Raw genomic sequence first — 57438 nt, 5'->3', positions numbered from 1 at the left:
GGCCGATGCTTCATGTCACTGCGCATCTTCTATCACCCCCACTACTCCGCCCTGACACTGCCCGAGCGTCACCGCTTCCCCCTGGCCAAGTACCAGGCGCTGTTTGAACGCCTCGTCGCCCTCGACTATCCGCTGGCACAGGCCACCCCTGCCAGCCGTGAGCAGATAGAGAAGGTGCACGATGCGGCCTATGTACAGGCCGCCCTCGCCGGCACCCTCGATGAAGGGGCCATTCGCCGGCTCGGCTTTCCCTGGTCTCCCCTGCTGATAGAACGTACCATGCACTCGGTCGGCGCCACCCTGGCCGCCAGCCGCCACGCCCTTGCGCAGGGCTGCGGACTGCAGATCTCCGGTGGCTACCACCACGCACACCGGGGATTTGGCAGCGGCTTCTGCCTCTTCAACGACCTTGTGATCGCAGCGCGAACCTGCCTGGACGAGGGACTCTGCGAGCGGGTACTGATCGTGGATCTCGATGTCCATCAGGGAGATGGCAGCGCCGCCCTGTGCACGGGCAGCCGTGACATCATCACCCTCTCCCTGCACGGGGAACACAACTTCCCCCGCCACAAGCCAGCCTCCCATCTGGACTTTCCCCTGCCAAGCGGCATGGAGGACGACGCCTATCTCGAGACCCTGGACCAGGCCCTCGCCCTGGCTCATCGCCTCTACGCCCCTGACTTCATCCTCTATCAGGCCGGGGTGGATGTGCACCGGGACGACGAGCTAGGCTACCTCTCCCTGAGCGACTCCGGCGTGCGCCAGCGCGATGCCATGGTCTTTGACTCTGCGCTTCGCCACGGGCTGCCCATCACCGCCGTACCGGGAGGGGGTTACCGGCGAGACTGGCAGCAGTTGATCCCGCTGCACCTCTCGCTCTTTGAAGTAGCAAGGCACCGGTTTGGTTGAGCGGCACCACCCGGCCCATGACGAAAAAGAGGCGACCCTTGGGTCGCCTCTTCTATATCAGTGCACAGGGATGATGACGCCGTCTGCCCTCAGGCATGGGCCATTGGCGTCGGGTGCTCGCCCATCTTGCGCAGCAGCATCAGCAGATAGACCAGGGAGACCCCGGCAATCACCATGAACAGCAAATGATCCGAGTAGTGCTGCATCAGGAGCGCCGTCAGGGTGGGCCCGAGCAGGCTGCCGATGGTGTAGCTCAGCAGCAGCGCCTGGTTCATGGCCACCAGTTGATGCTGCTCCACCTTCTCGCAGGCCCAGGCCATGGCCACCGGGTAGAGCGTGAAGCCCGCGGCCCCCAGAATGAACAGCGTCGGTCCCATGGCCGCGTTGCCGAGCATCGCCATGGCCCCCAGGATCACCACCAGCACCTGTACCCGCAGCACCGGCAGGCGCCCGAAACGATCAGCCAGACGCCCCACCGGCCATTGCCCCAGGATGCCTGCGCTCACCATCACCGCCATCCAGTAGCCGATGGCCCCGTCGCTCACCCCCTGGTGGTTCAGATAGAGCGGCATCAGACCATAAAGCACCCCCAGCACGATGCCGGAGAGGATGCAGCCGTTCACCCCCAGACGCGCCTGACGCATGCGCAGCATCGGCCAGACCGGAGTCCTGGCCTGGTGGTTCCCTGACGGACTGGCGATGCGGGTGAACAAGAGCGGCAGCATGGCCGCCAACACCAGGGCGGTCAGCCAGGGCAGCACCGCCATCAGCGACGTCGGCACCTTGCTCACCAGCAGTTGCCCAAGCACAGTGCCCACGTAATAGACCATCATGTAGGCAGCCAGCAGGCGACCCCGATTGCGGGCGTTGCCGCTGCACATCAGCGCGCTCTCCACCACCACCCAGATCATGGCGCAGCCGACCCCGGCGATGAATCGCCAGGCGAGCCAGCTCCAGAACGCCAGGGTAATGCCGAGCCCGACGCAGCCTGCGGCAAAGAGCGCACTGGCCAGGTAGTAACTGCGATTGAAGCCGCAGCGGGCGATGAGTCTGCCCGCCAGCAGGGTTCCCAGCAGGTTGCCGGTGAAATAGGAGGAGCCGACCATGCCGACCTGCCAGGTGGGCAGATGCTCATGGGCGAGCCAGAGCGGCACCAGGGTATTCAATACCGCGATGGCCAGGGTCAGCAACAGCAGGCCACAGAGCAGGAGCAGCACCGGGCGGGAGTATGTGGTCATGGATAGAACCGTGGGGAGAGGCAAAATGCGAGCGCATCATGCCACCGCCTGTGCCTTTGTCAATCGGCACTGAGGCCGGGTCGCAAGGTTTTTCTGCCCACCGTGATGGCAACGCGGCACGGCCCTCCCCTGACGGGAGCCTCATCCCCTTGATTGGCCGGCACGTTGGTCATGATAAGGAGAAGCGGGCGGTTGAATATCGCCCCTGTGCCTCCCTCACGCCAGAGCGCCATGACCAGAAGAGGCGACCCAGGGCCGCCTCTTCTTGTTATCAAGCACAACCTATCGTGCACAACGCCGGTCAGCGCTGGCGCTTCTTGGCGTACTTGCGACGAGCCCGGGCCTGGCGCTCCTCTTCCCGCTTCGCCTTCTCCCTGGCTTTCTGCTCAGCCTCGGCCTCGGCTTCCACTATCTCGACGCTCACCATCTCTGGCGTCTCCAGGGAGATCCGCCCCAGCATGCCGGACCGGAATTCATTGACCAGGATTTCCGAGGCCTTGTGCAGATCCGCAAGCCCCCCCTTGCGCATGAAGCCGCGCTGACGGGCAATGAGATCCAGCAGCTCGATCTCGGTCTCCGGCAGCTCGCTCAGCTGGTAGCGTGCCTTGATGCGCTCCGGATAGGCCTTGATGAAGTAGTCGGCGGCAAACATGGCGATGTCGGCGTAATCGAAGACGGTATCCTTGATGGCCGCCGTGATCGCCAGTCGATAACCGCAGGAGGGCGGGTTGAGCTTGGGCCACAGGAAGCCAGGGGTGTCCGTCAGGATGACGTGGTTGTCGAGCTTGATCCGCTGCTGGGACTTGGTCACCCCCGCCTCGTTGCCGGTCTTGGCGATGATGCGCCCCGCCAGGGTGTTGATCAGGGTGGACTTGCCCACGTTGGGGATGCCCATGATCATGGCGCGCACCCCGCGCAGCTCGAAGTTGCGCTCCGGCAGCATCTCGTGGCACAGGGTCAGCAGTTGCTTGATCATCGTAGGCTCCTGCTGGGTCAGGGGCAGAGCCTTGATCCCCTTCTCCTGCTCCATGTGGGCCACCCACAGCGCGGTGATCTCGGGGTCGGCAAGGTCTGCCTTGTTGAGCACCTTGATCACCGGCGTCTCCCCGCGCAGCTCCGGCACCAGGGGGTTCTCGCTGGAGAAGGGGATGCGGGCGTCGAGCATCTCGATGATGACATCGACCTGGGGCATGACCTCTGCAATCTCTTTGCGGGCCTTGTGCATGTGGCCGGGGAACCAGTTGATGGACATATCCGTTACTCTCTCATTGGCATGCGGTCCCCTCTCGGGGCTGCGGGCGCTCGGGGTTGCGGGTGCGTGGTGATGCGCCAGACCGCTGGCACTCATCGCAAGGGGGCGCATTTTACCTGCTGCGGCCCCGATTTGACAGGCTATTCTGGCCGGGTGTTGTCACCCGGGTGGCCGGATGCCCGCCACGCCACCGGGAGGTGAGTGGCAGAACACAATCAACATAACCCATTGATATAAGATAACATTTGCAAGGCGCTTTCACCGTATTGTCATCTCTCTTCACTAAAAGTGTCATCTGCCCCCTCTAGGCTGCGCTCAGGTTTCACAAGGAGCGAACCCCAATGAGAAAGATGGCAGGACTTGCAGTGATGATAGGCGCCGCCCTGGCCGCCGGCTGCAACTCCAACAACGACAGCAACACCCCGGAACCCAGCGCCAAGAACGTGATCTTCTTCCTCGGCGACGGCATGGGTCTCAACACCCTGACCGCCTCCCGGATCTATGGCGTCGGCGAAGAGGGCAGCCTCACCATCGACACCCTGCCGGAAACGGCCTTCATCAAGACCTTCTCCCACGATGCTCAGGTGACCGACTCGGCCCCCTCCATGGCGGCCTACATGACCGGGGTCAAGAGCAACAACGGCGTCATCAGCATGGACAGCGACGCCACCCAGGAGAGCGATTGCAGCCAGAGCGGCGGCAAAGCGGTGACCACCCTGCTGGAGCTGGCCAAGGCCGATGGCCGTGGCACCGGCGTGGTCACCACCACCCGGGTCACCCACGCCACCCCGGCCGCCACCTATGCCCATATCTGCAACCGGGACCTGGAGGCTGATATCGCCGTCCAGATGGTGCCGGGGGGCAGCGGTTACAACAGCGCCCTGAAGGAGGGGCTGGACGTGGTGCTCGGGGGCGGCAGCAGCTTCTTCCTGCCCAGCGCCGACAAGGGCAAGCGGACCGATGGTCGCAACCTCATCGACGAGATGAAGGCGAAGGGCTATCAGTTTGCCGCCACCCTGGACGAGCTGAACCAGGCCGATGCGAGCAAGCCGCTGCTGGGCCTGTTTGGCTCAAGCCACATGAAATATGACCTGGACCGGCCCGCCAGCGAGCCGTCACTGGCCCAGATGACCCTGGCTGCCATCAAGCAGCTCAAGGGCAAAGAGAAGGGCTACTTCCTAATGGTGGAAGGGGGGCGTATCGACCACGCCCTGCACGACACCAACGCCAAGCGCGCCCTGCAGGATACCCTCGCCTTCGACAACGCCATCCTGGCCGCCATCAATGAAGTGAAGAAAACCGATCCCGAGCTGAAAAACACCCTGATCGTGGTCACCGCCGACCATGACCACACGCTTGTGCTCAACGGGTACGCCAAGCGCACCGGCAAGACCACGGCAGGCAATGCGGGCGTGCTCGGGCTGGTGAAGAACTACGAGACCGGCGAGCCAAGCAAGGATAGCGATGGCATGCCCTACACCATCATCGGCTTTGGCAACGGCTACAACCGAGTGGATGGCCCGCGCAGCAGCGTGGCGGCCCTCGACGACGCCACCACCTCCGCCGACGACTATCACCAGGAGGTGGTGGTCAAGGTGGGCGAGATAGGCAACGAGACCCACGGCGGTACCGATGTCTTCCTCGGCGCCATCGGCCAGGGGGCGGAGCGCTTCCACGGCTCTCTCGACAACACCGCCGTGTTCGGCAAGATCAAGGCTGCGGCCAAGCTGTAAGGGATTATCAGGATGAACATCACCATGAAAAAGACGCTGGTCTGCACCGCCCTGCTCGGCACGCTTGGCGGCCTCTCCCAGGCGCACGCCGCCGATGCCAAGAACGTCATCCTCTTTATCGGTGACGGCATGGGTCCCACCGTGCTCACCGCCACCCGCCTGTTCAAGGTGGGGGAAGAGGGGGATCTCGAGATGATGAAACTGCCCCAGAGCGCGCGCATCAAGACCTTCTCCCACGATGCCCAGACCACGGACTCCGCCCCCTCCATGGCGGCCTACACCACCGGCGTCAAGATGAACAACGAGGTGATCGCCATGAGCAGCGACACCAGGGCCGTGGCACCGTCCAAGGATGCCAACGGCAACAAGGGCATCAACAACTGCACCAGCGACAACGGAAGCCCGGTGCCCACCATTCTCGAGCTGGCCAAGGCAGCCGGCAAGTCGGTGGGAGCCGTCACGACCACGGAGCTCACCCATGCCACCCCGGCGGCGACCTATTCCCATATCTGCCACCGGGATGCGGCCTACGCCATCGCCGAGCAGGCGGTACCGGGCGGCGCCGGCTTCAACCAGGCGCTGGGGGATGGGGTCGATGTGCTGATGGGGGGCGGCGCCAACCACTGGACGCCCTACAGCGCCAGCAACAAGGGCGGCCGGGCCGACGGCCGGGATCTCACCGCCGAGCTGACCGCCCGGGGCTACCGCTATGTCACCACCAAGGATGAGCTCTCTGCTGTCAACTCGGGCAAGGTGCTGGGGCTGTTCAGCACCAAATCCCACCTCGACTACGAACTGGACCGCGTCGCCAAGGGGGCGGCTAGTACCCAGCCGTCCCTCTCCGAGATGACCGCCAAGGCGATCGATCTGCTCAGCCAGAACAGCCAGGGCTACTTCCTGATGGTGGAGGGGGGACGTATCGACCACGCCCTGCATGCCACCAACGCCAAGCGATCCCTGACCGATGCGGTGGCGCTGGACGAGGCGGTCAAGACGGCCCTCGGCAAAGTGGATTTGAGCGATACCCTGATCGTGGTCACCGCCGACCACGACCACACCATGACCATCAACGGCTATTCAGCCAAGGGCAACAAGGTGCTGGATCTGGTCAAGAACGCCGATGGCTCGACCCAGAACGACGCGGACGGCAAGCCGTTCACTACCCTGGTATTCGGCAACGGCCCCAACCGCCAGGACCAGCGTCCCACCCTCACCAGCGATGAGGTGATGGCGGATGACTACCTACAGGAGACCGGGGTCAAGCTCGGCTCCGAGACTCACGGCGGCGGAGATGTGATGCTGTTCGCGGGCGGCGCAGGCAGCAGCCAGTTCAAGGGCACCCTCGACAACACCCGGGTGTTCGGCAAGCTCAGGGAGGCCCTCGGCCTGTGATAAAGGGGCCCGGCACCTCGCCGGGCACCTTTTCCGTCGAGCGAGAGACGATGATGAAATATCTGCTTTCTTTATGGCTGCTGGGCAGCGCCCTCTCCTTCCCCCTCCTGGCCGACGAGGTGCCCGATCTGGCCGCCCGCATCCGCTACGTGGACAGGGTGACCGGCAGCGACGGCATCACCCGGGAGAGCCAGTGGCAGGAGAAGTGGCTGCGGGTCGGTGACCAGGTGTGGAGCCAGCGGCTCATTCCCGTTCCCCTGGCCCGTGCCTATCACGCCACCCATGATGCCCGCCCCGGCCACAAACACTTCACTCACCAGATGGCGGCACGCTGGGTCACCCGCAGCGAGGGAGACGCACTCCAGTTGCGCTACGCCGATGCCTGGCACAACCAGCTGGTGGAGGTACCGCAGGAGGAGTACGGCCAGGTGGCCTTCAAACCGGAGTGGGCGCGGATCCGCCACCTCATCAACCCTTCCCTGTTAGAGGGAATGACACCGCTGGATGAGGCCGCCCCCGACCAGGCGAACTGGTATGAGACCCGCGAAGGTCGCCAGCGTACCCGCATCCTCTGGTCGAGCCGCTGGCAGTTGCCCCTGGTGGTGGAGTCGGCAAGCCTCGACGGTTATCGCAGCTACCGGATGGAGGTGACGCTCAAGCCGCTGCCAAAGACCCTCCCCTGGCAGCAACTGGCAGGGTACCAGACCCTGGATCTGCGGGATTTCTTCGACTGATCCCCCCAGGCTGCAATCGCCTGGCTGACATGACGTAACGGGATGTTACACTCTCTGTACTCATCCCGGACCCGAACATCCATGCGCCTTGTTACTCTGCTTCTGCTGCTCTCCCCTCTGATCGTCTGCGCCTTTTCGGCCCGTGCCGTGGTCGTCGTGGCCGCGGACATTCCCCCCTATGTGATCCGCGCCCAGCAGGGTGCGCCGAGCGGCATGGCCATCGAGGTGCTGGAGGAGGCTGCCCGCCGCCTCGGGGAACCGCTCGAGATCGAGTTGATGCCGCTGGCTCGCGCCCTCAGCCAGGCCAGCCACCGCCCGGATGTCCTGTTGTTGCCCCCGGCCCGAAATACCCAGCGCGAACCACTGTTTCTCTGGATTGCCCCCCTGCTGGAGGAGGCCTTCGTGCTGGTCAGCCATCGCCGTCACCATCCAGCGCCGCTCTCCATGAAGACGTTGCCTGGCCTCACCGTTGGCGTGATGCGTGGCTCCCATAGCCAGAGCCTGATCCAGCCGCTGACAGGGGTGACCCAGGAGCTGGTCACCGAGGAGGTCAGCAACGCCAGCAAGCTGGCGCGCGGCCGCATCCAGGCCTGGGCGGTGGCCTGGAACACCGCCCGTTACAACCAGCAGCGGGCGGGTCTGCCGCTCCCGGATCTGGTGCGGGGCGAGACCTTGCAGCAGAGCACCCTCTACCTGGCCGCCAGTCCCCGCTTCTCCCGCAGCGAGGCGCTGCGCTGGCGCCGGGTCATTCAGGAAATGAGGGAGGATGGCAGTCTCGCGCGCATCCTGCACCAGTACGATTACCAGGCTCCCTGATGAGAAAGTCAGCCCAATTGCCAAACCACCCCAGAATGGTTATGGTATCTCCATGAAAGCAATCATGATTTTTTCCAGTACGCTCACACCCCGCTGAGCCCCCGCCCTCGCCCCGCTGCGCGAGTCGCTCGGGGGCATCGCTTTTGCTGTCTGCTTTTTACCCTTGCACCGTTTTTTGTCGACCAGTCTGCCCGTCATCCTGGTCCCTTCAGTCCTTGATAAGGAAATACCCTATGAAACAGCCTCATCTCGTCATCTCCAGCCTGGATCTGGATCGCATCGAACAGCTGCTTGGCAACCACCCCCAGCACCTTGCCCTGCAAGAGGAGCTGGATCGCGCCGAGATCCGCGAACCCGCCGACATGCCGCCGGACGTGGTGACCATGAACAGCACGGTGCGCTTCAAGATGCAAAACAGCGGCAACGACTTCTGCCTGACGCTGGTCTATCCGAAGGATGTGCAGGGGGACGAATCGAAGATCTCCGTGCTGGCGCCAGTGGGCAGCGCCCTGCTGGGGCTCAAGGTGGGTGACAGCATCGCCTGGCCGGGGCCGGCCGGTCGCACCATCCAGGTGGAGATCCTGGAAGTGGTCTATCAGCCGGAACGCGCGGGGGAGTTGCACCGCTGACAGGCTGCCAGGCTGCCATTCAGATCTGATGCGACCAGGTGGCTGACTCGGTATGCCTTTGTCCGGTCGGAGTCAAGGGCCACCGGCCGGGCATGACCTGACGGGGGATCAGGCCCCCTGACAGATCCGGTTCTTGCCCTCCCGCTTGGCCTGATAGAGAGCGCGATCTGCCTGGCTGAACAGGGTGTCAAAGTGCCATTCGCGGGCGCTGGGCGCCCACCCCAGGCTGGCCGTCACCCGGACCCCCTTCAGCCCCAGCGTTTCTATCCCCTGGCGGATCTGCTCGCAGCGCGCCTGCTGGGCCAGGGGGTCCCGCTCGGGCAACAGCAACACAAACTCTTCCCCGCCGAAGCGGCTGGCCACCAGATCCCGCTGGCCGGCAAGATAGCGACCCACCGCCTCCAGCACCCTGTCCCCGGTCTCGTGACCGTGGCGATCATTGATCTGCTGAAGTCGTCGAGATCCAGCACCACCAGCGCCCCCAGCCTTGCCATCGTCACGCAGTGATCCATGAAGCCGCGCCGGTTCAGGAGGCCGGTCAGGGGATCCTGGCTGGCCTGTCGACGCAGGGCCAGGGCCCGGTACTGGGTACAGAGCAGCAGCACCCCGAAGGTCGACAGATAGTTGCCCATCAGCATGGAGAGGAAGGGGAGCACATTGACCGCATGCTGATCCATCAGGACCCGCACCTCGCCGCCGAGCAGGGCCCCCATGTGCACCAGATTGAAACCGTAGAGCAGGATGTTGACCACGGTGAACACCAGCACCGCAGGCAGATAGTCAGGGTAGCCATGGCGCCAGATGAGCCAGACAATCACCGCCCCCACCATCATGTAGCTCAGGCAGGCCAGCAGCACCCGGGGGGCCATCTTGTCGTTGAAGATGACGCTCCAGCAGAGGATCAGCAGATAGACCAGCATGAAGAGGGTGAAGGCCCGCCAGTTTGGCGGCTCCCCGAAGAAGCGCTGGATGGCGAGTGGCATCAGGGCGAGGCAGAAGGTGATGAGCAGGTTGGCCAGCCAGATCCCCGCGATATGGGGGGAAAATGCCTGCATGAAGAAGAGCGATTGCGCCGCCAGGGCACAGAGGCTGGACCACCACCAGAGCCCGAGACCGGGTATTTCCCTGTGGGTCGACCAGATGATGGAGAGGGTGATGAATCCCAGGCTGTAGCCCCCGAGGGCCATCAACATCAGGGTAAATACGTCCAGATTGAGCAGAATTGAGGCGTCCATTCCCGAACCTTCCAATGGGGATGGCTGAGTATATGGGAAGCCCATGACAAGACACAGAGGGAGCCTATTGGCCGGGCAAAAATATTTGCCCGGCTCGCACGCCCCATTCCCCGTGAAGCGTGCCGGACAACGCCCTGTCTGTGCCCGGATTTTCCACCGAGACGGCCGCCGGATATTTTGCACTTGAACCGGCGCCATTAGATAGATATGTTGTTTTCATGTGGTTTTATGAGTCACCACGACGGATAAAAGTCTCCATAACTTATTGAGTCTTCTGGCACAAACAGGTTTTGGTACATTTTTCATCCAACGAACCATTCATAGAATCTCATATGGGGCTTTTGCCCCGACCAAGACAATAATCCTGTCTTGCCTGCTGCCGGATGCAGCAGTCTCTTGTGCCATGGAGTCGCACGGGAGCAGGTTCAAGGCCGACCACATTTACGACAGAGACGTCATTTATGATCAAAAAACTCATTCTTTCTACCCTGCTGCTGTGCGGGCTGGCCAACGCCGCGCCCACTTCCACCCTGGATGCCGTGCTGGAGCGCGGTGTGCTGCGGGTCGGCTTCGATGCCGGCTATCAACCCTTCGAGATGACCAACAAGCAGGGCCAGTACATCGGCTTTGACGTGGATCTCGCCAAGATGGTCGCCAAGGAGATGGGCGTGAAGGTGGAGTTCGTCAACACCGCCTGGGACGGCATCATCCCCGCGCTCTTGACCGACAAATTCGACGTCATCATGGGCGGCATGACCGTCACTCCCCAGCGCAACCTGCGCGTGAACTTTGCCGATCCCTACATCGTCGTCGGCCAGACCATCGTGCTTCGCAAAGACAAGGCGGGCGAAATCAAATCCTTCCAGGACCTCAACGATCCCAAATACAAGATCGCGGTCAAACTCGGCACTACGGGTGAGCAAGCGGTCAAGCGCATGATCCCCAAAGCCACCCTGCTGCAGTTTGAAACCCAGGATGACGCCAAGCTGGAAGTGATCAACGGCAAGGTGGATGCCTTCGTCTACGACCTGCCCTACAACGCCATCTTCGCGTCCCAGAACCAGGGCGCCGTGGTGCACCTCGACAAGCCGTTCACCTTCGAGCCGCTGGCCTGGGCCATCCGCAAGGGGGATCAGGACACCCTCAACTGGTTCAACAACTACCTGCGCCAGATCAAGGGTGACGGCAGCTACGACCGTCTCTACAAGAAGTGGTTTGAATCCACCGCCTGGCTGAACCAGCTCAAATAACCTCTCAAAGGGGCGGCATGCCGCCCCTTCACGCAGACTCCCCACACGATAACGACAAAAGAGGTTGTGACAGTGATCAACCCCAAACTCACAAGACAGATGGAAAAACAGCCCAATCAGCTGCTCTGGCACGGGATCTTCCTGCTGCTGGTGCTGGCCGCCATTTTCGGCATCTACAAGGCCGTGCAGGCTGTGGATTACACCTGGCGCTGGGAACGCATTCCCCAGTACATCGCCTATCAGGCAGAACAGAAACACTATGCCGAGTTTGACGGCACTGTGGTCGCGGACAAGGGACAGCTCTTCCTGCAAGACGATCTCGACCCCAGCCGCCGTCAGGCCATCGCTCCCAAGGGCTCCCAGCTGGCTGAAGGGGATACCGTCTTCCTCGGCGATACCCTGGATGTGCAACTGAGCTGGACCGCCGGCCCCATTGCCTGGGGCGTCTGGGTCACGGTCAAGCTCTCCCTGGTGGCAGGCATCTTCGCCATCCTGCTTGGCACCCTGGCCGGGCTCGCCCGCCTCTCCCCCAATCCGGCCCTGCGCAACCTGGCCGTGACCTATGTGGAGCTCATCCGTGGCACCCCGTTGCTGGTGCAGATCTTCATCGTCTATTTCTTTATCGGCACCGTGCTGAACCTCGACCGATTCACCGCTGGTGTGGCGGCGCTCGCGGTCTTCACCGGCGCCTACGTGGCGGAGATCGTGCGCGCCGGCATCAGCTCCATTCACAAGGGGCAGATGGAAGCGGGCAGAAGCCTTGGCATGACCTCGGCCCAGACCATGCGCTACGTCATCCTGCCCCAGGCCTTCAAACGGGTGCTGCCACCGCTCGCGGGTCAGTTCATCAACCTCATCAAGGACTCCTCTCTGGTCTCCGTCATCTCCATCACCGATCTCACCAAGGCGGGGCGCGAAGTGGTCAGCTCCACCTTCAGCCCGTTCGAGGTGTGGTTCACCGTGGCTCTGCTCTATCTGGTGCTGACCGGCACTCTCTCCTTCCTGGTGCGTCGTCTGGAGGTGAAATATGCGCGCAGCAACTGATCCCGTTATCAAGGCGCCATCGGTGTCGAAACGTTCTGCCATCACCGGCACTCCCTGTCCCTTCCCGGTGCGTCGTCTGGAGGTGAACTATGCGCGCTGCAACTGATCCCATCATCAAGGCGACCGGTGTAGAGAAGTTCTACGGCACTGAGGTGCACGCCCTGAAAAACGTCAGCACCCAGGTGGCCGAAGGGGAAGTGGTGGTGATCGTGGGGCCGAGCGGCTCGGGCAAGTCCACCTTCCTGCGCACCCTCAACCAGCTGGAGACCATCAACGATGGCAATATCGTGGTCGACGGCATCAGCCTCACCGAACCCGGGGATGTCAACAAGCTGCGGGAAGAGGTGGGCATGGTGTTCCAGTCCTTCAACCTCTTCCCTCACCTGACGGTGCTGGACAACATCACCCTGGCCCCTCAGAAGGTGAGAGGGCTCTCTCGCCAGGAGGCAGAGGAGCGAGCCAAGGCCCTGCTGCTCAAGGTCGGTCTCTCCAACAAGGCCCAGAGCTACCCCTCCCAGCTCTCCGGCGGCCAGCAGCAGCGGGTGGCCATCGCCCGGGCGCTCGCCATGCAGCCGCGCATCATGCTGTTTGACGAGCCCACCAGCGCCCTCGACCCCGAAATGGTGGGAGAGGTGCTGGACGTCATGAAGGGGTTGGCCCGCGAAGGGATGACCATGGTGGTGGTGACTCACGAGATGGGCTTTGCCCGGGAAGTGGCGGACAGGGTGCTCTTCATGGAGAGCGGCGAGCTGCTGGTGGACGAGAAACCCGCCGACTTCTTCGACAATCCACCCTCCCCGCGCCTGCGCCAGTTCCTGAGCCAGGTGCTATAACCCGCGATGCACCAACACGAAGAGGGAGCCCATGGCTCCCTCTTCTATGCTTGCCTTCCCCCCAGATCATCTCCCTGGCGCATTGCTTGCCGCAGCCTTTTGCCATCGGGTTGTCACCACGCCAACGAGCAAGGATGTTAATGAAATTTTAAATTCATCCGGTATGCTGACATCCAACTGGTCCAACCGGATGGCTCACATGGATGTGCAACTGCTCCTGCTCTACCTCTCGCCCCTCTTTCTGGTTTTCATCGGCTGGGAGATGCTCTACCTGCGAAAACACGGCGCCGCCTATCCCACGGCGGGCTACCAGTGGAAGGATCTCTTCGCCAATGCCACCCTGGCACTGATGCATCAGGGGGGCGATGCCCTGGCCGCCATTGCCATCGCCTATCTCTATGACACCCTCTGGGGCTGGCGATTATTCGATATCGAGCTGAACCTCTGGAGCCTCTTGCTGCTCTTTCTGTTGCAGGATCTCTGCTACTGGCTGTTCCACTTCGCGAGCCACCATGTGCGCTGGCTCTGGGCCTCCCACGTGGTGCACCACAGCTCGGAGCGGCTCAACCTCTCCACCGCCTTTCGCCAGAGCCTGATGTACCCGGTCTCCGGCATGTGGCTGTTCTGGATCCCCATGATCCTCATCGGCTTCCCCCCCGAGGCGGTGGTGGCCACCGTGCTCTTGAGCCTGGGTTTTCAGTTCTTCGTCCACACCCAGGTGGTGGGCAAGCTGGGCAAACTTGAATGGATCTTCAACACCCCGTCCCACCACAGGGTGCACCACGCCAGCAATGCCAGATACATCGATCGCAACTTCGCCGGCGTGCTCATCATCTGGGACCGGCTGTTTGGCACCTTCGTGGAAGAAGACTTGGGCGAGCCGTGCCGTTTCGGCATCACCAAGCCAATTCACAGCTTCAACCCCCTCACCCTCACCTTCCACGAGTGGCGCGACATGCTGCAAGAGGCCCGGGGCCTCCCATGGCGGCAAAAGCTCGCCGTGCTGTTTGGCAAACCGGCGGGCCCCACCAGCGGTTGACCCACCGACCAGGATAAAAAAGAGCGCACAGGGGCGCTCTTTTTCATGACAGGGACAACCCCCGGGTCAGACGTGAACGAAGGACCAGACGGCGGGGATCAGGCTCAGCAGCGTCACCCCGGCCAGCAGCCGTTCGCGCCCGCTGAGCCGCTGTTCGGCGCCGAGCTGGCGACGGCTGTAGAGAAACAGCAGCAGACCCGGCCCGTAGAGCAGAAGCGACAGCAGCAGGTACTCCACCCCGGCGGCGTAGAGCAGCCAGAAACCATAACCGCTCGACACCAGCGCCACCACCCGCATCAGGCCGCGGCCCTGCCCCCCCTTGCCACTGAAGACCAGCTTGAGCAGGAAGAGGCCGATGAGCAGGTAGGGCACCAGGATCATGGAGGTGGAGATGAGCAGCAGGTTGGTATACCCCTTGCCAAGCAGCCATACCAGCAGCAAGCAGCCCTGCACGGTCAGGCTGGTGAGCCAGAGCGAGGCGATGGGGGTGCCGTTGCGGTTCTCGCGCCGGAAGATGGCCGGGAAGGCCCCGTGACGCGCCGCGCTGAACGGCACCTCGGCCGAGAAGAGAGTCCAGCTCACGTAGGAGGCGAGCACCGACACGATGAGGCCGGCGCTGATGAGCAGCTTGCCCCAGGAACCCGTCATCTGGGCCATCAATCCCGCCATGGAGGGGTTGGGCAGGGCCGCAAGCTCCGGGCGGCTCAATATTCCGAGCGCCAGCACCGAGATGAGCACATAGAGCAGCAGCGCCAGCACCACGCCGAGCACGGTGGCGGTGCCCACGTCCCGCTTGTTTCTCGCCCGGGCCGAGAGCACCGCTGCCCCTTCGATGCCGGTGAAAACCCAGAGGGTGATGAGCATGGTGTTGCGCACCTGCTCGGAGACCGGTACCGCCAGGGTGCTGCCCTCCTGATCCGCCGCAAAGGTGACCGGATCGAACCAGTAGCAGGCGAACAGGATGAACAGCAGCAGCGGCAGGCTCTTGGCCAGGGTCGCCACCAGATTGAACAGGGCCGCCTGCTGCACGCCTCGGGCCACCAGCAGGTGCACCGCCCAGAGGATGCAGGACTCGCCGACAAAAGCTGCCAATGTGTTGCCCTCGCCAAACCAGACCCGCTCCGGCGTGTCGACGAAGCTGCCCAGCGCCGCGAAGGCGATCACCAGATACCCCACCACGCCGATGGTGGCACAGAGCCAGTATCCCCAGGCGGAGAAGAACCCCACCAGCTCGCCAAAGCCGGCTCGGGCATAGCTGTAGATGCCGCCGTCGAGCTCGGGTTTGAGCCGCGACAGGTAAAGGAAGCTCATGGCCAGCGCCAGTATGCCGACCCCGGTGACGGCCCAGCCGATCAGCACGGCGCGGGCGCCCGCCACATCGGCCATGTTCTGGGGCAGGCTGAAGATGCCGGCCCCCACCATGGAGCTGAACACCAGCGCAGTGAGGGACCAGAGCCCGATCTTGCTCTCTTTCATGGGCGCTCCTTAACGCAGCCGGCTGGCCAGCGCCTCGATGTGTTCCGGACCGATGCCGCAGCAGCCGCCGATGAGGTTTGCCCCGGCTCTGCGCCAGCGCTCGGCCCAGCCGAGGTAATCCAGCGGCCCCAGATCGCCGCGGATCTCGTCCAGACCGTCATTGGCAGTCGCCTCCTTGGGCTGGGGCGGGAAGGCGTTGGCATAGGCGCCGAGGCGAACGTCGGTGCGCCCCTGAACCTGCAACGCGGCGACGGCCACCTTGAGCGCCCCTTCAATCACCTCGGGCTGGCAGCAGTTGAACAGGATGGCATCCACCCCGGCCGACGCCAACGCGGTCACGGCATCCGCCACCCGCTCGCCGGAGCGCAGGGTGGGCTCGCTGCCCGGCGCTTCGTCTTCCAGAGTAAAGGAGACCCAGAACGGCTTGCCGTCCTCGGGCAGCAGGGCCTTGAGGGCCAGGGGCTCGGCGATGAGGCTCATGGTCTCCGCCAGCCAGAGATCCACATGGGGTGACAGGGCACGGATAAGCGGTGTCGCCAGCTCGCTCACCCGCTCGGCCTGATAGAGGTCCGCACGATAGGAGCCAAAGAGCGGCGGCAAGGAGCCGGCCACCTTGACGGCTCCCCCCTGCTCGTCGGCCACGTCTCGGGCCAGTTGCCCGGCCAGAGCTGCAAGTGCCTCCCCTTGGGCGGCAAAGCGCGCCTCGCCGATGTGGAAGGGCACCAGGGCATAGCTGTTGGTAGTGATCACCCGGGCACCGCTCGTCGCATAGGCCTGGTGTACCTCGCGCACCGTCTCGGGCGCTTCCATCAACGCCAGCGCCGACCACTCCGGTTGACGGAACGGCGCACCACGCCGCGCCAGTTCACGGCCCATACCGCCATCGAGTACCCACAAATCCTGCTTGTCCATCTCTGTCTCTCTGCGTCTCCCCGCCATGACGGGTGTTTATTGTGTGAAACCATATTAAGCCATCAAAACATCTAGACGGCTAGAAATCCCAAATATCATGACCCAAAGTAGAACAAGAGGCAATCGGGGGCTACGAACAAATCCGGGCAAGCTCAGGATGATGGCGGCAAAGGGAGATCTCCCCGGCACAGGCATCACCTGGCCAGGCACTGAAACGACAAGAGGCCACCCCGGGGGGTGGCCTCTTGTGAAACAGGGGATCAAGGCGGGCACAGCCGCCGATAACCAGGGGCTCAGCGCCCGGCCAGCACCCGCTTGGTCTGCTTGACCCAGTCGGAGACCCGGCCCTGCTGGGGATAGCCCTGCCAGATCTGCTCCCACTGGGCGGGGCTGAGGGGGCGGCCCAGCCGACGCTGCACCCCGGCATAGAGGTAGTCGTGGGCCGTGGTGCGTGCCTGGGCCGAGGTGAGGAACTTGGCAACAGGGTCGGTGAGACGCACGTCCCGCATGCCGAGCAGCGGATAGTCGCTGTGCACCGCCGCCAGCATGGTCTCGCGCATGGCGGATTCGATGTAACCCCGGGCAAACAGGGCGGTGACCGATTCAAGCGACCCTTGATCCGGGCCGTGATACTCCTCGTCGAACACCGGGCTGGGCTCTGCCACGGCGCTTTGCACCACCGCATCGGGATCCTGCTGCGGGACCACCACGGCAGGCTCGGGGGTAACGGGTTTGGCAGGCGTCACTGGCTTGCGCGGTGCGCTCTGGCTGCAGGCACCCAGTGCCAGGGCGAGCGCCACACAGGCCAGCGCACGGGAATGAGTCTTCATCTTCATGATTGCTAACGAACTCCTTTAGGATTCCTGAGCGGGCTTCTCATTGCTCGCAGGTTCTACCCGGGTGACCAGCAACTGGTCAATCTTGTAACTGTCGATGTCCACCACTTCGAACTTGTAACCGGCATATTTGACCGAGTCGGTGCGCTTGGGGATCTTGCGCAGCATGTACATGATGAAACCGGCGATGGTCTCGTAGTTTTGGTTTTCCGGGAACTCCTCGATGTCGAAGGCGCGCATCACGTCGGAGATGGGGGTAACCCCGTCCACCAGCCAGGAGTTCTCGTCCCGCTGGACGATCTGCTCTTCCACCACGTGGGTGGCCCACTCCCCCATGACGGTGCTCATCAGGTCGTTCATGGTGACGATGCCCACCACCAGGGCGTATTCGTTCATCACCACCGCAAAGTCGCCGCGATGGTTCTTGAAGTACTCCATCGCCTCGTAGAGGTTGAGGGTGTCGGGAATGATGATGACGTTCTGCACCAGGGAGCCGCTGTTGAGATCGATGCTCTGGCCGCTGATGACGCGGATCAGCAGCTCCTTGGCATCCACGAACCCCTTGATGCTGTCGAGGTTGTGGTCGCACACCAGGAACTTGTTGTGGGGGTGCTCGGCGATCTTCGCCTTGATGCTCTCCTCCCCCTCTTGCAGGGTGAAGTAGATGAGGCTCTCCCGCGCCGTCATGGCGGAAGTGACACCCAGAGACTGGAGCTCGAACACGTTCTCGATGAGCTGGTGCTCCTCGCGCTGAATGACACCGGCTTCGGCACCTGCATCCATCACCGCATAAATATCGTCGGAGGTGATCTCGTCGTTGCGCACCATGGAGATGCGCATCAGCCGGAACAGGCCGTTGGCCATGCCGTTGAACAGCCACACCAGCGGCATCAGCAAGGTGACGCACAGCATCATGGGACGCACCACCACCACGGCGATCCGCTCGGGCATGGTCATGGCAAGGCGCTTGGGCATCAGGTCCGCTATCAGGATGAACATGCCGGTGACGAAGACGAACGAGGCCGCAGAGCTAATCTGGCCGAGCCAGGGCCCCTGGTAGAAGCCGGCAATCAGCTCCCTGATGGCGGGATTGAGGGCGGATTCCCCCAGGATACCGCCGAGGATGGCGACGGTATTGAGGCCTATCTGCACCACGGTAAAGAAGTTGCCCGGCTGGGCCTGCAATGCCAGCACCTTCTCGGCGTGGCGGTTGCCCTCGTCGGCCATCACCTGCAACTTGATCTTGCGGGAGGCGGCAAGGGAGATCTCGGAGAGTGAGAAGAACACGCTGCCGGCGACCAGCAGCATCAGAAAGAACAAACTATCGGCAAAACTCATGATTAACCTATTGCGACAGCCGCCTTAGCACAAGACGGCAAACTGGGCCCGGGAAACCGGACCGTGACTCCATCCGGGACTCACACAGGGGCCATATTCTAGCAGAAAAGCGCCCGCCGGGTGGCGTTATCTTGAACTGCCGTGCCATGCAATGAAAAAGGCGCTCAAAGCGCCTTTTTATTCAATCAGGGTTGGATTCCCGTCGTGCAGCCGCGACGGGAGCTCCACCCAAGGCGCCCCATCAGCCCTTGCCCAGCAGATCGCTCAGGTCATCGGCCTTGGTGTGACGCACATCCTTGCCCTTGACGTAGTAGACGATGTACTCGCAGATGTGCTGGCAGCGATCGCCGACCCGCTCGATGGCCCGTGCCGCCCACAAGACGTTCAGCACCTGCGGTATAGTGCGCGGATCTTCCATCATGTAGGTCATCAGCTCGCGGATGATGGACTCGTACTCCCGGTCCACCTTGTCATCTTCCTTGTAGACCGCCAGGGCGGCATCCAGATCCATGCGGGCGAAAGCGTCGAGCACGTCGTGGAGCATCTTGATGGTGCGACGCCCCATGTTCTCCAGCGACACCAGCGGTGGCTGGGGCTTGTTGGCGTTGTCGGTCAGCATGCGGGCAATCTTGTCCGCCACGTCGCCAATCCGCTCCAGATCCGTGATGGTCTTGATGATGGCCATCACCAGCCGCAGGTCGGACGCGGTGGGCTGACGCTTGGCGATGATGCGGGTGCACTCCTCGTCGATCGCCACTTCCATGGCGTTGACCTTGTGGTCGTTGGCCACGATCTTGCGCGCCGCATCCAGATCCTGGCCATGGATGGCGGCGATGGCGTCGGTGAGTTGCTTCTCCACCAGCCCCCCCATCACCAGTACCTGATTGCGCACGCTCTCAAGCTCGGCATTGAACTGACCGGAGATGTGTTTGTTGAGGTTCATATTGTCCATACCAGTAATCCTTGTTGCTCCGATTATGCCTTAGCCGTTGAACTGACTGCCAATCTGTTTGTTGATGCTCATCTTGCTCATCTTGCTCATCTCAATCAGCGGCATCCCTTAACCGTAACGACCGGTAATGTAGTCTTCGGTCTTCTTCTTGGCCGGGGTGGTGAAGATGGTGTTGGTATTCGAGTACTCGATGAGTTCCCCCATGTACATGAACGCGGTCTGATCCGAGACCCGCGCCGCCTGCTGCATGTTGTGGGTCACGATCACCACGGTGAACTGGCTCTTGAGCTCGTTGATGAGCTCCTCGATGGTGAGGGTGGAGATGGGGTCCAGCGCCGAGGTCGGTTCATCGAGCAGCAGCACTTCCGGCTCGATGGCGATGGCACGGGCAATCACCAGACGCTGCTGCTGACCACCGGAGAGGCCGAAGGCGTTGTCGTGCAGACGATCCTTCACCTCCTCCCACAGGGCGGCACCGCGCAGGGAACGCTCGGCGGCCTCGTCCAGAGTACGGCGGTCATTGATGCCCTGCAGGCGCAGGCCGTAGACCACGTTCTCGTAGATGGACTTGGGGAAGGGGTTGGGGCGCTGGAACACCATGCCCACCTGACGGCGAAGGGCGGAGACATCCACGCTCTTGTCGTAGATATTGTGGCCGTGCAGCTGGATCTCCCCCTCGATGCGGCAAATCTCCACCAGATCGTTCATCCGGTTGATGCAGCGCAGCAAAGTGGACTTGCCGCAACCGGACGGGCCGATGAAGGCGGTGACCTGACCCTTGGGGATCTTCATGTTGACGTTGAACAGCGCCTGCTTGTTGCCGTAGTACAGGTTGAGATCCTTCACCTCCAGCGCAGTCTGCTCCGGGGTCAGGTTGAGCAGGTCGGTGGCGGTGTGCGGGGCCGAACTCGGTGTTACGTTGATCATCTGTTTACCTCAAATTCTCTTGGTGGCAGCGGGCAAACGTCTTGCCCGCTGCCGGAATATCTGGTTGGCAGGGAAGGTCCCTGCCCGTCTCTGTAATGGCTGGATTAATGTTCCAGCGACCGGAATTTCTCGCGCAGGTGGTTACGAATACCGATCGCCGTCAGGTTGAGGCCGACGATCACCGTCACCAGCAGGAAGGAGGTGGCGTAGACCAGAGGACGCGCCGCCTCGACGTTCGGGCTCTGGAAGCCCACGTCATAGATGTGGAAGCCCAGGTGCATGAACTTGCGCTCCACGTGCAGGTACGGGAAGTTGCCGTCCATCGGCAACGTTGGAGCAAGCTTCACCACCCCCACCAGCATTAGCGGCGCCACCTCGCCCGCCGCACGGGCAATCGCCAGGATAAGGCCGGTCATGATGGCCGGGCTGGCCATGGGCAGCACGATGCGCCAGAGGGTCTCGGCCTGGGTAGCACCCAGCGCCAGCGAACCCTGGCGAATGGTGCTCGGGATCCGGGCCAGCCCCTCTTCGGTGGAGACGATCACCACCGGCAGGGTCAGAATGGCCAGGGTCAGGGCTGACCAGATGACTCCGGGGGAACCGAAGGTCGGGCTCGGCAGCGCTTCCGGGTAGAAGAGGCGGTCGATGCTGCCCCCCAGGGTGTAGACGAAGAAGCCCAGACCAAACACGCCGTAGACGATGGAGGGCACCCCCGCCAGATTGATCACCGCGATACGGATGATCTTGGTCAGGCTGTTCTTGCCCGCGTACTCATGCAGGTAGACGGCCGCCACCACCCCGAGCGGGGTCACGATGATGGCCATCAGGATCACCATGAAGACGGTGCCGAAGATGGCAGGGAAGACGCCGCCCTCGGTGTTCGCCTCCCGGGGGTCATCGGAGACGAACTTGCCTATCTGGTGGAACCAGTGACCCACCTTGGCCATCAGGCTCATGTCGTTGGGCCAGACCACATCCAGCACCCGGGACATGGGCATGGTCACCAGCTCGCCGCGCATGTCCTTGACGGTGATGCTGTCTCTGTCCGCCTGGGTACGCAGGGAGAAGAGCTCTTTCTCCAGCACCTGGTAACGGTCGTTGAGCGCCTGACGCTCGCTCGCCAGCTCGGCTTTAAGCTGATCGGTCAACTTGTCATCCAGCTCGGCCTTGCGCTCTTTCAGGCGCAGGCGCTCCAGCTGATAGTTGATGCTGCCGATGGCCCCTTTTTGCAGGTCGTTGGCTTGGCTTGAGAGGCCGTTGGCACGGGCCAGCACCCGCTGCAAGGCGGGATGCAGATCCGTGGTCAGCTCCTGGCCATCTTCCTTCACCGAGGTGATGTAACCATAGAAGTTGCCGTTGGTGGCGCGTTCCACCATGGCGAGCTCCACCGGCTGGGTGCGCGATTTGATATCGGTCTCCAGTACCCAGCGGAAATCGAGGTCGACGAACTCCCGGTTGCCGGTCTTGACCAGATAACGGGTAATCTCTTCGCGCTCCTCCCCTTCCAGCGCCTGGCCTGCGGCGCGCAGGCGCTCCACCGGCACCAGCTCCCGGTCGTTGATCTCGCCAATCAGGACGCTCTTGTTGCCGCTTGCATCTTCAAGTTGCCACTCATAGATGGGATGGGGCCAGAAATAGACCAGACCACGCCAGCCGATCAGCAACAACAGACCCAGTACGGCCACCAGACTCAGGCTGACGGCGCCCCCCGTCATCCAGATCCAGGGGGCCCCCGATTTAAACCACTTACCCATTGTCGATTCCTTAGTCCTTACAGAGAGCTGTACTTTTCACGCAACCGCTGGCGGACGAATTCGGCCAGGGTATTGAACAAGAAGGTGAACACAAACAGCACGAAGGCGGCGAGGAAGAGCACCCGGTAGTGGGAGCTGCCCACTTCCGATTCCGGCATCTCCACCGCAATGTTCGCCGCCAGGGTCCGTAGCCCCTGGAACATGGAAAAGTCCATGATGGGGGTGTTGCCTGTGGCCATCAGCACGATCATGGTCTCGCCCACGGCGCGGCCAAGGCCCATCATCACCGCCGAGAAGATGCCCGGGCTCGCGGTGAGGATCACCACCCGGCTCAGGGTCTGCCACGGGGTCGCCCCCAGCGCAAGCGAGCCCTGGGTCAGGTGCTTGGGCACCGAGAAGACCGCGTCTTCGGCGATGGAGAAGATGGTGGGGATGACCGCAAAGCCCATGGCGATACCGACCACCAGGGAGTTGCGCTGGTCAAACTTGATGCCCATGTCGTGGGTCAGCCAGATGCGCGAATCACCGTGCATGAAGGCGTTCTCGATGATGGGGCTCAAGGCGAAGGCGCCCCATCCGATGAACAGCAGCACAGGGATGAGCAGGATGGCGTGCCAGCCTTCCGGCAGCCAGGTGCGGCCGCGCTCCGGCAGATAGTTCCACACCAGGGCGGTGAGCAGCATGCCCATGGGCAGCAGGATCAGCAGCAGGATCACCCCGGGCAGGGCCCCTTCGATGATGGGCGCAAGCCACAGACCCGCCAGGAAGCCGAGGATGACGGTCGGCAGCGCCGCCATGATCTCCACCGTCGGCTTGACGTATTTGCGCAGCCCCGCCGACATGAAGTAGGCGGTATAGATGGCACCGGCGACACCCAGGGGCACCGCGAACACCATGGCATAGAAGGAGGCTTTCAAGGTACCGAACACCAGGGGCACCAGGCTCAGCTTGGCTTCGAAGTCGTTGCTGGCGGAGGTGGACTGCCACACGTACTGGGGCTCGGGATAGCCTTCATACCACACCTGTTGCCAGAGGGCAGACCAGGTTACCTCGGGGTGATCGTTCTCGACGTCAAAGACCTTGAAGTCATCCCCCTGCTGGGTCAACAGCAGGTTGTGGCGAGGAGAGATGGCAACGGCAGCCAGGTTGCCCCCGTCAACCTTCTCGCCAAGCAGCTTGGCTTCGCCGGTGGCATGGAAGAAGTTGATGGTGCCGTCGCTGCCTGCGCTGATGAAGCCCTTGCGAAAGTGCTCGGGGGTCAGCAGGGCGACCGGCGCGTCACTCTTGAAGTCACGGATCTGGGTGAACTGGCGCTTGCCATCCTTTGCCACCTCGAACCACTGGGAGATGACGCCGTTGTCGTTGCCCACCAGCAGGGAGGACGCACCGGAGAGCAGTGCCACCTGGGTCACGCTGGCATTGGGGGCGTTGATCTCCATGACATTGCGCAGGGAGATGTCGCTCAGGTTGTGGATGTCATAGACCGACAGGCGGTTGCCCTCGCGCACGAACAACAGGCGCAGGTTCGGGGTCAGCAGCATCTGGTCAACATGGCGTGGCAGGGACGGAATGGTGTAGGTCTGGTTGCTCCACTCGATTTCGCCGGAGAGGAAATTCTCCTCACCGCTCATCACCATCAGCACACCACGACCATCTTCGGTCACGGCCGCGGTCGCCATTTTGTCCTTGGTCGCCTCGAAGACCATGCGCGTCAGCGCCTTGCCCTGGGGATCGATCACCACAGGGGTCTCGCCGAAGGGATATTGCAGGCTGGGCTCGATGACGCGCACGTCATTGGGATAGGAGATCTTGAAATAGGGTTGCACCACCTGGGCCTTGCCGTCGGCAAACCCATAGGCGATGAGTTTCTGGCCCGGCGCAGGCGGCGCGACCGCCGTGATCTCGCCGTCCACCTGCGCCTCACCAATCACCTGTCCGGTCTTGATCTTGCCATCCGGTTGCACGGCAAAGAATTTGACCTTCCCCTGGTCGCTGAAGCGGTAACCTATCTCGTTTTGCTCCTCGACCCCGAGCCAGGCGGTCTTGCCCTTGATGGGCAGGGTGAAGGAAGCGGTGCTCTCCATGCTGGCGCCATTGAAGATGGGCTTCACCACATAAAGCAGGTAGAAGAAGATGAGCAGCAGCGCCACCAGCACCAGGGCTCCCCCTGTGGTGACGCCATATTTGGCCAATTTATCCTTGATCCGGCGTTTTCGACTGCCCGCCATGACCAGATTTAACGATTCCGATGACATGCAAGACCTCAATGTGAGCTAGGCTTGGCGGCATTATATGGCGGATGCATGACAGTTTTGTTACATCAACAGCGGCAAAGAGCGCAGGCTCCATCGGGGGGGTGGCAGTTGATATTCGGTGGGAAGCAGGCAGCCGGTCTGGCAGTGAAATAAAAGCAAACGGGGCCATCAGGCCCCGCTGTCATCTTGAGGAAGCGCCTCTTTCGCGGCGAGTCTGGCCGCCTTCTTCTCGGCGCGGCGCCGTTTGAAGAAATCCGACAGCTGGGCCGAGCAGGCGTCGGCGAGCACCTCCCCCGTCAGTGCCACCTGGTGGTTGTGGCGGGGATCCAGCAGGATATCGAACACAGACCCTGCCGCCCCCGTCTTCAAATCCCGGGCACCATAGACCACCCGCTTGACCCGGCTGTGGATGAGGGCGCCGGCACACATGCAGCAGGGCTCCAGCGTCACATAGAGGGTGGTGTCGAGCAGGCGATAGTTTTCAAGCTGCTTGCCCGCTTCCCGAAGCGCCATCACCTCGGCATGGGCACAGGCGTCGTGCTCGCTGATGGAGCGATTCCACCCCTCTGCCACTATCTTGTCCCCCAGCACCAGCACGGCGCCCACCGGGATCTCGCCTATCCCCTCTGCCCTGGCTGCCAGGGCCATGGCATGGCGCATCCAGCGTTCGTCCTCCTCGCGCTGGCTGATCTGTGCTGCAACTTCAGATGGTTTCACGCCCTGATCCTCTCGTCGATATGATGTCGGCTTGCCTGGCCCCTGCACGGCATCGGCCGCGTACTCCCGGATTGCTGCGTCCCGGCCCTGGGCACACCGGGCCCCTTCCCCCTCGCGCTGGCCGGTAGCCGGTAGCCCACGGCAGAAGATGCTGTCAATGAAAGAGAGGCCAAAGGCCCCGGCGACATAAGAACGCCCCGAGTCGGGTGTTCGCCACCCTGTGCCCGCCTAAGGGGGCGGCGATTATGCCAAAACTCCGGCCAGGGCCCAAGTTGCATCTTGGCTGAACAATAAAGAAGCAGTCGGCATCTCCCTGATAAAAAAGGAGTTGCGCCCGCCAAATCATCCGATTAGACTTCCTTCCCGTCAGCCGAGCTGACTCCGTCGGTGTGTAGCGCAGCCAGGTAGCGCATCTGCATGGGGTGTAGAGGGTCGGAGGTTCGAATCCTCTCACACCGACCAAATTCCCCGAAATAGCCCAGTCAAACGACTGGGCTATTTTTTTGCCTGCACGCCCGACGCTTGCCTCTTTTCCTCTCACCTCCCCCGTTCATCGGGTCGCCGCTTTTTATTGGCATGAATTTTATACAGAACCACTTGAAGCTTTCATAAAGTGCCGCTAGGATACGCAACTTTTCCGCCGGCCATAAAAACAGGGAGGTGGACACTAGGGTGATGGAATCACCGACCGGCTTGCAATCAATGAGGCAAGCATCCATGACCCAAGCTGTTGACTCCCAGCCCGTTCAGCCCCTGATCTCCCCCACGCCCTCCGAGCTCGATTCCGCAGAGCACGGGTTTGGCAGTTCAGTGCACCTCGATGTGATCGATCTCGCCGCCCCGGATGAAGATTACTGAGACGAGCCCGTGCCATAGTGCGGTTCAAGACGCCGGTTTTGCTGTCCGGCACCGCCCTTGACCCAGGCCAACAGACCGCCACCGCAAATAACGACAAAATGCTAGTTTTTCTTCAAAAATCAGTTTAATTGACCATCTCCTGCGTTCCAACCTCCCTCTCCTTCATGGACACGCCTTGATACAAACCTACGTTATTGCTCGTCATTTCCCTCTCTCCTGTTCGCCTTCGCCATTTTGACTCAATTTGACATTTTAGTTTTAAACGCCAGTTCACTACCCGGTTACTTCATAGCCCCCATGCAGTCTGGATTGAACGAAGGCATTTCATACAGCTGTTTTTGCAAAGCTTGGAGTAATGTCGGGATTTGTTTTTGCATTTGTAATTTTATTACGTAATTAGTTACATTTTTAACCCATCCCCTCTACCGAAATCCTCCCCCCTGCCGCCCCGGCGACCCAAGAGCATAACCATCTGCAAAGAGCTTTTGCACTAATCACATAAATCCATTTAAAACAGCACCTTAACTATCATCAAAAAACACCCGTTTTAAAAATCAAGTTGACGAATCCGCCATTATTTTGCACCTTATGAATCGTGTTACCCCGCTGTTACGGGGAGTTTGAAAGAAAGGGACATAGACGTTAGTCGTAGTTAATAAATTCAAAATGTAACTTTTGGAGGAGTACCCACTATGTCGGCACCGGCCCAGACCATCAGCAGCACCCGCCTGCGCATTCAAGGCGAGATGCTTCCCGATTACGCGCAGATCCTGACGCCGGATGCGGTGGCCCTGGTGTCCGAACTGGTGGAACGTTTCGCACCCCAACGCAACGAGCTGCTGAAGCAGCGAGTCGCACGCCAGGCCCGTATCGATGGCGGCGAGTTGCCGGACTTCCTGCCAGAGACCGCCCATATTCGCGATGGTGACTGGACCATTCGCGGCATCCCCGCCGATCTGCAGGACCGCCGTGTGGAGATCACCGGCCCGGTCGAGCGCAAAATGGTGATCAATGCCCTCAACGCCAACGTCAAGGTCTTCATGGCGGACTTCGAGGACTCCCTGGCCCCGGCCTGGAACAAGGTGATCGAGGGCCAGATCAACCTGCGCGATGCGGTCAACGGCACCATTGCCTACCAGAGCCCGGAGGGGAAGGCTTATACCTTGAATCCAAATCCGGCCGTGCTCATCTGCCGGGTGCGCGGTCTGCATCTGCCGGAGAAGCACGTCACCTTTGATGGTGCCCCCATTCCCGGCGGCCTGTTCGACTTCGCCCTCTATTTCCTGCACAACCACAAGGCGTTGCTGGCCAAGGGCTCCGGTCCCTACTTCTACGTACCCAAGCTGCAGAGCCATCTGGAAGGGCGCTGGTGGAGCGAGGTATTCGCCTGGACCGAAGACAGGTTTGCTCTGCCCCGCGGTACCATCAAGGCCACCGTGCTCATCGAGACCCTGCCGGCGGTATTCGAGATGGACGAGCTGCTCTATCAGATGAAGGATCACATCGTCGCCCTCAACTGCGGCCGCTGGGATTACATCTTCAGCTATATCAAGACCTTGAAAAACCACCCGGATCGCGTCCTGCCGGATCGTCAGGTGGTGACCATGGACAAGCCGTTCCTCTCTGCCTACTCGCGGCTGCTGATCAAGACCTGCCACAAACGCGGCGCGCTGGCGATGGGGGGCATGGCCGCCTTTATTCCGGCCAAGGACGCGGCAGTCAACGAACAGGTGTTTGCCAAGGTGCACGCAGACAAGCAGCGCGAGGCCGACAACGGCCACGATGGCACCTGGGTCGCCCACCCCGGTCTGGCCGATACCGCCATGGCGGTGTTCAACGCCACCATTCCGGCGGGTGCCCAGAACCAGATCGGCGTGCTGCGCGAGCAGGATGCCCCCATCACGGCCGCCGACCTGCTGGCCCCCTGTGAGGGTGATCGCACCGAGGCGGGCATGCGCACCAATATCCGCGTCGCCCTGCAATACCTGGAAGCCTGGATCAACGGCAATGGCTGCGTGCCCATCTACGGACTGATGGAAGATGCCGCCACCGCCGAGATCTCCCGCACCTCCATCTGGCAGTGGATCCGCCACGGCAAAACCCTCTCCAACGGTCAGGCGGTGACCAAGGCGCTGTTCCGCCAGATGCTGGCCGAGGAGCAGGAGGTGGTCAGAGGCGAAGTGGGCGAGGCCCGCTGGCAATCGGGCCGTTTCGCCGAGGCGAACGCCCTGATGGACGAGATCACCTGCGCCGACACACTCATCGATTTTCTGACGCTGCCCGGCTACGAGCGGCTGTGAGACCCGGGCCGGTAACGGCCCCCATAACAAGTCAATGGAAACGTGAAATCAATGAAAGAGGGAACTGATATGGCACTGACCCGTGAGCAACAGATCCAGGCTATCGAGAAAGACTGGGCAGAAAACCCCCGCTGGAAAGGGATCAAGCGCGGCTACAGCGCCGAGGACGTGGTGAACCTGCGTGGCAGCCTGCAGCCGGCACACACTCTGGCCCAACGCGGCGCCGACAAACTGTGGGAGCTGATCCACGGCGGCGCCAAGAAGGGCTATGTAAACTGCCTCGGCGCCCTGACCGGCGGCCAGGCGGTACAACAAGCCAAGGCCGGCATCGAAGCCATCTATCTCTCCGGCTGGCAGGTGGCGGCGGACAACAACCTCTCCTCCACCATGTACCCGGATCAGTCCCTCTACCCGGCCAACTCCGTCCCCTCCGTGGTGGAGCGCATCAACAACTCCTTCGCCCGGGCCGACCAGATCCAGTGGGCCAACAAGGTTGGACCAGAGGACAAAGGCTTCATCGACTACTTCCTGCCCATAGTAGCGGATGCGGAAGCCGGTTTCGGCGGCGTGCTGAACGCCTTCGAACTGATGAAGGGGATGATTGAAGCGGGCGCCGCCGGCGTGCACTTCGAAGATCAGCTCGCGTCCGTGAAAAAGTGCGGCCATATGGGCGGCAAGGTGCTGGTCCCGACCCAGGAAGCGGTGCAAAAGCTTGTCGCGGCTCGCCTCGCGGCAGATGTCTGCGGCACCACCACCCTGGTGATCGCCCGCACCGACGCCAACGCAGCGGATCTGCTGACCACGGATGCCGACCCCTACGATGCCGGCTTCCTGACCGGTGAGCGCACCAGTGAGGGCTTCTACAAGGTGCAGGCCGGCATCGAGCAGGCCATCTCCCGCGGCCTGGCCTACGCCCCTTACGCCGACATGGTGTGGTGCGAGACCGCCAAGCCCGATCTGGACGAGGCGCGCAAATTTGCCGAGGCCATCAAGGCCCAGTACCCGGACAAGATCCTGGCCTACAACTGCTCCCCGAGCTTCAACTGGAAGAAGAACCTGGACGATGCCACCATCGCCCGCTTCCAGCAAGAGCTCTCCGACATGGGCTACAAGTACCAGTTCATCACCCTGGCGGGTATCCACAACATGTGGTTCCACATGTACGAGCTGGCCTACCAGTACGCCCGTGGCGAGGGAATGAAGCACTATGTCGAGATGGTGCAGCAGCCGGAATTTGCCGCCGCCGAGCGGGGCTACACCTTCGTGGCACACCAGCAGGAAGTGGGTACCGGTTACTTCGACAAGGTGACCACCGTCATTCAGGGCGGCCAGTCGTCGGTGACCGCGCTGACCGGCTCGACCGAAGAAGATCAGTTCCACTGATAACTGTGTAATGCTCGCAAACAAACCCCGGCCAAGTCCCGGGGTTTGTCATTATGGGGCTTAGAACCTATCCCAGTAGGCGTAATCGTTGAAGGCAGTTTGAACACGGACAGCGCGCAGAAACCGGAGCGTACTGTAGTACGTGAGGATTTCGAGCACTGCCCAGGTTCAAAATGGCGAATAAGATAGCCTAATGTGATAGGTTTTCAGAGCTCGAGGATCTCTTTGACGAAAGGGATAGTGAGCTTGCGCTTGGCACGGAAGGAGGCGTTGTCGAGACGATTGAGGGTGGCAAGCAGGGTACGCATGTCGCGGGAGAGGCGGTTGAGCAGGAAACGGCCCACGTCGATGGGCAGCTTGAAACCCCGCAGCTCGGCGCGCAGTTGCAGGGCGCTGAGTTTGCCCTCGTCGTCCAGCTCGTCGAGGTGGAAGCTCACTCCCCAGTCGAGACGGGACGCGAGATCCGGCAGTTGCAGCCCCAGCTTGCGTGGCGCGCTGCAGCCGGTAACGATGAGCGTCCCCTCCCCCTTCTCCTTCCATCGATTGTAGAAGTCGAACAGGGCCCGCTCCCACAGGGCGTTGCCGGCGATCGCCTCCAGGCTGTCAAGACAGACCAGGGGCAGGCTCTCCAAAGCATCGAGCATGCTGGGGTCAAGCTGTTCAAACTGATCGAGGGAGAGATAGGCCGCCGCCGCGTCGCGGGCGTTGACCTCGGCACAGGTGGCATGGAGCAGATGGGAGCGGCCCGACCCCTTGGCTCCCCAGAAATAGAGGAAGGGCGAGCCCTGACCGATGGCCGCATTCTTGAGGGCGGTGATCAGATGGGCGTTGTTGCCGGGATAAAAACTGACGAAGGTTTCATCATCCGGTAGTTGTACGGCTAAAGACAGTTGGGCCGGTTGCTTCACTCGTTGGGCTTTGACTGTGATATTTGCGGGCAAGTGTATCACCAGCGGGGCAGATAGAGAACCGCCCGGACCATGTCGGGCGGTCAGGATCCTTCCCCGGGATCAGGGCTGCGACCATTGATAGCGCAGGCCGCTCTCGTTGTCTTCCGCCTGATGCAGGCGGCTCTCCAGTTGCAACCCCCTCACCAGCTCGGCCTTGTCCCCCTGCAGCGAGAGGTTGAAGGTCACCTTGTCCCCTTCCAGCTTGCCGATAGCCACCTTGGTGACACTGGCCATCCCCTGCAGCAGCTTCTGGATCTGGATCATGCCATCGATGTCGGACAGCCCCTCCACCACCAGGGTCTGGCTGGAGGCGACACCGGAGAGACGGGTACCGTACTGCTGCACCAGCCAACCGGCCAGGGCATCGGCAAAGCCCTTTGCCACCTCGGCCTGGGTACCTGAACCCGTGCCCTTGGTCAGCTCGGTCAGCTCTCCTGCCTGCGCCCCCGGCTTGGTACCATAAAGACCCCAGTCGATGCTCCAGGCCTCCCCCTCCGGGCTCAGTTTGCCGAGCACCACCATTTCGGCGCCGTAACGCTGGCTCGCCTTGAGCACGGGATCGGCAAAGCGGCCCCAGACATCGGTGGCATTGACCGCCATGTTGTCATCCAAGTCCATCAGCGGGAGACTGACCGGCAGCCCCATGGCCTGGGTCTGGGCACGCAGCGCCTCGGACCAGCCATCGCCGGACTGATCCGGCAGAATGCGCCGCTCCCCTTCGTCGACCACCAGCCAGATGGCGACCTGCGGCCGCACCGGGCCAAGCAGGGCAAACTTGCTCTGGCCGACCAGGGCGTTCACCTTGACCACATTGAAATCCGCCTTGAGAAACTTGACCGAGCCGATGTCCTGATAGCTGTATTGCTGCACGTAATCCGCCGGCGCCGCCAGGGCCTTCACCACATCCGGCTGGGTGAGGATATCACGCTTGCCCGTCACCTTGACGAGCACATCCCCCAGCGCCTGGGACTGGGCGGCCGTCATGTCGCCACTGGTGGGAGCCTTGCCCTGATAGAGGTCGGTTACCTGGGCGGCCGACACCACGAGAGGCAGACAGCAGCAGAGGAGAGTCGCTAAGCGTTTCAGCATAAAGAAGATTCTCGAAATGGGGGATGGTGCTTATGGTAGCGGCAAGGCGCGCATGGCAGCAAGCAAAGGGGGGGAGAAACAGCGGAGCCGGCAGGATGCCGGCTCCGTTTGCGCGCCTTGGGCGCGGCGATGGGGTGATGCTTACTTGGTGCCGAAGATCTTGTCGCCGGCATCCCCCAGACCCGGGACGATATAGCCCTTCTCGTTCAGCCCCTGGTCGATGGAGGCACAGAACAGCTCCACGTCCGGGTGAGCGGCTTCCAGGGCCTTGATGCCTTCGGGGGCGGCAACCAGCACCAGCACCTTGATGGACTGGCAACCTTTCTTCTTGAGCAGATCGATGGTGGCGATCATGGAGCCGCCGGTGGCCAGCATGGGGTCGATGACCAGGGCCAGACGCTCTTCGATGTTGCTGACGATCTTCTCGAAGTAGGGGACAGGCTGCAGGGTCTCTTCATCGCGATAGATACCGACCACGCTGACGCGGGCGCTCGGCATGTGCTCCAGCACGCCGTCCATCATGCCAAGACCGGCGCGCAGGATGGGCACGACGGTGACCTTCTTGCCCTTGATCTGGTCGACTTCCACAGGGCCGTTCCAGCCATCGATGGTCACTTTTTCGGTTTCGAAGTCAGAGGTCGCTTCGTAGGTCAACAAACTGCCCACTTCCTTGGCCAGTTCACGGAAACGCTTGGTGCTGATGTCGCCTTCGCGCATCAGGCCGATCTTGTGCTTGACCAGGGGGTGTTTGACTTCAACGACTTTCATTATTATCTCCTCTAACCGGCGCCAAAAAAATCGCGGAATCATACAACAAAAGCCACGGCTTGTAGAGCTTTTCGATTCAAAAACGCGCAAACGATTTTCTTTCTGGTTTTTCGTGCCCGCTGGTAGAATACGCCCCGAATTTTACCCTCCACTTCTTTATATGACGGGGAATACGCGTGACTGACAAAACCTCACTGAGCTACAAGGATGCTGGCGTAGATATCGATGCCGGCAATGCACTGGTTGAACGTATCAAGGGCGTGTCAAAACGCACTCGTCGTCCTGAAGTCCTTGGTGGTCTTGGCGGCTTTGGGGCCCTGTGTCAAATCCCTGCTGGCTACAAGGAACCGGTACTGGTCTCCGGTACCGACGGGGTGGGCACCAAGCTGCGTCTGGCCATCGACCTGAAGAAGCACGACACCGTGGGGATCGACTTGGTCGCCATGTGCGTCAATGACCTCATCGTGCAGGGCGCCGAGCCCCTCTTCTTCCTCGACTACTATGCCACCGGCAAGCTGGACGTGGACACTGCCGCTGCCGTGGTCACCGGCATCGGCGCCGGCTGCGAACAGTCCGGCTGTGCTCTGGTCGGCGGTGAAACTGCCGAAATGCCTGGCATGTATGAAGGGGAAGATTACGACATCGCCGGTTTCTGCGTCGGCGTGGTGGAAAAGAGCGAGATCATCGACGGCAGCAAGGTTGGCGAAGGGGATGCCCTGATCGCCCTGGCCGCCAGCGGTCCCCACTCCAACGGCTTCTCCCTGGTGCGCAAGATCCTGGAAGTCTCCAAGGCCGACGTGCAGCAGCCGCTGGGTGACACCACCCTGGCCAACGCCCTGCTGGAGCCGACCCGCATCTATGTGAAGCCCGTGCTCAAGCTCATCAAGGAGTGCGAGATCCACGCCCTGTCCCACATCACAGGCGGCGGCTTCTGGGAGAACATCCCGCGCGTGCTGCCCGCCAACACCCAGGCGGTCATCGACGAGCAGAGCTGGCAGTGGCCGGCGGTGTTCAGCTGGCTGCAACAGGCAGGCAACGTCACCCGCCACGAGATGTATCGCACCTTCAACTGCGGCGTCGGCATGATCATCGCCCTGCCGGCGGATCAGCTGGACAAGGCCCTGGCCCTGCTCAAGGCCGAAGGCGAGAACGCCTGGCACATCGGCCACATCGCCAAGGCGGCCGATGGTGAGGAGCAGGTCATCATTCAATGAATGATCGGATCAACGGCCAGATGACTTCCCCTATGAAACGCATCCTCGTCCTCATCTCAGGCAGCGGCAGCAACCTGCAGGCCATCCTCGATGGCTGTGCCGGCGGCAAGATTGCCGGTCAGGTGGTCGGCGTCATCAGCAACAAGGCTGATGCCTATGGCCTGGTGCGTGCCAGGGAAGCCGGGGTGGCAACCGCCACCCTGGCCCAGCAGCAGTTCGCCAGCCGGGAGGAGTATGATGCCGCCCTGCTGGCCCTGATGGCGGATTATCAGCCGGATCTGGTGGTGCTGGCCGGCTTTATGCGGATCCTGAGCGCCGACCTCGTGCGCCACTTCGCGGGGAGGATGATCAACATCCACCCCTCGTTGCTGCCGAAATACCAGGGTCTGCACACCCACCAGCGCGCCATCGAGGCCGGTGATGACGAGCACGGCGCCAGCGTCCACTTCGTCACCGAAGAGCTCGACGGCGGCCCGGTGATCCTCCAGGCACGGGTCCCCATCTTCGAAGGGGACAGTGCCGACGAGGTGGCGGCCCGGGTCCAGGTGCAGGAGCACAGCATCTACCCCCTGGTGGTGCAGTGGTTCTGTGAAGGGCGCTTGCAGATGCGAGAAGGGTCTGCCTTCCTCGATGGCAAGCAGCTTGGCCTGGCAGGCTATGCCAGCGAGTAACCGCTAGCAGCCGTAAGACACAACAAGGGAGGCTTAGGCCTCCCTTGTCATTTCCATCGACCAGCGCAATGGCTGTCATCACGTCCGATGACGCCGCTGCGCGGCTAATCGGCCCTACACCGGATTGTCGATATCGATAAAGGTCACCTCCAACCCGTGTACGGTGGCGAGCCACTCTCCCAGCGCCTTGACGCCGTAGCGCTCGGTGGCGTGATGGCCTGCGGCGTAGAAGTGCATGCCCATCTCGCGGGCGGTGTGGATGGTCTGCTCGGAGGCTTCGCCGGAGATGAAGGCATCGATGCCCTGCTCCGCCGCCTGGCTGATGTAGCTCTGGCCACCGCCGGTGCACCAGGCCACGGAGCGGATGAGCTCGGGACCACTGTCACCACAATGAAGCGGCTCGCGACCGAGACGCTCGGCAATCAGCTTGGCAAAATCGCTGCCGCTCATGGGCTCCTCCAGCTTGCCCACCATTGCGACGCTCTTGCTGTTCCAGGGTTCGAGGCCGCGACGCACCTTGATGCCAAGCAGCCTGGCAAGCTGGGCGTTGTTCCCCACCTCGGGGTGCACGTCCAGCGGCAGGTGGTAGGCAAACAGGTTGATGTCGTGGGTCAAGAGGGTCTTGAGACGACGCTGCTTCATGCCGGTGATCTGGGCCGGCTCGCCGCTCCAGAAGTAGCCGTGATGGACCAGGATGGCGTCAGCATCAGCGGCCACGGCGGCATCGATGAGGGCCTGGCTGGCGGTGACGCCGGTCACCACCTTGCGAATGCGCTCGCGCCCCTCCACCTGCAGGCCGTTGGGGCAGTAATCCTTGATGGCATGGGGTTCGAGCAGGTGGTTGAGCAGGCTTTCCAGTTTACGATGAGAGATCATGGGGGTCTCCTAGCTGGGCTCCCCACGCACTGTGCGGGGAGCCGGATTCCGATCGTCAGAGCCCATGATAATCGAGCCGGACCGGCAAGGCCATGCGCCTGTCAGGCCTAGGCGGGCAGCTCGATGCCGGCGTCACGCATCTGGGCCAGCTTGTAACGCAGGGTGCGCGGGCTGATGCCGAGCTTGTCGGCCACCGCCTTGCGACTGCCGTTGCACTCCTGCAGGGTGTCCAGAATGATCTGGTGCTCCTGCTGCTTGAGTTCGCCGCCGAGCCCCTCCCCTGACAGCCGCTCGAGCGGGCGCACCAGGGTCTCGTCCGTCTCCTCCAGGATCAGGTGCTCACAGTCGATGAGGCCGTCTGGACAGAGGATCAGGGCGCGCTGAACCACGTTGTCGAGCTCGCGCACGTTGCCGGGCCAGGGGTGAGCCATCAGACGCTCTCGGGCGTCCTCTGCGAGCTGCGGCGTCGGCAGCCCCATCTGGCTGGCATGCAGCGCCAGCAGATGCTCCGCCAGGGGAAGAATGTCCCCCGGGCGCTCCCAGAGCGCCGTCCAGCGCAGGGGGAAGACGTTGAGGCGGTAGTAGAGATCCTCGCGGAACAACCCGTCCTGCACCGCTTTTTTCAGATCCCGGTTGCTGGTGGCAATGACCCGCACATCCAGGGGGATCATCTTGCGGCTGCCGAGCCGCTCCACCTCTTTCTCCTGCAAGACCCGCAGCAGCTTGGCCTGCAGTCCCAGATCCATCTCGGTGATCTCGTCGAGCAGCAGGGTTCCTCCCTGAGCCTGCTCGAACTTGCCAGGGCACCCCTGCACCGCACCGGTGAAAGCGCCCTTCTCGTAGCCAAACAGGGTCGCTTCCAGCATGTTCTCCGGAATGGCGGCGCAGTTGATGGCGACGAAGGCCTGTTCTGCCCGGTTGGAGTGGTCGTGAATGTAGCGAGCCAACACCTCCTTGCCCGTCCCGCTCGGGCCGGTCACCATGACGGTGGCTTCGCTTCTCGCCACCCGGGTCGCCAGCTGGAACAGCTCCGCAGTCCTAGGGTCCCCGTACACCACGGCCCGCTTCTCCACCTTCTGGGCCGGCACATAACGGCTGACCTGGTTGAGCAGCACCTCGGGGGAGAAGGGCTTGGCCAGATAGTCGATCGCCCCCTCGCGCATGGCGCGCACCGCCCCGTCGATGTTGGCGTAGGCAGTCATCAGGAGCACAGGCACCTGGGGATATTGCTGGCGGATGTTGGCGAGCAGGGTCAGGCCATCCATGCCCCCCATCTGGATGTCGGAGATCACCATGTCAAAGCGCTGACGGGACAGGGCAAGCAGGGCCCGCTCGCCGCTGTCCACCTCGCGGCACTCATACCCACCGAGCAGCAGGGTATCCACCAGCGCCTCGCGCAGGCCGTTGTCATCTTCCACCACCAGAATGCGAGCCTGGGTCATGCCACACCTCCTACAACCAACATGGCCTTGTCGAGAATCATCTTCACCGGCGCTCCGGCTTTTGCGCGCCTCATGCCACGCCCCCCAACTGAACCTGTTGCTGATGCAGGGGGAAGGACAGGGTAAAACAGGTGCCCTCGCCAGGGACCGAGGCCACGCTTACCTCTCCCTGATGGGCTCGTACCACCGACTGCACCACCGCAAGACCGAGGCCCGTGCCTTGGGATCGGGTGGTAAAGAAGGGTTCGAAGATCTGGTTGAGCAGGGAGGGGGCCATCCCCTTACCGTTGTCGATGACCCGCATCTCCACCCGGTTGCCGCTGCGCACAGCGCTCACCAGGAGCGAATCGGCACCGGCCTGCCGGGCGTTGGCGATGAGGTTGTTGATGGCCCCCGCCAGGGCACTGCTGTTGGCAAGCAGACAGAGATCGGGCTCAGGGGCCTCCAGATGCAAGGCGCAGCCCTGCTGCTGGCAGAAGGCTTCGGCCCCCGCCTGCACTTCCGCCAGCAAGCCCTGCACCGAGAGGGGCGCCACCACCTGGTTGTCGCCATTGCGGGCAAACAGCAGGATGTCGTTGATCTGCTTCTCGAGATCCTGCAGGCGCGCCATCAATTTTTGCTGGAACTGGCTGCGGGATTCAGGCTTGAGGGTGCGGTTGGCCAGGTTGGCCGCATAGAGCATGGCAGCGGAGAGCGGGGTGCGGATCTGGTGCGCCAGAGAAGCCGCCATGTTGCCAAGGGCGGAGAGGCGCTTCATGTGGTTGACCCTGTCCTGCAACTGGCGGGTCTCGGTCAAGTCGGTAATGAACACCAGTTGGCCGGGCTGATCCGGCAGCGGCTGGGTCGACAGCTGGACCCGGCGGCTGTCGCGCAAGGAGATCTCATGACCGTCATCCTCACGGGGTTCGAAGCAGCGGGCGATGATCTGGCGCCAGGAAAGGCCCTCCAGTGGCTCTCCCAGCAGCGCCAGGGCGGCAGGGTTTGCACGGGTGATCAGCCCCTCGCCATCGAGCAGCAGCACGCCGGTCGGCAGCGCCGTGAAGATGGCGTAAAGCTGACTCACTTCATGTGACTGGAGGGGGGCATCCTGCTGCAAGATTGTCATAAAGCTGACCTCAAACTGGCGATTGAGTCAGCTTATTCAATTTCCATGCCAGCAAAATAGACGTTATTTATCAATGTATTGGGTCAATGCGTCAAAGCATTGACCTCAATTGTCCTTGCTCATGCCGTACTTCTTCATCTTCTCCACCAGGGTGGTGCGGCGCATGCTGAGCAGGTCGGCGGCGCGGGCCACTACCCCATCCTGGGACTCCAGGGCCTGGCGGATCAGCTCCACCTCGAGGTCGGCCAGCATCTCCTTGAGATTGACCCCCTCCTGAGGCAACTGCATGGGCAGGGGCATGGCGATGCCGGGATCCAGCTCTGGTGGGGACTGGAACACGGCAGCCAGGGCGTCCCGCTCGTCCATCTCGGTGAGCCGTTCATCTCGTGGCTCGCAGGGCAGCAGACGATAGCGGCCGGGCAGATCCGCCACATCGACGATCTGGTTCGGATAGAGGATGAGCAGGCGCTCGATGAGGTTGGACAGCTCGCGCACGTTGCCGGGCCAGACGTACTGCATCAGGGACTCCATGGCGCGCTGGGTCAGACGGATGATCCCCTTGTGCTGTTCGGCATGGCGATTGAGCAGCTCCTGCAGCAGCAGCGGGATGTCGTCGGCCCGATCCCGCAGGGGGGGCGTCTCGATGGGGAACACATTGAGGCGGTAGTAGAGATCTTCGCGAAATGCCTGGGTGCGGATCATGGCTTCCAGATCCCGGTGGGTCGCCGCGATCACCCTCACATCTGCCTGGACGGCCTTGCCGCCCCCGACCCGGTCGAACTGGCGCTCCTGCAGCACCCGCAGCAACTTGACCTGCATCGGCAGCGGCATGTCGCCGATTTCGTCGAGGAAGAGGGTGCCCCCCTGGGCCAGTTCGAAGCGGCCGCGCCGGGCGGCAATGGCACCGGTGAAGGCCCCCTTCTCGTGACCGAACAGCTCGCTCTCGAGCAGCTCCGCCGGAATGGCGCCGCAGTTGATGGGCACGAAGGGGCCCGCGCTTCGGGCGGACAGCTCGTGGATGGCGCGAGCCACCACCTCCTTGCCGGTCCCGGACTCACCGAGGATCAGTACGTTGGCGTCGGTCTCGGCCACCTGGCCGATGAGACGGCGCACCTCCTGAATGCCCCTCCCCTTGCCCACCAGCAGGCGCAGCAGGGTCTGACCCTTGTCGTGGGTCTGATGACGGGGATGCAGGGAGATGAAGGCCTGGCAGAAGTGCAGATGACGGGTGAGGGACTCATAGGTAAAGGGCGCCTCGGCCACCCCGATGAAGTTGCTGCAACCATGGCTCGCTGGCATCAGGGAGAGGAAGGGCAGACGAGGGTGGGCGGCAAGCAGCTCACTCAGGGCTCGCTCGCGCAGTTCCCCGGCCAGAATCCCCTGCAAGGGCCCGGCAGTCTCGATGGCCACATCGAGATCGCTCTCCACCACCTCCTGCCAGGGGATCCCCATGAAGGAGAGCACAGTCCCCAGTTGCTGGCGCCGCACATCATCGGCATCAACAAGCAGCACACCCATAGCCATCCTATCCATATTTTCACACCTGACGCCAAGTTATTGTTTTTTAAGTGCTTATTAAAACCAATTTCGCACTGTGTCATAAGGGGGACAAAGTGCCAAAATTCTGGCGGATTGTCAAAACTTGTCGCATCCTCCCGGACCCTGGCGGGACGGGGATCACGCTTCCAGCCAGATTGAGTATCGGATGAAAACCAGCGAAGGGGAAAGAATGACGCCGACAGGGTGCGGCGTCAGAGGAGGGATCAGTGTTTCACGCTCTCCTGGGGAGCGGCATAGCGGCACTCGGGAAACCGGCTGCAGGCGAGGAACAGGCGACCGGCATGGGGACCCTTTCGTGCTTCCCGTGCCACCAGGGGCGCGGCACAGCGGGGGCAATGAGGGATCGTCTCCCGGGGCTCCTCCTCATCCGGATCGAGGAAGGGATTCTCCCCCATCAACACGGGCATTGCCTCTTCGGCCTGGGGGGGCGGCACCTGGGGCTCCCTGGCAGCCCCCGGGTGTGACGTGCCCAGATCGACACCATCGAGCAGCAGCGGGCTGAAGGTCGGTTCGCGGCGCTCGCCGGGCAGCAGGTCATCCACCGGCGCCGTCGTTCTCGCCAGCAGGGGCAGCAGTTGCTCCCGCAACTCGTCGACCTGGTAGTGGCTGCTGGCCGGGATCTGCAACAGCGGCAGACCGGCGCCATCGCAGGCCGCCTTCAGGAAGAGATCCCGCGCCTTGCGCTTCTGGTGGCGATGCCCCTCGTCATCCAGCTCCACGGCACACAGGAAAGAGAGATCCGCCGGGTGGCAGAGCAGAAAATCGAAGTGCTTCTCCCCTATCTTGCCGAGCGCCTGCTGGCGCTTGCCTTTGCCAAGGTGCGCCTCGGGCGTCAGTACATAGGAGGCTCGTACCTTGGCAAAGACACGGGCCTTGTCCCCCACCGCCTGATCCAGCACCCCGAAGAAGGTGCGCTCCGCTGGGCTCATCAAGGTTTCCTGCAGATCATAGGGCTCGGCTTTGCCCCCTTTCTCCCTGCGCCAGACGATCACCAGCAGGAGCAACCCCAGCAACACGGCTCCCGATACGACAAGGCTATTCATACACGCACATCCCGTTTACAAGACAAATTCAGTTCACACCAGAGGAAGGGGCACACTCTACCACGGGGAAAGCGACTCAGGCAGCGCAGAAATCAAGCCCGTCCCGGCATTCGCGTTTTTTCACTGAATTTGCGCAAGGCGGGCTTCATATGGCCTGTCACAGCAGGCACAATGCTAGAGCCCATGGACGTTCTGGCGCGCACCCCGTCGCCGCCAGGTGTCAACGGACCCCACGCAGCCCCATTCAAGGAGAGCAGGATGCAAAAGCAATTGGTCGTCACCGTGATCGGCGCAGACAAACCTGGGATCGTCGAGAGCCTGGCCGATACCATCACCCGGCAGCAGGGCAACTGGCTGGCCAGCTCCATGAGCGAGCTGGCGGGGCAATTTGCCGGCATTTTGCACGTCGCCGTGCCTGACGAGCATTACCGCAGCCTGTGCGAGGCCCTGGTGATGCTGCCTGGCCTCACCGTGAGCTTCGCCGAAGGGCAGCTGAGCCCGCAACCGGCCCATCAGGTGATGCTCAGCGTCACCGGCAACGACAGACCGGGCATCGTCCACGAAGTGGCCAGCATCCTGCGCAAGCTCAACATCAACGTCGCCGACCTCACCACAGGTTGCGAACCTGCGCCCCACTCAGGCGCCCCTCTCTTCTATGCCCACGCCCTGGTGGCCCTGCCGCCGCAGCTCGAACTGGACGATCTCGTCACGGCCCTGGAGTCCCTCTCCGACGACCTCGTCGTCGACATCGATCAGGATCTGAGCGAATAGTGTCGCCTGTCATAAATTTGTCATGGTTTGACGCCATAACTTCCGCGCAGACGCAACCAGAGCAAAGAGGCACCAGATGAGCACCGACAAGCAGTATGAAGAGAAAGAGCTTAGCTGGCTCTCATTCAATGAACGGGTGTTGCAAGAGGCGATGGACAAGACGGTACCCCTCATCGAGCGGGTCCGCTTCCTCGGGATTTTCTCCTCCAATCAGGACGAGTTCTTCAAGGTACGGGTGTCGGACGTCAAGCGCCGCATCCTCATCAACGAAGTCCACGGCGGCGACGACGAGGCCAAGGTGCTGCTGCGCGCCATCCAGCAGAAGGTGATGGCGCTCGGCGAGGCGTTCGACAACACCTACAAGGAGCTGCTGATCGCGCTGGCCCGCCACAACATCTTCCTGGTGAACGAAAGCCAGCTCTCCGAGTCCATCCAGCAGTGGCTGCGGATCTTCTTTCGGGAAAAGGTGCTGCGCCACATCATCCCCATCCTCCTCAACAAGGAGGTCAACCCGGTCAAGTTCCTGAAAGACGAGCACACCTATCTCGCCATCGAAATGAAGAAGAACGGCCAGGTGATCCAGTACGCCCTGGTGGAAGTGCCCACCGACGATCTGCCCCGCTTCTTCCAGCTACCGCCGGAGGGCACCCGTCGCAAGAAGCAGATCATCATCCTGGACAACGTTATCCGCTTCTGTCTGGACGAGATCTTCAAGGGCTTCTTCGACTACGACGAGATTGCCGCCTACGCGGTCAAGCTGACCCGGGATGCCGAATACGATCTCTCCGACCAGCTGGACTTGAGCCTGGTGGACAAGATGAGTGACGGCTTGAAACAGCGCCTCACCGCCATGCCGGTGCGCTTCGTCTACGAGCGGGAGATGCCGGCGGCCATGATAAGCTTCTTGAAGCTCAAGCTGCAGATCAGCTCCTACGACGCCATCATGCCCGGTGGGCGCTATCACAACTTCAAGGATTTCATCGGCTTCCCCAATGTGGGCCGGGATTATCTGGAAAACCCCAAGCTGCCGGCCCTCGATTGCCGCGACTTTGACGGCTTCGTCAACGCCTTCGACGCCATCGCCAAGCAGGACATCCTGCTCTACTACCCGTACCACAAGTTCCACCACTTCACCGAGCTGGTGCGCCAAGCGGCCTTCGACCCGGCGGTCAGCGCCATTCGCATCAACATCTACCGGGTGGCCAAGAAGTCGCGGATCATCCACTCCCTCATCGACGCCGCCAACAACGGCAAGAAGGTGACCGTGGTGGTGGAGCTGCGCGCCCGCTTCGACGAGGCGGCCAACATCGACTGGGCCAACATCCTGACCGACGCAGGCGTCAAGGTGGTGTTCGGGGTGCCCAGCCTCAAGATCCACTCCAAGCTCTGCCTCATCACCCGCCACGAGAACGGCGAGGCGGTGCGCTACGCCCACATCGGGACCGGCAACTTCAACGAGAAGACCGCCAAGATCTACACCGACTTCTCCCTGCTGACCCGCCATCCGGACATCACCGCCGAGGTGGAGAGCGTGTTCGAGTACATCGAGTACCCCTATCGGCGCTACAAGTTCAACCACCTGCTGGTCTCCCCCATCAACAGCCGCCGCCAGCTCTATCGCCTCATCGACAACGAGCTGGCCAACGCCAAGGCGGGGCAACCCAGCGGCATCACCCTCAAGATCAACAACCTGGTGGACAGAGACCTCATCAACCGGCTCTATGCCGCCGGCCAGGCCGGGGTGCCCATCCAGATGATCATCCGGGGCATGTGCGCCCTGCGCCCGGGGGTGCCGGGTCTGAGCGACAACATCCGGGTCATCAGCATCATCGACCGTTTCCTCGAACATCCGCGGGTGATGGTGTTCCACAACAAGGGCAATCCCCAGCTCTATATCTCCAGTGCCGACTGGATGAGCCGCAACATCGACGGTCGCATCGAGGTGGGCACCCCCATCTATGACGAGCGGCTCAAGCAGCGCATCCTCGACATTCTCGAGCTACAACTGAGTGATACCTGCAAGGCGCGGGTGATCGATGCCGACCAGAAGAACGAATACGTGAAGCGGGGCAACCGCCGCAAGGTCCGTTCCCAGGTGGCGATTTACGACTACCTCAAACGCATAGAGTCAAACCATGGACAATAGTCTGTACGCCGCTGTCGACCTGGGCTCGAACAGCTTCCACATGGTCATCGCCCGCCTCACCGAGGGGCGGATGCAGATCATCGATCGCATCAAGGAGCGAGTGCGCCTCGCCGAAGGGATGGACGAGCAGCGCCGCATGTCCCCGGAGGCCATGGCGCGCGGGCTGGACTGCCTCGCCCTGTTCGCCGAGCGGCTCACCAACATCAAGCCGGATCAGATCCGCATCGCCGGCACCTACACATTGCGCCGCGCCAGCAACGCCCACGACTTCGTGCGCGAGGCAGCCAAGGTGCTCAACCACCCCATCGAGATCATCAGCGGCCAGGAAGAGGCCCGCCTCATCTATCAGGGGGTCGCCCATACCCAGCACATCGAGGGCCAGGTGCTGGTGGTGGACATCGGCGGCGGCAGCACCGAGCTCATCATCGGCGAAGGGTTTGAGCACAAGGCGCTCACCAGCCGCAAGATGGGCTGCGTTAGCTTCACCCAGAGCTTCTTTGGCAACGGCAAGCTCGGCGAGAAGGCCTTCAACGCCGCCGTGTTGGAAGCCCAGCATCAGCTCGCCCCCATCATCAACCAGTACCGCAAGCTGGGCTGGCAGAGCTGCCTCGGCAGCTCGGGCTCCATCCGCACCGTGCGCGACGTGTTGCAGGGGGAAGAGTGGACCGATGGTGCCATCACCCTGGCGGGACTGGAGCGGCTGAAAGAAGAGATGCTCAAGCACAAGCGGGTCGATCAGCTCAAACTGGCGGGCCTCACCGAGGAGCGTCAGGGGGTCTTTGCCGCCGCGGTGGCCATCCTGCTCGGGCTATTCACCTCCCTGCCCATCGAGCGGATGGAGTACTCCGACGGCGCCCTGCGCGAAGGGTTGCTCTACGAGTTCGAGGAGCGCCTGCAGCATCACGACATTCGCGAACGTACCGCGCTTGCACTCAGCACTCACTATCGCATCGACAAGCGCCAGGCCACCCGGGTAGAGAGCAGCGTCCTCTCCCTGTTCGACGCCCTGAGCGGCCCCTGGGAGATGCCGGAAGAGCCCTATCGCGCCATCCTCGGCTGGGCTGCGCGGCTGCACGAGATCGGCCTTGCCATCAACTACAGCGGCATCCACAAACACTCCGCCTATATCTTGCAAAACACCGATCTGCCCGGCTTCAACCAGGACGATCAGGCCCTGCTGGCGGCCCTGGTGCGCTTTCACCGCAAGGGGCTCAAGCTCTCCGAGCTGCCGGCCCTGCCCAACCACGACGAGCAAACGGTGCTGCGCTGCATCCGCATCCTGCGCCTCGCGGTGGCGGCCCACCACAGGCGTCAGGACAACCTGCTGCCCGAGTGGAACGTGCAGGCCGCCGGGGATCAGCTGGTGGTCACCCTGCCCCTGGACTGGTGCGACGAGAACAAGTTGCTGATGCAGAACCTGGAAAAGGAGCACCGCTACTGCCACGAGCAGGGCTGGCCCCTGCTGTTCCAGCTCGGGTGATCCGCCCCTCTGTGCAAAAAGGCAGCCGATGGCTGCCTTTTTTGTCTCTTGTCCTTTCCTACTGCAGATCCGGCAGGATCAGCTTGGCTATCTCGAAGTAGATGATGAGGCCGGTACCGTCCACCAGGGTAGCGATGAAGGGGGCGGAGACCACCGCCGGGTCGATGCGAAAGCGACGCAGCACCATGGGAATCACCGAGGCGACGGTGGCGCTCCAGAGCACGATGGCGACGATGGTCAGGGTCACCACCATGCCGATCTCGGGCCCCACCCCCAGGCTCCAGGCCCGCACCCAGGCCGCCAGTGCGATGGCGGCCGAGATGAGCAGACCGGTGGAGATCTCCTTTTTCAGCACGGTGCCGAGGTTTTTCAGGCTCACCTCCCCCACCGCCATGGCACGCACTATGGTGGTGGTGATCTGGGTACCGCTGTTGCCACCGGTACCGATGAGGAGCGGGATGAAGAAGGCCAGGGCGATGGCCGCCTCCAGCTGCTCTTCAAAGGCCCGCAGCACGGTGCCTGTGTAGGCTTCCGCCACGAACAGGATCAGCAGCCAGCCCACCCGCTTGCGCCACAACTGCCAGGGGGTGGCCTGCAGATAGGGGGTATCCAGCGGCGAGGAGCCCCCTTGCAGCTCCGCATCCTCGGTGGACTCCAGCTCCAGGATGTCGGCGGCATCGTCCACGTGGAAGACCCCCACCAGACGCCCCTGATCTTCCACCGGCAGGAGCGAGAGGTCGCGGTCAATGAGCAGGCGGGCCGCCAGCTCCTGATCCGCCCGGGCGTTGATGCGCACCGCCTCCCCCTCCATCAGGTCCCCTACCGGCAGCAGAGGATCGGCGATCAGCAACGACTTGAGGGAGACGCTGCCAAGCAGGCGCTGCTCGCCGTCAACCACATAGAGATGACCGAACAGCCTGGCCTGATCCCAGGCGCCGTGGATCAGCTGCTTGGCGCTTTCCACCGTCGCATTGGCCTCCACTGCCAGATATTCGTGGCGCATGTTGGCCCCCACCGACTCGTTCGGCCAGGCCAGCAGGGACTGGAAGGCTTTGCGGGCGGGCTCTGGCAGCCGGGCTAGCAGGGTCTTGCGATCGTGCTCGTCGAGCCTGCGCAGGATGGCCAGCAGGTCACGACGGGCCAGGGTGCCCTGCAGTATCCCCACGATGCTGCCATGCAGCCTGAGCAGCAGATGGCCGGCACACTCCGCCGGGAGGGAGGCGAGCAAGGACGCCCCTTCCGGCATGGAGAGGGTATCGAAGATGCAGTTGAGCTCTTCCGGGCGCAGGGTCAGAAGCTGATCGGCACGGGCCACCGGATCCAGGTTGTGCGCCAGCCAGTTGCGCAGGGCAACCGGGTCGAGCAGTTGATGACGATTGAGCAGGGTGTGTGTTTTCTTCATCACAGATGTCCTCATGTGATTTCAGGCGAACCTGAACGCCTCCGGCACCGGGCCGGATGCAACGGCAAGAAAACAGCAATTTGATTGACGAGTAACAGGCAGGAAATGACGCCGTCCGGCGTGTTTTCATCCCCACGTACCAGCTTTAGCACTGCATAACGTATCCGGCATGCCGGAAGCCACTTGGGTTGACACCTTAATCCGATGAAAACTGTCCTGATCTTGGGCGTCTCTGGACGTCGTGAGATCAGTGGCCTGTGTTTATGCAGGAGCCTCGCCTAACGAGATGCTGCGAACATTGATTGCACGGCGCTACCGTGCGGGCGGCATCATCTGCCCAGGCGCAGGTCGAGTCAAGGCAAACGGGCCCCTGGCAACGGGTTGTTACAAATTGGCCGGACGACGGGCTCTTCATGAAACGAGGCTCCCCCGTACGTGGCACGGGGGAGCCTGCGGTCAACGGACGAACGTCAGCGGATATAGTCGAAGAGGGTCAGCTTGCTTATCTTGCTGAAGGCGAGCTGGGAGGCGCTCATGGCTGCATCCTCCTTGGAGAGGGCCGCGATCACCTCGTACATGTCCGCCTCGGACACCTTGGCCCGCGCCTGCTGGTTCAGGGTGCTGAGTCCGTCGTTGGAGCTCATCACCTGCTCCAGGCTGTTCATCCTTCCCCCCAGCTCCCCCAGTCCCCGGTCTATCTTGGTTCTGGCGTTGCTCATGTGGGTGGTGGCATCGGAGACCGCCAGCTGGAAATCGCTCTCGGACAGGGTCGGATCGCGCATGGCGGAGATGAAATCGGACATGCCATTGAGGATGTTGTCGTTTTTCGGGGTATCCAGCACGAAGTTCTGGGTCGCCGACCCCGCAGGGAGGTCGAGGGTGAGCGCCAGGCCGTTGAAGGGGATCTTGTTGCCCGCCACATAGTCGCCGCTTTGCAGCAGGGTGCCACCGCTGTCACGGATCTCGTAGGTGTCCGGCGGCCCGGCCAGGGTGCTGACCGCATATTGGTTGCTCGGCAGGGAAGAGTCATAGTTGTTGCGATAGAAGCTCTCGAAGTTCCCCTGATCCGCCACCGACACCTGGATGTTGCCACTGGCGGCGCTGGCAGTGCGCCGGGTCGCCACTATCTCGAACAGATCGAAACCGGAGTCGTTGGCCGGGATCTGCACCGTGGGTGAGACCTGGATGTTGCGCTGCCCCGTGTCCCCCTGGAACACATAGTTGCCACTGGCATCCTTGACGAAGGGCTGGGTCTTGCTCTGATTGCCGCCGAAGATGTACTCCCCCTGGGAGTTCTTGCTGTTCATCAGGTCGAACATCTGCTTTTGCAGCCCCTCCAGCTCGCTCGCGATGGCGCTGCGCTCCTCGGAGCCCATGGCGGAGTTGTTAGCCTTCTGGATCAGGGTCTGGGCACTGAGCATGGCGCTGTTGAGGGAGGTCAGCACCGTCTCCTCGTGGCCCAGGCTGTTCTCCAGCAGGCTGCCGTTGACGCCGTACTGCTTGAAGAGATCGATCTCCTTGGTCAGCGCCATCTTCTGGCTCATGCCGGCCGGATCCTCCCCGGAGCGGGAGAATTTATCCCCCGTCATCAACTGGTTGTAGGCGGTGTTCTGGCGCTCGCTCACCTTGCTCATGGAGGCAAGGTTGCGGTCATAGATCATGTTGGTGGTGATGCGCATGACTTACCTCACGGAGGAGAGCAGGGTGTCGAAGATGGTCTTGGCGGTGTTCACTATCTGGGCCGAGGCCGCATAGGACTGCTGGAAGCGGATGAGGTTGGCCGCCTCCTCCTCCAGATTGACGCCGGAGACACTCTCGAAGATGGCGGTACTCTGGGTCAGCTTCGCCTCGTTGGCCTGCAGCAGGGTCTTGGCCTGGCTGGTCTTGTTGCCAATGCCGCTTACCAGACCCGAGTAGGCATCGTTGAAGGTCATCTTGTCGTTGCTGGTGGCGGCGTTGTTGTTCTTGCGCACCAGCTCCTTGTTTTGCAGCTCCGCCAGCGCCAGGCCGTTGGCGTTGTCCGCGAAGCCGTCCTTGTTGTAGCTGAGCGTGAAGCTGTCGCTGGCCTCCACCTTGCCGGTGATGCTGAACTCATAGCCCGGGCTCTGGGTCGGATCGGCGTAGACCTTGGGCCCCCCCAGGGGGCTCTCGAGGGCGGCCATCAGGTTCTGTCCCTTGCTGGAGGCGGGGGCGACACCCAGCAGGTTGTTGTTCTTGTCATAGACCTCGTAGTTGCCGCTGCCGTCGATCTTGATGACCTGGGGGGCACTCGGGTCCAAAGTGTTGGTGCCAAAACCCGAGCCCGTGCCGGTGTTGTAGACACCGCCCAGCGCTATCTCGCCCGAGCCCAGGTTCTGGGATCCCTTGTCCGCCTTCAGGGGGGAAGCCAGCGCGATATCTTCAGGACGGGTGATCGCCTGCTCCAGGTTGGCAGCCGCATTCCGGGTGGGTTGCAACAAGATCTTGTCACCTGCAGCCGGTGTGCCGGAGAGATCGATTTCGATGCCGTGGCCCGTCACTTCGAAGGTGGCTGGCGGCGTGGTCCCCGTGGCGAGCGAGGTACGCTGCCCGCTGCCGTCGATGGCGAACACCTCGTAACCGGTGGCGCTGTTGAACCGCACCTCGTAGTCGAAGGTGGTGACCTCGCTCCCCTTGCCGGGAACGAAGTTGACGCTGGCCGCCCCGTTGCCCTGGTTGCTGGCGTAGGGCAACCCCTGGCTTCCTTTGAGGGTGAAGAGATCCCCCCCAAGCTCGTTGTCGAGATCCATCCCCAACCGGTTCTGCTGGTTCATGGCATCCCCCAAGGCGACGGCCATCTGCCCCAGCTCCCGCTTGGCGGGCTCCAGATCCCGACGCGCGGTGAAGAGGCCACCGATGGCACCGCCAATATCCTGGTCGTTGATGCTGGCCTGGTTCTTGCCCAGGGTCAGCTGCAGGGAAGGCTCACGGGAATCCGGGTCCCCCGGCACCACCTTGAACTGGGCCACGCCGCCATCGAGCACCAGGGAGTGCCCTGTGCTCATGTTGACCAGCATGCTGCCGTTGGGCTGGGTCACGGTGCGGATCTCCATCTTCTCGGAGAGCTGGCGAATGGCCTCATCACGCTGATCGAACAGCATCAGGTTCTCTTCAGGGGAGCCCTGGGTGCGGACGATGGACTGGTTCAGATCGTTGATGCTGTTCAGCAGGCTGTTCACCCTGTCCGTCTCGTCCCCTATGGTGGCGTTAATGGTATCGGACTGCTTGTCGAGCTGGGCGGAGAGGGTGTGGAATCTGTCCACCATACCGCTCAGTTCACTCAGGGTCGTCTGGCGCCCTCCGATCTCGGACGGTGACTCGTTGGCGGTGTGGAAAGCCTTGAAGTAGGAGGTGATGGTGGACCCCACACTGTTGCTGGCATCACCGAGCAGGCTGTCGAGCTGGAACAGTTGATCGTAGCGGGTGTTGGCGGCGTTATAAGCGGACGTATCACGGCGAACCTCGGCCTGGGCATAGGCGTTGATGATGCGATCACTCACCATGTCGCCCGTCCCCAATCTGACGGAATTGGTGTAGATCAGGGTGCGTTCACGTACATAGCCCTGGCTATTGACGTTCACTATGTTGTTGCTGGTGGTCTGCAGCAGCCGCTGCTGGGCCAACACACCCGAGGTCCCAATTCCAAGCAGATCGCTTGCCATAGCTTACAGCTCCATCTCTGTGTTCCTGTCTGCAATGTTACCGGGCGTCGAATAACCGGCGATGGCATCACTGCGCAACACTTGTTTAAGTTTCCTGGCGTACTGGGGATCGGTGGCATAACCGGCCTGCTGCAACGCCTCGAAGTAACGGTCCGGGCTGTCCACCTTGGCCAGCGCCCCCTTGTAGCGACTCCCAGAGGTCAGGAAATCCACGTAGTCGTTGAAGCTCTCTTCGAACGACTCGTAGGAGCGAAACGCCGCCTTCTGGCGCGAGGCCACCCCTTGCTCGTATTCCAGGGTGCTCACCACCGCCTTGGGGCCTTCCCAACGCGGATCCGCCTTGATGCCGAACAGGTTGTGCGTCACGTTTCCGTCTGCATCCTTGATCACCCGCTTTCCCCAGCCACTCTCAAGGGCGGCCTGGGCCACCAACACCGCCGGGCTCAACCCCAGCTTGTCCGCCGCCTTCTTGGCCAGCGGCATCAGCCTGTCGACGAACTCTTCCGGGCTATCAAACACCTTGGCGCTGCCATCCAGGGCCGAAGGCCTCTGGCTGCTGCCCATGGGCGGCACGGTGCGGTGGGGGCGTCTTGGCAGGGCCAGCGTACGCTCGGCCCCATTCAGCTCACCCTTCATTTCGTTATCAGCAAAATCTTTGCCAACTTTGGAGGCAGCAATCAGATCGTTGGAGGCACTGGGGGGTTGATAGGGCTTGTAGACCCGCTCGGTACGCTGGGGCAGCTTGAGTACCCGGCCATCCTGATGGGTGAAGGTCTGCTCGGGTGAGAGCTGCCTGGCCACCATCTCGGCAATGCCCAGCCCCCCCTTGCTCGACATGTCGGCAACCCGCTGCTCGTCCAGCATCCCTTCATAGAACTGGGTGTAGCTGCTGTTCATCGGGTTGCCCTCGGTGAGCACCGAGTTGGCCTGGCGCATCCCCTTGAACAGGGTCTGGGTGAAGATGGATTCGAACTGGCGGGCGGCCGCCATCAGGGCCCCTTGCTTCCCCTCCTTGCTCAGGCTCATCTGGCGCAGTTTGTCCAGGTTCTGGACGTCCTGCACCATGCCAATATTGATACCGCTCTGGGTGTCGAACTCTGCCATAACCTACCTCTTTGCCGCCCGTGGCAACCGCTTGCCGCTCACGAAATTACAGAATGACCAGTTGGCCCTGGATCGCGCCCGCCTGCTGCAGCGCCTCCAGGATCGCCATCAGATCCCCGGGGGCGACCCCCACCTGGTTCACCGCCCGCACCAGATCGTCCAGGGTCGCGCCGGTATCGAGCTTGAACATCCGACCGGGATCCTGCTGCACGTTGATGGTGGAGTTGTTGGTGACCGCCGTCTGCCCGCCAGCGAGCGGATTGGGTTGGGAGACCTGCTGGTTCTCGGCGATGGTGACCGTCAGCCCACCGTGGCTGATGGCCGCCGGGCGCAGCTTGACCTCGCTCCCGATGACGATGGTCCCGGTGCGCGAATTCACGATGATCTTGGCGGACTCGCTCGCCGGGTCCACTTCCAGGTTCTCGATGGTGGAGAGGTAGGAGACCCGCTGGGCCGGATCCCGCGGCGCGAATACCTTGATGGAGGTAGCGTCCATCGCCTGGGCGGTGTTCGGACCCACCAGATCGTTGACCACGTCCGCCAGACGGCGGGCGGTGGTGAAGTCCGGCCGGTTCAGGTTGAAGGTGATGGTGTCGCCCTGGCTGAAGGAGTTGGGAACCTCCCGCTCCACGGTCGCCCCGTTGGCGATACGCCCCACTGTGGGCGTGTTCACCACCACCTTGGAGCCGTCCGCCCCTTCGGCCCCGAGGCCACCGACCACCAGGCTGCCCTGGGCCACCGCATAGACGCGGCCATCCAGTCCTTTCAGGAAGGTCTGGAGCAGGGTGCCGCCACGCAGGCTCTTCGCCTCGCCGATGGCGGAGACAGTGACGTCTATGGTCTGACCCGGCTTGGAGAAGGGGGGCAGATCCGCGTGGATGGCCACCGGCGCCACGTCCTTGATCTTGGGCTTGATGTTGTCAGGCACCTTGATGCCGAAGTTGTTGAGCATGGTCCTGAAGGTCTGCTCGGTGAAGGCGTTGTTCTTCTCCCCCGTGCCGGGCAGGCCCACCACCAGACCGTAACCGATAAGCTGGTTGCTGCGCACTCCTTCCACCGAGGCGAGGTCCTTGATGCGGGATGCGTGCGCCAGCCCGAAGGGCAGCAGGCAGCACAGCAGGGCAAGCAGACGGAATCGGTTCATGACATCTCCTAACAAAACCTTCCTGTTCCAGGGCCCGTGAACACCCCGGACTCTTGAGTCTTAAATGGGCCACCAGGGGCCGTTGAAGAAGCTGGTAAGCCAGCCCTGTTCCTGGGTGTTCGCCAGATCCCCGGTACCGCCGTAATAGATACGCGCATTGGCCACCCGCTGGGAGGAGACGCTGTTTTCCGAGCTCACGTCCTCCGGGCGCACCAGACCGGTGATACGGATGTATTCGTTGCCATTGTTGAGCATGATCCACTTCTCGCCGCGCACCAGCAGGTTGCCGTTTGGCAGTACCTTGACCACGCTGACCGAAATGTTGCCCTGCAGGCTGTTGCTCTGATCCGCCTTGGCCTGCCCCTTGAAGGCACTGTTCTGGCCGATGGAGGCCGACAGATCGTAGGGCCCCGCCGTGACCGGCACGCCACCCAGGGTGACGGGGTCGAGCGCCAGCTTGTTGTCCTTGCCGCTCTGGGTGTTGGCCTTTTTCGACGCCGAGGTCGACTCCGCCAACTGGATGGTGATGATGTCACCCACCCGGTGCGCCTTGATGTCCGAGTAGATGCCGTTGACCTGCTCGGGCTGGAAGATGGCGCCGGTCGGGCGCACCGACACCGGCTCCGACTCCCCGTAGACGGGGGCGAAATCCGGGTCATCCGGTTTGGCGGTATTGGGGGTACTGGTGCAACCCGCCAGGGTCAGCAGTCCCAGCATCCATATGGCTTTCATCATGGCACTCCTTTCATCAGGTCCGCTGGGTCAGGAAGGACATCATGGAGTCGACGGCGGAGATGACCTTGGAGTTCATCTCGTAGACCCGCTGAGCTTGGATGAGATTCACCAGCTCCTCGGTCACGTTGACGTTGGAGGTCTCCAGCATCCCCTGCTTGATCACCCCCAGCCCGTCCGCGCCGGCAGTCCCCTGAATGGGGGCGCCGCTGGACTGGGTCTCGAGGAAGAGGTTCTCCCCCATGGGCTGCAGGCCGGTGGGGTTGACGAAGTCCGTGGTGTTGATCTGGCCCACCACCTGGGACTGGCCATCCCCCTTGAGCTGGACGGAGACCTGGCCATCCTCCCCCACGGTGACGCTCTGGGCGTTCTCGGGGATCTGGATCTCCGGTTGCAACGGGTAACCGTTGCCCGGGGTGACGATGGTCCCCTCGTCGTTCAGGGTGAACTGGCCGTTGCGGGTATAGGCGGCGCTGCCATCGGGCAGCTGGATTTCGAAGTAGCCGCGACCGCTGATCATCAGATCAAGGGAGTTGTCCGTGGTCTGGACGTTGCCCTGACTGTGGTTTTTCTGGGTGGCGACCACCTTGGCCCCCGCCCCCAGCATCAGGCCGGAAGGGAGCTCGGTGTCCGCCGAGGAGCGACCGCCAGGCTGGTTGATGTTCTGATACAGCAGATCCTCGAAGATGGCTCGCGCCTTCTTGTAACCCACGGTGCTGGCGTTCGCCAGGTTGTTCGAGGTGACCGAGATGTTGGTCTGCTGGGCATCGAGGCCGGTCTTGCTGATCCAGAGTGCAGGATTCATGGGGTGCTCCTTGATTAGCTGATACGCAGCAGCTGGGTTTGTGCCTCGTCGTTCTCCTCGGCGGTCTTCATGATCTTGACCTGAGTTTCAAACTGACGTTGCAAGCGAATAAGGTTGGTCATCTCGTCGACCACGTTGACGTTGCTCCCCTCAAGGGAGCCGGCGATGAGGCCCACATCCGCAGACGCGGCCTCATTCTGGCCATCCTTACGGCGAAACAGGCCGTCCTGGCCTTTCTCCACCGCGTCTGCCGCCGGGTTGACCAGCTTGATACGCTGGAAATCTTCCGGCAGGTTGGCGGCGGCCCCCTCGGGACGGCCGCTGATGGTACCGTCACGATTGATCTCGATCTTCTCCATGGGCAGGGGCAGCACGATGGGCTGACCGGCATCATCCACTACATTCAGACCGGTGGAGGTCTGCAGATTGCCGGTGGCATTGAGCTGCAGGTTGCCCATGCGGGTATAGGCTTCCGCACCGTTGGGATCCTGCACCGCAATCCAGCCCGGCCCATCGACGGCAACGTCAAGATCCCGCCCCGTGGTCTGCAGCAGGCCGTGTTGCAAGTTCTGGCCCGGCCGCTCGGTCATGGCGAACACCCGCGTGGGCAGCCCTTCGCCAAACGCCTGCATGCTGCGCGCCTGCTCGAAGTCAGACTTGAAGCCAATGGTGTTGGCGTTGGCCAGGTTGTTGCCACGAACAGCCAGGCTGTTCATGTTCTCCTTGGCCCCGGACATGGCGATGTAAAGCAGGTGATCCATGGGATCCTCCGTCAAACAGATGACTCTCACAGCTCAACTGCAAGTTGAGTGCCAAGAGAGATGACGAAGATGGCATGAAAGGAGGAAATGAGGCGGGAAGGAAATGACAAGGGGCGCCGAAGCGCCCCTGCCAACTACCCGTCGTCTTAGCGGATCTGCAGTATGTTCTGCTGCAGGGAGCTGTTCACTTCCAGGGAACGGGAGTTCGCCTGGAAGTTGCGCTGGGCAGTAATGAGGTCGACCAGCTCGGTGGTGAGATCCACGTTGGACTGCTCCAGCGCCGACGACTTGATGGAGCCAAACGTGCCGGAGTTCGGGGTGCCGGGCAAGGCATCGCCAGAGAGCAAGGACTGGCGCCAGGAAGTGTCGCCGACCTGGGTGAGACCCTGGGCATTGGCAAACTTCGCCATGGCCACCATGGCCACCTTGACGGTGGTGGCGTTGCTGTAAGTGGCGGAGACAATGCCATCCGCCCCGATCTCCACCTTGGTCAGGCGACCGACGGTTGAGCCGTCCTGGGTCAGCTTGCTCACTTCAAAGGGGGAGGCGTACTGGGTCACGGTACCAAGCTTGAACTCAATCTCCTGGGTGCCATCGGCGCCATTGGTGATGATACCAGCCCCTGTCGTCCCCAAGGGTTCCGTCTTGATGACCGCCGGGGTGGTGGGTGTGACCATTTTGCCGGAGGCATCGAAGGTCACCCGGGCGCTCAGGGGAGCCTGGCTCAGGCCGGTCGCCATGGTGGTAGCCGCACCGCCTACGATGTCGATGGGCTTGTCCCCTTCATAGAGGTACATGCGCCAGGCAGTTGGCACCGCCGCTTGGGTAGGATCGGCCGGATCCGCTTCCTTGGTGAAGTACTGGGTGATGGTGTGTGGTTCGCCCAGGGAGTCATAGACCACCACGGAGGTGGAGGAGGAGTAGGTGGTCGAGTCCGTGGGATCGAATTTGGACGCATTGACATCCATCAGCGTTTTCGTGCTGGAAGGCAGGTTGAAGCCAGCCTCGACCGTCGTGGTCTGCACCGGCTCACCGGCCTTGTCCGGGATCTGGATGGGCTTGGTGGCATTGATGCTCACCGCCTTGGGGGTGCCATCAGAGTTGATCTCGTACCCCTGCAGATAACCGCCGGAGTTGCTCACCATATAGCTGTTTTCATTGAGCTTGAAGGCGCCCGCACGGGTGTAGGTGCGATCCAGGTTGGTCAGGCCGTCCGAGGTCACGAAGAAGCCGTTGCCCTGGATGGCAAGATCAAGCGCGTTGTTGGTGAATTGCAGCGCGCCCTGGTGGAACTGCTGAGCCACAGCGCCAGTCGCCACACCGTTGCCGACCTGGGTCTTGGCGTTGACGAAGATGGAGTTGGCGTAGACGTCGGCAAACTCGGCACGGGACTCCTTGAAGCCGGTGGTATTGACGTTGGCAATGTTGTTCGCGGTGACGTTCAGGTCTTTTTGAGCCGCATTGATGCCGCTGAGGGCATTGTTGAATGACATGTCTTTCTCCTTAGATCACTGCGTTAGAGGACGAAGCCGACTGGGTGGTGGTCTTGCCGGTCGTCGCGCCAATTTCCAATACATCGGTCAGGTAGATGCCGCCCAGTCCCTTGAGTTTGAGGGTGCTGGGGTTGGTGCTCGTTCCCAGGGTGACGCTCTCCACCTTGGCGTAAGTCAGGGCGGGGACACTCTCCGACGTGCCGTCGACGGTGGCATGCGCCTCTATCGAATACTTGCCGCTCTTGGCCTCGTTGCCGGACTTGTCCTTGCCATCCCATTCGAAGGCCACGTTCCCCTTGTGGCTCCCTTCAATGGCGAACTCCCTGATGACCTGGCCGCTCTCGTCCTTCACCGTCACCTTAATGTTGCTGCCGCCATCGCCGGTGGCGATGACCCCCGTGAGGGTGCCCCCCTTCTCCACGTAACCCGTGTTGGACGGGATCAGCACGTTCTGCCCCACCAGCGCGGAGGCCTGCAGCGCCTGGCTGGAGGTCATCAGGCTGTTGAGGCTCTCCATCTGGGTGGAGAGGCTGCTGATCCCCTGAGACGTCGACATCGAGGTCATCTGGGAAAGCATCTGGGCGTTGTCCACCGGTTTGAACGGATCCTGATAGGAGAGCTGCATTGTCAGCAGTTTCAGGAAGGACTCCTGATCCAGCTCCTTTTTCTGGGTACTGGTGTTGACAGTACTGGTCTGGGCCGACGTCGTCCGGTTGACGCCCAGCAGGCTGTCATAGGTATCTGCCACTTATGCTCCCCCCTCTAGGGCGTGCCCACTGGGCCGATTGTTGCCGCCTGGCAGGCGATCACGGGTCACTCTCATCCGGGTTCACCTCTGTCAGGACTTGCCCAGACCCAGGGTCTGCTGCAACATTTTCTTGGCCGCATCGGCCACCTGGACGTTGGTCTGGTAGCTGCGCGACGCCGCTATCATGTCCGCCATCTCTTCCACCATGTTGACGTTGGGCTTGAAGATGAAGCCATCCTTGTCCGCCATGGGGTGATTCGGGTTGTACTCCTTGAGCAGGGGCGCATCACTCTCGACGATGCCCTTCACATCCACCCCGACCGAGGCCTGCTTGTCGGACATGGCCTGATCCAACTGGGCGGCAAAGACTGGCCGCCTGGCGTGGTAAGTTTTTTCCACGCTGGAGCTGACGCTGTCAGCGTTGGCCATGTTGCTCGCCACCGTGTTGAGGCGAACGGACTGCGCGCTCATGGCTGAGCCTGCAATGTCAAAGACCTTGAACAAACTCATCCTTGCTCTCCTTTCAGTGCCTTGAGCAGGCCGCTTATCTTGCTGTTCATGAATTCAAGAGAGGCCTGGTATTCAAGGCTGTTGCGCAGGAACTCGCTGCGCTCCTGCTGTACGTCCACCGTGTTGCCGTCA

50 protein-coding genes, 1 tRNA gene, 1 pseudogene and 1 riboswitch (1 of these 53 cut by a window edge) are annotated in these 57438 nt (G+C 62.1%); of the genes and pseudogenes, 20 read left to right on the top strand and 32 right to left on the bottom strand.

Annotated elements, in window-relative coordinates; translation table 11 throughout:
* The first annotated feature begins 12 nt into the window (after positions 1-12).
* On the top strand, positions 13-909 hold the full coding sequence (locus PG879_RS04740; protein WP_111896755.1) for a histone deacetylase family protein: 897 nt from the start codon (positions 13-15) through the stop codon (positions 907-909).
* Positions 910-998: 89 nt separating this feature from the next.
* Here PG879_RS04740 and PG879_RS04735 read toward each other — a convergent pair whose 3' ends face one another.
* Together PG879_RS04735 and ylqF are read right to left on the bottom strand one after the other, a co-directional pair.
* Positions 999-2147 carry an MFS transporter gene (locus tag PG879_RS04735; protein WP_111896756.1) on the bottom strand — a complete coding sequence of 383 codons (1149 nt, stop codon included), beginning with the start codon at positions 2145-2147 and terminating at the stop codon, positions 999-1001.
* Between the two features lie 301 nt (positions 2148-2448).
* Positions 2449-3399 (bottom strand): ribosome biogenesis GTPase YlqF, encoded by a 951-nt coding sequence (ylqF, locus tag PG879_RS04730; protein WP_210599815.1) that lies wholly within the window; start codon positions 3397-3399, stop codon positions 2449-2451.
* Between the two features lie 341 nt (positions 3400-3740).
* Between ylqF and PG879_RS04725 the strand changes: the two genes are divergently transcribed.
* The 5 genes from PG879_RS04725 (at position 3741) to rnk (ending at position 8703) form a co-directional block, all read left to right on the top strand.
* On the top strand, positions 3741-5132 hold the full coding sequence (locus PG879_RS04725) for an alkaline phosphatase (protein WP_041214887.1): 1392 nt from the start codon (positions 3741-3743) through the stop codon (positions 5130-5132).
* A 24-nt stretch (positions 5133-5156) separates the two neighbouring features.
* The gene (locus PG879_RS04720; protein WP_174218574.1) at positions 5157-6524 is read left to right on the top strand and encodes an alkaline phosphatase; all 1368 of its coding nucleotides are present in this window, start codon (positions 5157-5159) and stop codon (positions 6522-6524) included.
* Between the two features lie 50 nt (positions 6525-6574).
* A complete protein-coding gene (locus PG879_RS04715) occupies positions 6575-7258 on the top strand; it encodes a hypothetical protein (protein WP_029314749.1) in 684 nt (227 codons plus the stop codon).
* 81 nt (positions 7259-7339) lie between these two features.
* Positions 7340-8074 (top strand): substrate-binding periplasmic protein, encoded by a 735-nt coding sequence (locus PG879_RS04710; RefSeq protein WP_210599816.1) that lies wholly within the window; start codon positions 7340-7342, stop codon positions 8072-8074.
* Between the two features lie 233 nt (positions 8075-8307).
* Positions 8308-8703 carry a nucleoside diphosphate kinase regulator gene (gene rnk, locus PG879_RS04705; RefSeq protein ID WP_010675253.1) on the top strand — a complete coding sequence of 132 codons (396 nt, stop codon included), beginning with the start codon at positions 8308-8310 and terminating at the stop codon, positions 8701-8703.
* Between the two features lie 108 nt (positions 8704-8811).
* Here rnk and PG879_RS20505 read toward each other — a convergent pair.
* A pseudogene (locus PG879_RS20505) lies at positions 8812-9938 on the bottom strand (GGDEF domain-containing protein).
* Positions 9939-10399: 461 nt separating this feature from the next.
* Between PG879_RS20505 and PG879_RS04695 the strand changes: the two are divergent.
* From PG879_RS04695 to PG879_RS04675, 5 genes are all read left to right on the top strand, one after another.
* Complete coding sequence (locus tag PG879_RS04695) at positions 10400-11188, top strand: transporter substrate-binding domain-containing protein (RefSeq protein WP_010675255.1); 789 nt, start codon at positions 10400-10402, stop codon at positions 11186-11188.
* Positions 11189-11287: 99 nt separating this feature from the next.
* Entirely contained in the window at positions 11288-12232 is a 945-nt protein-coding gene (locus PG879_RS04690; RefSeq protein WP_041201654.1) for an amino acid ABC transporter permease, read from the top strand.
* Positions 12216-12338 carry a hypothetical protein gene (locus PG879_RS04685; protein ID WP_257692682.1) on the top strand — a complete coding sequence of 41 codons (123 nt, stop codon included), beginning with the start codon at positions 12216-12218 and terminating at the stop codon, positions 12336-12338. Before PG879_RS04690 ends, PG879_RS04685 begins: the two co-directional genes overlap by 17 nt.
* Positions 12322-13065 carry an amino acid ABC transporter ATP-binding protein gene (locus tag PG879_RS04680; protein WP_010675257.1) on the top strand — a complete coding sequence of 248 codons (744 nt, stop codon included), beginning with the start codon at positions 12322-12324 and terminating at the stop codon, positions 13063-13065. Before PG879_RS04685 ends, PG879_RS04680 begins: the two co-directional genes overlap by 17 nt.
* Positions 13066-13264: 199 nt before the next feature.
* Positions 13265-14104, top strand: a complete 840-nt coding sequence (locus tag PG879_RS04675) for a sterol desaturase family protein (RefSeq protein ID WP_039040283.1) — start codon at positions 13265-13267, stop codon at positions 14102-14104.
* Between the two features lie 66 nt (positions 14105-14170).
* Here PG879_RS04675 and PG879_RS04670 read toward each other — a convergent pair whose 3' ends face one another.
* From PG879_RS04670 to tadA, 9 genes are all read right to left on the bottom strand, one after another.
* Complete coding sequence (locus tag PG879_RS04670; protein ID WP_042864109.1) at positions 14171-15580, bottom strand: basic amino acid/polyamine antiporter; 1410 nt, start codon at positions 15578-15580, stop codon at positions 14171-14173.
* 9 nt (positions 15581-15589) lie between these two features.
* On the bottom strand, positions 15590-16492 hold the full coding sequence (locus PG879_RS04665; RefSeq protein ID WP_039040257.1) for a homocysteine S-methyltransferase family protein: 903 nt from the start codon (positions 16490-16492) through the stop codon (positions 15590-15592).
* Between the two features lie 293 nt (positions 16493-16785).
* Positions 16786-17328: a hypothetical protein gene (locus tag PG879_RS04660; protein ID WP_042017561.1), complete on the bottom strand. Its 543-nt coding sequence runs from the start codon at positions 17326-17328 to the stop codon at positions 16786-16788.
* 18 nt (positions 17329-17346) lie between these two features.
* Entirely contained in the window at positions 17347-18666 is a 1320-nt protein-coding gene (locus tag PG879_RS04655) for a hemolysin family protein (protein WP_041213150.1), read from the bottom strand.
* A 241-nt stretch (positions 18667-18907) separates the two neighbouring features.
* Entirely contained in the window at positions 18908-19618 is a 711-nt protein-coding gene (gene phoU, locus PG879_RS04650; protein WP_029314752.1) for a phosphate signaling complex protein PhoU, read from the bottom strand.
* 108 nt (positions 19619-19726) lie between these two features.
* Complete coding sequence (gene pstB / locus PG879_RS04645; protein ID WP_010675264.1) at positions 19727-20545, bottom strand: phosphate ABC transporter ATP-binding protein PstB; 819 nt, start codon at positions 20543-20545, stop codon at positions 19727-19729.
* 104 nt (positions 20546-20649) lie between these two features.
* Entirely contained in the window at positions 20650-22299 is a 1650-nt protein-coding gene (gene pstA, locus PG879_RS04640; protein ID WP_128313625.1) for a phosphate ABC transporter permease PstA, read from the bottom strand.
* Between the two features lie 17 nt (positions 22300-22316).
* Entirely contained in the window at positions 22317-24554 is a 2238-nt protein-coding gene (locus PG879_RS04635) for an ABC transporter permease subunit (protein WP_210599817.1), read from the bottom strand.
* 168 nt (positions 24555-24722) lie between these two features.
* Positions 24723-25271, bottom strand: coding sequence for a tRNA adenosine(34) deaminase TadA (tadA, locus tag PG879_RS04630; RefSeq protein ID WP_080768115.1), 549 nt, complete (start codon positions 25269-25271; stop codon positions 24723-24725).
* A 385-nt stretch (positions 25272-25656) separates the two neighbouring features.
* Here tadA and PG879_RS04625 point away from each other — a divergent pair.
* From PG879_RS04625 to aceA, 4 genes are all read left to right on the top strand, one after another.
* A tRNA-Pro gene (locus PG879_RS04625) sits at positions 25657-25733 on the top strand.
* Between the two features lie 255 nt (positions 25734-25988).
* Positions 25989-26129, top strand: coding sequence for a hypothetical protein (locus PG879_RS04620; RefSeq protein WP_010675269.1), 141 nt, complete (start codon positions 25989-25991; stop codon positions 26127-26129).
* A gap of 692 nt (positions 26130-26821) precedes the next feature.
* Positions 26822-28429: a malate synthase A gene (gene aceB, locus PG879_RS04615; RefSeq protein ID WP_210599818.1), complete on the top strand. Its 1608-nt coding sequence runs from the start codon at positions 26822-26824 to the stop codon at positions 28427-28429.
* Positions 28430-28498: 69 nt separating this feature from the next.
* The gene (gene aceA, locus PG879_RS04610) at positions 28499-29812 is read left to right on the top strand and encodes an isocitrate lyase (RefSeq protein ID WP_041213155.1); all 1314 of its coding nucleotides are present in this window, start codon (positions 28499-28501) and stop codon (positions 29810-29812) included.
* 206 nt (positions 29813-30018) lie between these two features.
* Here the strand turns inward: aceA and hda are convergent, their stop codons facing one another.
* The 3 genes from hda to upp form a co-directional block, all read right to left on the bottom strand.
* The gene (hda, locus tag PG879_RS04605; protein ID WP_010675272.1) at positions 30019-30720 is read right to left on the bottom strand and encodes a DnaA inactivator Hda; all 702 of its coding nucleotides are present in this window, start codon (positions 30718-30720) and stop codon (positions 30019-30021) included.
* A 102-nt stretch (positions 30721-30822) separates the two neighbouring features.
* Positions 30823-31851 carry a DUF2066 domain-containing protein gene (locus PG879_RS04600; protein ID WP_210599819.1) on the bottom strand — a complete coding sequence of 343 codons (1029 nt, stop codon included), beginning with the start codon at positions 31849-31851 and terminating at the stop codon, positions 30823-30825.
* Positions 31852-31992: 141 nt separating this feature from the next.
* On the bottom strand, positions 31993-32619 hold the full coding sequence (gene upp / locus PG879_RS04595) for a uracil phosphoribosyltransferase (RefSeq protein ID WP_005302745.1): 627 nt from the start codon (positions 32617-32619) through the stop codon (positions 31993-31995).
* Positions 32620-32795: 176 nt separating this feature from the next.
* Here upp and purM point away from each other — a divergent pair, with 176 nt between their 5' ends.
* Both purM and purN read left to right on the top strand, forming a co-directional pair.
* On the top strand, positions 32796-33833 hold the full coding sequence (gene purM / locus PG879_RS04590; RefSeq protein WP_139736376.1) for a phosphoribosylformylglycinamidine cyclo-ligase: 1038 nt from the start codon (positions 32796-32798) through the stop codon (positions 33831-33833).
* A 32-nt stretch (positions 33834-33865) separates the two neighbouring features.
* A complete protein-coding gene (gene purN / locus PG879_RS04585) occupies positions 33866-34504 on the top strand; it encodes a phosphoribosylglycinamide formyltransferase (protein WP_210599820.1) in 639 nt (212 codons plus the stop codon).
* Between the two features lie 114 nt (positions 34505-34618).
* On the opposite strand, the gene PG879_RS04580 is transcribed toward purN, so the two are convergent.
* From PG879_RS04580 to PG879_RS04560, 5 genes are all read right to left on the bottom strand, one after another.
* The gene (locus PG879_RS04580; RefSeq protein ID WP_010675276.1) at positions 34619-35380 is read right to left on the bottom strand and encodes a Nif3-like dinuclear metal center hexameric protein; all 762 of its coding nucleotides are present in this window, start codon (positions 35378-35380) and stop codon (positions 34619-34621) included.
* 107 nt (positions 35381-35487) lie between these two features.
* Positions 35488-36822 (bottom strand): sigma-54-dependent transcriptional regulator, encoded by a 1335-nt coding sequence (locus tag PG879_RS04575; RefSeq protein ID WP_202042286.1) that lies wholly within the window; start codon positions 36820-36822, stop codon positions 35488-35490.
* Between the two features lie 70 nt (positions 36823-36892).
* A complete protein-coding gene (locus tag PG879_RS04570; RefSeq protein WP_201985115.1) occupies positions 36893-37927 on the bottom strand; it encodes a sensor histidine kinase in 1035 nt (344 codons plus the stop codon).
* A 105-nt stretch (positions 37928-38032) separates the two neighbouring features.
* Positions 38033-39451: a sigma-54 dependent transcriptional regulator gene (locus tag PG879_RS04565; protein WP_270829867.1), complete on the bottom strand. Its 1419-nt coding sequence runs from the start codon at positions 39449-39451 to the stop codon at positions 38033-38035.
* Positions 39452-39690: 239 nt separating this feature from the next.
* Complete coding sequence (locus tag PG879_RS04560; protein ID WP_182936087.1) at positions 39691-40530, bottom strand: DUF2726 domain-containing protein; 840 nt, start codon at positions 40528-40530, stop codon at positions 39691-39693.
* A 258-nt stretch (positions 40531-40788) separates the two neighbouring features.
* On the opposite strand from PG879_RS04560, the gene PG879_RS04555 reads away from it, so the two are divergent.
* The 3 genes from PG879_RS04555 to ppx all read left to right on the top strand — a co-directional run bounded on the left by PG879_RS04555 (position 40789) and on the right by ppx (position 44927).
* Positions 40789-41301, top strand: coding sequence for a glycine cleavage system protein R (locus tag PG879_RS04555; RefSeq protein WP_128318215.1), 513 nt, complete (start codon positions 40789-40791; stop codon positions 41299-41301).
* A 76-nt stretch (positions 41302-41377) separates the two neighbouring features.
* A complete protein-coding gene (gene ppk1, locus PG879_RS04550; RefSeq protein WP_010675282.1) occupies positions 41378-43447 on the top strand; it encodes a polyphosphate kinase 1 in 2070 nt (689 codons plus the stop codon).
* Positions 43437-44927 (top strand): exopolyphosphatase, encoded by a 1491-nt coding sequence (gene ppx / locus PG879_RS04545; RefSeq protein ID WP_201985118.1) that lies wholly within the window; start codon positions 43437-43439, stop codon positions 44925-44927. The genes ppk1 and ppx overlap by 11 nt, the downstream gene beginning before the upstream one ends.
* Before the next feature lie 58 nt (positions 44928-44985).
* Here the strand turns inward: ppx and mgtE are convergent, their stop codons facing one another.
* The 12 genes from mgtE to flgB all read right to left on the bottom strand — a co-directional run.
* On the bottom strand, positions 44986-46329 hold the full coding sequence (gene mgtE / locus PG879_RS04540; protein ID WP_042864119.1) for a magnesium transporter: 1344 nt from the start codon (positions 46327-46329) through the stop codon (positions 44986-44988).
* 123 nt (positions 46330-46452) lie between these two features.
* Positions 46453-46622: riboswitch (M-box (ykoK) riboswitch) on the bottom strand.
* A 177-nt stretch (positions 46623-46799) separates the two neighbouring features.
* Complete coding sequence (flgL, locus tag PG879_RS04535; protein ID WP_005329788.1) at positions 46800-48008, bottom strand: flagellar hook-associated protein FlgL; 1209 nt, start codon at positions 48006-48008, stop codon at positions 46800-46802.
* A 3-nt stretch (positions 48009-48011) separates the two neighbouring features.
* Entirely contained in the window at positions 48012-50009 is a 1998-nt protein-coding gene (locus tag PG879_RS04530; RefSeq protein WP_201985120.1) for a FlgK family flagellar hook-associated protein, read from the bottom strand.
* Positions 50010-50012: 3 nt separating this feature from the next.
* Positions 50013-51113, bottom strand: a complete 1101-nt coding sequence (flgJ, locus tag PG879_RS04525; RefSeq protein WP_042017546.1) for a flagellar assembly peptidoglycan hydrolase FlgJ — start codon at positions 51111-51113, stop codon at positions 50013-50015.
* A gap of 46 nt (positions 51114-51159) precedes the next feature.
* Complete coding sequence (locus PG879_RS04520) at positions 51160-52257, bottom strand: flagellar basal body P-ring protein FlgI (protein WP_010675288.1); 1098 nt, start codon at positions 52255-52257, stop codon at positions 51160-51162.
* Between the two features lie 60 nt (positions 52258-52317).
* Complete coding sequence (gene flgH / locus PG879_RS04515; protein WP_010675289.1) at positions 52318-52989, bottom strand: flagellar basal body L-ring protein FlgH; 672 nt, start codon at positions 52987-52989, stop codon at positions 52318-52320.
* 16 nt (positions 52990-53005) lie between these two features.
* Positions 53006-53794, bottom strand: coding sequence for a flagellar basal-body rod protein FlgG (gene flgG / locus PG879_RS04510; RefSeq protein WP_010675290.1), 789 nt, complete (start codon positions 53792-53794; stop codon positions 53006-53008).
* A gap of 14 nt (positions 53795-53808) precedes the next feature.
* On the bottom strand, positions 53809-54555 hold the full coding sequence (flgF, locus tag PG879_RS04505) for a flagellar basal-body rod protein FlgF (RefSeq protein ID WP_042648967.1): 747 nt from the start codon (positions 54553-54555) through the stop codon (positions 53809-53811).
* A gap of 146 nt (positions 54556-54701) precedes the next feature.
* Complete coding sequence (gene flgE, locus PG879_RS04500; RefSeq protein WP_053288340.1) at positions 54702-56048, bottom strand: flagellar hook protein FlgE; 1347 nt, start codon at positions 56046-56048, stop codon at positions 54702-54704.
* 10 nt (positions 56049-56058) lie between these two features.
* Entirely contained in the window at positions 56059-56796 is a 738-nt protein-coding gene (locus tag PG879_RS04495; protein WP_053288339.1) for a flagellar hook assembly protein FlgD, read from the bottom strand.
* A 90-nt stretch (positions 56797-56886) separates the two neighbouring features.
* Positions 56887-57306 carry a flagellar basal body rod protein FlgC gene (flgC, locus tag PG879_RS04490; protein WP_005329775.1) on the bottom strand — a complete coding sequence of 140 codons (420 nt, stop codon included), beginning with the start codon at positions 57304-57306 and terminating at the stop codon, positions 56887-56889.
* A protein-coding gene (flgB, locus tag PG879_RS04485) for a flagellar basal body rod protein FlgB (RefSeq protein ID WP_053288337.1) crosses the window boundary here: on the bottom strand, positions 57303-57438 show its final stretch. 266 nt of this gene lie beyond the right edge of the window; only the last 136 of its 402 coding nucleotides appear in the window; its start codon lies beyond the right edge, outside the window; its stop codon occupies positions 57303-57305. The genes flgC and flgB overlap by 4 nt, the downstream gene beginning before the upstream one ends.

Source organism: Aeromonas sp. QDB63 (assembly GCF_027707425.1).
GTDB classification, from domain to species: Bacteria; Pseudomonadota; Gammaproteobacteria; order Enterobacterales; family Aeromonadaceae; genus Aeromonas; species Aeromonas caviae.
This window is presented reverse-complemented; position numbering and strand designations above follow the sequence as displayed.

Excerpts from the sequence above, each read along its gene's own strand:
- PG879_RS04520 (WP_010675288.1), bottom strand. The coding sequence starts at position 52,257 with ATGAACCGATTCCGTCTGCTTGCCCTGCTGTGCTGCCTGCTGCCCTTC.
- rnk (WP_010675253.1), top strand. The coding sequence starts at position 8,308 with ATGAAACAGCCTCATCTCGTCATCTCCAGCCTGGATCTGGATCGCATC.
- PG879_RS04565 (WP_270829867.1), bottom strand. The coding sequence starts at position 39,451 with ATGGCTATGGGTGTGCTGCTTGTTGATGCCGATGATGTGCGGCGCCAG.
- PG879_RS04725 (WP_041214887.1), top strand. The coding sequence starts at position 3,741 with ATGAGAAAGATGGCAGGACTTGCAGTGATGATAGGCGCCGCCCTGGCC.
- flgH (WP_010675289.1), bottom strand. The coding sequence starts at position 52,989 with ATGAAAGCCATATGGATGCTGGGACTGCTGACCCTGGCGGGTTGCACC.
- ylqF (WP_210599815.1), bottom strand. The coding sequence starts at position 3,399 with ATGTCCATCAACTGGTTCCCCGGCCACATGCACAAGGCCCGCAAAGAG.
- PG879_RS04715 (WP_029314749.1), top strand. The coding sequence starts at position 6,575 with ATGATGAAATATCTGCTTTCTTTATGGCTGCTGGGCAGCGCCCTCTCC.
- PG879_RS04710 (WP_210599816.1), top strand. The coding sequence starts at position 7,340 with ATGCGCCTTGTTACTCTGCTTCTGCTGCTCTCCCCTCTGATCGTCTGC.
- pstA (WP_128313625.1), bottom strand. The coding sequence starts at position 22,299 with ATGGGTAAGTGGTTTAAATCGGGGGCCCCCTGGATCTGGATGACGGGG.
- mgtE (WP_042864119.1), bottom strand. The coding sequence starts at position 46,329 with ATGAAGAAAACACACACCCTGCTCAATCGTCATCAACTGCTCGACCCG.
- flgE (WP_053288340.1), bottom strand. The coding sequence starts at position 56,048 with ATGTCATTCAACAATGCCCTCAGCGGCATCAATGCGGCTCAAAAAGAC.
- PG879_RS04690 (WP_041201654.1), top strand. The coding sequence starts at position 11,288 with ATGGAAAAACAGCCCAATCAGCTGCTCTGGCACGGGATCTTCCTGCTG.
- PG879_RS04575 (WP_202042286.1), bottom strand. The coding sequence starts at position 36,822 with ATGACCCAGGCTCGCATTCTGGTGGTGGAAGATGACAACGGCCTGCGC.
- upp (WP_005302745.1), bottom strand. The coding sequence starts at position 32,619 with ATGAAAGTCGTTGAAGTCAAACACCCCCTGGTCAAGCACAAGATCGGC.
- PG879_RS04655 (WP_041213150.1), bottom strand. The coding sequence starts at position 18,666 with ATGAGTTTTGCCGATAGTTTGTTCTTTCTGATGCTGCTGGTCGCCGGC.
- pstB (WP_010675264.1), bottom strand. The coding sequence starts at position 20,545 with ATGATCAACGTAACACCGAGTTCGGCCCCGCACACCGCCACCGACCTG.
- PG879_RS04555 (WP_128318215.1), top strand. The coding sequence starts at position 40,789 with ATGCAAAAGCAATTGGTCGTCACCGTGATCGGCGCAGACAAACCTGGG.
- flgF (WP_042648967.1), bottom strand. The coding sequence starts at position 54,555 with ATGGATCACCTGCTTTACATCGCCATGTCCGGGGCCAAGGAGAACATG.
- aceB (WP_210599818.1), top strand. The coding sequence starts at position 26,822 with ATGTCGGCACCGGCCCAGACCATCAGCAGCACCCGCCTGCGCATTCAA.
- PG879_RS04600 (WP_210599819.1), bottom strand. The coding sequence starts at position 31,851 with ATGCTGAAACGCTTAGCGACTCTCCTCTGCTGCTGTCTGCCTCTCGTG.
- PG879_RS04635 (WP_210599817.1), bottom strand. The coding sequence starts at position 24,554 with ATGTCATCGGAATCGTTAAATCTGGTCATGGCGGGCAGTCGAAAACGC.
- flgC (WP_005329775.1), bottom strand. The coding sequence starts at position 57,306 with ATGAGTTTGTTCAAGGTCTTTGACATTGCAGGCTCAGCCATGAGCGCG.
- PG879_RS04675 (WP_039040283.1), top strand. The coding sequence starts at position 13,265 with ATGGATGTGCAACTGCTCCTGCTCTACCTCTCGCCCCTCTTTCTGGTT.
- PG879_RS04720 (WP_174218574.1), top strand. The coding sequence starts at position 5,157 with ATGAAAAAGACGCTGGTCTGCACCGCCCTGCTCGGCACGCTTGGCGGC.
- PG879_RS04570 (WP_201985115.1), bottom strand. The coding sequence starts at position 37,927 with ATGACAATCTTGCAGCAGGATGCCCCCCTCCAGTCACATGAAGTGAGT.
- PG879_RS04530 (WP_201985120.1), bottom strand. The coding sequence starts at position 50,009 with ATGGCAAGCGATCTGCTTGGAATTGGGACCTCGGGTGTGTTGGCCCAG.
- PG879_RS04580 (WP_010675276.1), bottom strand. The coding sequence starts at position 35,380 with ATGATCTCTCATCGTAAACTGGAAAGCCTGCTCAACCACCTGCTCGAA.
- PG879_RS04560 (WP_182936087.1), bottom strand. The coding sequence starts at position 40,530 with ATGAATAGCCTTGTCGTATCGGGAGCCGTGTTGCTGGGGTTGCTCCTG.
- PG879_RS04670 (WP_042864109.1), bottom strand. The coding sequence starts at position 15,580 with ATGAAAGAGAGCAAGATCGGGCTCTGGTCCCTCACTGCGCTGGTGTTC.
- flgJ (WP_042017546.1), bottom strand. The coding sequence starts at position 51,113 with ATGGCAGAGTTCGACACCCAGAGCGGTATCAATATTGGCATGGTGCAG.
- aceA (WP_041213155.1), top strand. The coding sequence starts at position 28,499 with ATGGCACTGACCCGTGAGCAACAGATCCAGGCTATCGAGAAAGACTGG.
- PG879_RS04665 (WP_039040257.1), bottom strand. The coding sequence starts at position 16,492 with ATGGACAAGCAGGATTTGTGGGTACTCGATGGCGGTATGGGCCGTGAA.
- PG879_RS04740 (WP_111896755.1), top strand. The coding sequence starts at position 13 with ATGTCACTGCGCATCTTCTATCACCCCCACTACTCCGCCCTGACACTG.
- PG879_RS04685 (WP_257692682.1), top strand. The coding sequence starts at position 12,216 with ATGCGCGCAGCAACTGATCCCGTTATCAAGGCGCCATCGGTGTCGAAA.
- PG879_RS04660 (WP_042017561.1), bottom strand. The coding sequence starts at position 17,328 with ATGAAGATGAAGACTCATTCCCGTGCGCTGGCCTGTGTGGCGCTCGCC.
- phoU (WP_029314752.1), bottom strand. The coding sequence starts at position 19,618 with ATGGACAATATGAACCTCAACAAACACATCTCCGGTCAGTTCAATGCC.
- ppx (WP_201985118.1), top strand. The coding sequence starts at position 43,437 with ATGGACAATAGTCTGTACGCCGCTGTCGACCTGGGCTCGAACAGCTTC.
- flgL (WP_005329788.1), bottom strand. The coding sequence starts at position 48,008 with ATGCGCATCACCACCAACATGATCTATGACCGCAACCTTGCCTCCATG.
- PG879_RS04620 (WP_010675269.1), top strand. The coding sequence starts at position 25,989 with ATGACCCAAGCTGTTGACTCCCAGCCCGTTCAGCCCCTGATCTCCCCC.
- PG879_RS04735 (WP_111896756.1), bottom strand. The coding sequence starts at position 2,147 with ATGACCACATACTCCCGCCCGGTGCTGCTCCTGCTCTGTGGCCTGCTG.
- flgG (WP_010675290.1), bottom strand. The coding sequence starts at position 53,794 with ATGAATCCTGCACTCTGGATCAGCAAGACCGGCCTCGATGCCCAGCAG.
- PG879_RS04680 (WP_010675257.1), top strand. The coding sequence starts at position 12,322 with ATGCGCGCTGCAACTGATCCCATCATCAAGGCGACCGGTGTAGAGAAG.
- purN (WP_210599820.1), top strand. The coding sequence starts at position 33,866 with ATGAAACGCATCCTCGTCCTCATCTCAGGCAGCGGCAGCAACCTGCAG.
- ppk1 (WP_010675282.1), top strand. The coding sequence starts at position 41,378 with ATGAGCACCGACAAGCAGTATGAAGAGAAAGAGCTTAGCTGGCTCTCA.
- PG879_RS04695 (WP_010675255.1), top strand. The coding sequence starts at position 10,400 with ATGATCAAAAAACTCATTCTTTCTACCCTGCTGCTGTGCGGGCTGGCC.